The sequence below is a fragment of the Variovorax sp. GW823-FHT04B03 genome, from assembly GCF_058796495.1.
On the sequence record NZ_JBXAIT010000002.1, the window covers coordinates 502,007 to 557,338 of the forward strand.

At 68.0% G+C, this 55,332-nt stretch carries 56 protein-coding genes (2 of these 56 only partly in view); 15 read left to right on the forward strand and 41 right to left on the reverse strand.

Going from position 1 to position 55,332, the window contains the following annotated elements; translation table 11 throughout:
• Window positions 1-133, forward strand: the 3' portion of a protein-coding gene (locus AC1RAD_RS11135) for a DUF1294 domain-containing protein (protein ID WP_492734814.1). The gene continues 506 nt to the left of window position 1, outside the view; the window shows 133 of its 639 coding nt (coding positions 507-639); the start codon falls outside the window, past its left edge; it ends in the stop codon at window positions 131-133.
• A 19-nt stretch (window positions 134-152) separates the two neighbouring features.
• Here AC1RAD_RS11135 and AC1RAD_RS11140 read toward each other — a convergent pair whose 3' ends face one another.
• On the reverse strand, window positions 153-2,534 hold the full coding sequence (locus AC1RAD_RS11140; RefSeq protein WP_492696915.1) for a YgiQ family radical SAM protein: 2,382 nt from the start codon (window positions 2,532-2,534) through the stop codon (window positions 153-155).
• A 156-nt stretch (window positions 2,535-2,690) separates the two neighbouring features.
• On the opposite strand from AC1RAD_RS11140, the gene AC1RAD_RS11145 reads away from it, so the two are divergent.
• Window positions 2,691-3,632 (forward strand): bifunctional helix-turn-helix transcriptional regulator/GNAT family N-acetyltransferase, encoded by a 942-nt coding sequence (locus AC1RAD_RS11145; RefSeq protein WP_492734815.1) that lies wholly within the window; start codon window positions 2,691-2,693, stop codon window positions 3,630-3,632.
• Between the two features lie 3 nt (window positions 3,633-3,635).
• On the opposite strand, the gene AC1RAD_RS11150 is transcribed toward AC1RAD_RS11145, so the two are convergent.
• The 3 genes from AC1RAD_RS11150 to AC1RAD_RS11160 form a co-directional block, all read right to left on the reverse strand.
• Window positions 3,636-4,418 (reverse strand): 3-hydroxybutyrate dehydrogenase, encoded by a 783-nt coding sequence (locus AC1RAD_RS11150; protein ID WP_492734816.1) that lies wholly within the window; start codon window positions 4,416-4,418, stop codon window positions 3,636-3,638.
• Between the two features lie 73 nt (window positions 4,419-4,491).
• On the reverse strand, window positions 4,492-5,718 hold the full coding sequence (locus tag AC1RAD_RS11155) for a patatin-like phospholipase family protein (RefSeq protein ID WP_492734817.1): 1,227 nt from the start codon (window positions 5,716-5,718) through the stop codon (window positions 4,492-4,494).
• Window positions 5,719-5,791: 73 nt separating this feature from the next.
• Entirely contained in the window at window positions 5,792-6,241 is a 450-nt protein-coding gene (locus AC1RAD_RS11160; protein WP_070060984.1) for a CHRD domain-containing protein, read from the reverse strand.
• A 105-nt stretch (window positions 6,242-6,346) separates the two neighbouring features.
• Between AC1RAD_RS11160 and AC1RAD_RS11165 the strand changes: the two genes are divergently transcribed.
• Window positions 6,347-6,901 (forward strand): DUF924 family protein, encoded by a 555-nt coding sequence (locus tag AC1RAD_RS11165; protein ID WP_492734818.1) that lies wholly within the window; start codon window positions 6,347-6,349, stop codon window positions 6,899-6,901.
• Here AC1RAD_RS11165 and AC1RAD_RS11170 read toward each other — a convergent pair.
• Window positions 6,898-7,827 (reverse strand): YihY/virulence factor BrkB family protein, encoded by a 930-nt coding sequence (locus AC1RAD_RS11170; protein WP_492734819.1) that lies wholly within the window; start codon window positions 7,825-7,827, stop codon window positions 6,898-6,900. The two genes, AC1RAD_RS11165 and AC1RAD_RS11170, sit on opposite strands and share 4 nt — an antisense overlap.
• Window positions 7,828-7,873: 46 nt before the next feature.
• On the opposite strand from AC1RAD_RS11170, the gene AC1RAD_RS11175 reads away from it, so the two are divergent.
• The 3 genes from AC1RAD_RS11175 to AC1RAD_RS11185 are packed head-to-tail and all read left to right on the forward strand — an operon-like array spanning window position 7,874 to window position 10,068.
• Window positions 7,874-8,464, forward strand: a complete 591-nt coding sequence (locus AC1RAD_RS11175; RefSeq protein ID WP_062481071.1) for a chromate transporter — start codon at window positions 7,874-7,876, stop codon at window positions 8,462-8,464.
• Window positions 8,461-9,060, forward strand: a complete 600-nt coding sequence (locus AC1RAD_RS11180) for a chromate transporter (protein WP_307693104.1) — start codon at window positions 8,461-8,463, stop codon at window positions 9,058-9,060. Before AC1RAD_RS11175 ends, AC1RAD_RS11180 begins: the two co-directional genes overlap by 4 nt.
• Window positions 9,061-9,105: 45 nt before the next feature.
• Window positions 9,106-10,068 (forward strand): aldo/keto reductase, encoded by a 963-nt coding sequence (locus tag AC1RAD_RS11185; protein WP_492734820.1) that lies wholly within the window; start codon window positions 9,106-9,108, stop codon window positions 10,066-10,068.
• A gap of 3 nt (window positions 10,069-10,071) precedes the next feature.
• On the opposite strand, the gene AC1RAD_RS11190 is transcribed toward AC1RAD_RS11185, so the two are convergent.
• Complete coding sequence (locus tag AC1RAD_RS11190) at window positions 10,072-10,593, reverse strand: GNAT family N-acetyltransferase (RefSeq protein ID WP_062481065.1); 522 nt, start codon at window positions 10,591-10,593, stop codon at window positions 10,072-10,074.
• Between the two features lie 42 nt (window positions 10,594-10,635).
• Here AC1RAD_RS11190 and AC1RAD_RS11195 point away from each other — a divergent pair, with 42 nt between their 5' ends.
• The 3 genes from AC1RAD_RS11195 (at window position 10,636) to AC1RAD_RS11205 (ending at window position 12,854) form a co-directional block, all read left to right on the forward strand.
• The gene (locus AC1RAD_RS11195; RefSeq protein WP_492734821.1) at window positions 10,636-11,235 is read left to right on the forward strand and encodes a helix-turn-helix domain-containing protein; all 600 of its coding nucleotides are present in this window, start codon (window positions 10,636-10,638) and stop codon (window positions 11,233-11,235) included.
• A gap of 124 nt (window positions 11,236-11,359) precedes the next feature.
• Complete coding sequence (locus AC1RAD_RS11200; RefSeq protein ID WP_167395039.1) at window positions 11,360-11,530, forward strand: hypothetical protein; 171 nt, start codon at window positions 11,360-11,362, stop codon at window positions 11,528-11,530.
• Between the two features lie 115 nt (window positions 11,531-11,645).
• Window positions 11,646-12,854 carry an NAD(P)/FAD-dependent oxidoreductase gene (locus AC1RAD_RS11205; RefSeq protein ID WP_492734822.1) on the forward strand — a complete coding sequence of 403 codons (1,209 nt, stop codon included), beginning with the start codon at window positions 11,646-11,648 and terminating at the stop codon, window positions 12,852-12,854.
• Window positions 12,855-12,861: 7 nt separating this feature from the next.
• On the opposite strand, the gene rlmB is transcribed toward AC1RAD_RS11205, so the two are convergent.
• Genes rlmB through AC1RAD_RS11225 form a run of 4 tightly spaced genes read right to left on the reverse strand, consistent with a single transcriptional unit; the run spans window position 12,862 to window position 15,937 of the window.
• Window positions 12,862-13,608, reverse strand: coding sequence for a 23S rRNA (guanosine(2251)-2'-O)-methyltransferase RlmB (gene rlmB, locus AC1RAD_RS11210; RefSeq protein ID WP_070060993.1), 747 nt, complete (start codon window positions 13,606-13,608; stop codon window positions 12,862-12,864).
• A 33-nt stretch (window positions 13,609-13,641) separates the two neighbouring features.
• Window positions 13,642-14,631, reverse strand: coding sequence for a hypothetical protein (locus AC1RAD_RS11215; RefSeq protein ID WP_492734823.1), 990 nt, complete (start codon window positions 14,629-14,631; stop codon window positions 13,642-13,644).
• A 4-nt stretch (window positions 14,632-14,635) separates the two neighbouring features.
• On the reverse strand, window positions 14,636-15,154 hold the full coding sequence (locus AC1RAD_RS11220) for a ribosomal protein L7/L12 (protein WP_492734824.1): 519 nt from the start codon (window positions 15,152-15,154) through the stop codon (window positions 14,636-14,638).
• 60 nt (window positions 15,155-15,214) lie between these two features.
• Entirely contained in the window at window positions 15,215-15,937 is a 723-nt protein-coding gene (locus tag AC1RAD_RS11225; RefSeq protein ID WP_062480734.1) for an ABC transporter ATP-binding protein, read from the reverse strand.
• Between the two features lie 36 nt (window positions 15,938-15,973).
• Here AC1RAD_RS11225 and AC1RAD_RS11230 point away from each other — a divergent pair, with 36 nt between their 5' ends.
• A complete protein-coding gene (locus tag AC1RAD_RS11230) occupies window positions 15,974-16,609 on the forward strand; it encodes an arylesterase (protein WP_492734825.1) in 636 nt (211 codons plus the stop codon).
• Between the two features lie 93 nt (window positions 16,610-16,702).
• On the opposite strand, the gene AC1RAD_RS11235 is transcribed toward AC1RAD_RS11230, so the two are convergent.
• The 3 genes from AC1RAD_RS11235 to AC1RAD_RS11245 form a co-directional block, all read right to left on the reverse strand.
• Window positions 16,703-16,906, reverse strand: coding sequence for a hypothetical protein (locus AC1RAD_RS11235; RefSeq protein WP_492734826.1), 204 nt, complete (start codon window positions 16,904-16,906; stop codon window positions 16,703-16,705).
• 70 nt (window positions 16,907-16,976) lie between these two features.
• Window positions 16,977-17,942, reverse strand: coding sequence for a hypothetical protein (locus AC1RAD_RS11240; protein ID WP_492734827.1), 966 nt, complete (start codon window positions 17,940-17,942; stop codon window positions 16,977-16,979).
• Between the two features lie 6 nt (window positions 17,943-17,948).
• Window positions 17,949-19,142, reverse strand: coding sequence for a PLP-dependent transferase (locus AC1RAD_RS11245; protein WP_492734828.1), 1,194 nt, complete (start codon window positions 19,140-19,142; stop codon window positions 17,949-17,951).
• Between the two features lie 134 nt (window positions 19,143-19,276).
• Here AC1RAD_RS11245 and AC1RAD_RS11250 point away from each other — a divergent pair, with 134 nt between their 5' ends.
• The 3 genes from AC1RAD_RS11250 to AC1RAD_RS11260 all read left to right on the forward strand — a co-directional run bounded on the left by AC1RAD_RS11250 (window position 19,277) and on the right by AC1RAD_RS11260 (window position 21,536).
• On the forward strand, window positions 19,277-20,032 hold the full coding sequence (locus AC1RAD_RS11250; RefSeq protein WP_492734829.1) for a M48 family metallopeptidase: 756 nt from the start codon (window positions 19,277-19,279) through the stop codon (window positions 20,030-20,032).
• A gap of 79 nt (window positions 20,033-20,111) precedes the next feature.
• Window positions 20,112-20,993 carry a helix-turn-helix domain-containing protein gene (locus AC1RAD_RS11255; RefSeq protein WP_492734830.1) on the forward strand — a complete coding sequence of 294 codons (882 nt, stop codon included), beginning with the start codon at window positions 20,112-20,114 and terminating at the stop codon, window positions 20,991-20,993.
• Between the two features lie 75 nt (window positions 20,994-21,068).
• Window positions 21,069-21,536 (forward strand): VOC family protein, encoded by a 468-nt coding sequence (locus AC1RAD_RS11260; RefSeq protein ID WP_492734831.1) that lies wholly within the window; start codon window positions 21,069-21,071, stop codon window positions 21,534-21,536.
• Between the two features lie 31 nt (window positions 21,537-21,567).
• Here AC1RAD_RS11260 and AC1RAD_RS11265 read toward each other — a convergent pair whose 3' ends face one another.
• The 20 genes from AC1RAD_RS11265 to AC1RAD_RS11360 form a co-directional block, all read right to left on the reverse strand.
• Window positions 21,568-22,092 carry a phosphoribosyltransferase gene (locus tag AC1RAD_RS11265; protein ID WP_062480750.1) on the reverse strand — a complete coding sequence of 175 codons (525 nt, stop codon included), beginning with the start codon at window positions 22,090-22,092 and terminating at the stop codon, window positions 21,568-21,570.
• A gap of 18 nt (window positions 22,093-22,110) precedes the next feature.
• Window positions 22,111-23,442, reverse strand: a complete 1,332-nt coding sequence (locus tag AC1RAD_RS11270) for an adenylosuccinate synthase (protein WP_062480752.1) — start codon at window positions 23,440-23,442, stop codon at window positions 22,111-22,113.
• 22 nt (window positions 23,443-23,464) lie between these two features.
• Window positions 23,465-24,625, reverse strand: a complete 1,161-nt coding sequence (locus AC1RAD_RS11275) for an ATP phosphoribosyltransferase regulatory subunit (protein WP_070061002.1) — start codon at window positions 24,623-24,625, stop codon at window positions 23,465-23,467.
• Window positions 24,626-24,669: 44 nt separating this feature from the next.
• A complete protein-coding gene (locus AC1RAD_RS11280) occupies window positions 24,670-24,858 on the reverse strand; it encodes a DUF2065 domain-containing protein (protein ID WP_492734832.1) in 189 nt (62 codons plus the stop codon).
• 37 nt (window positions 24,859-24,895) lie between these two features.
• Window positions 24,896-25,783 (reverse strand): protease modulator HflC, encoded by an 888-nt coding sequence (gene hflC, locus AC1RAD_RS11285; RefSeq protein ID WP_062480758.1) that lies wholly within the window; start codon window positions 25,781-25,783, stop codon window positions 24,896-24,898.
• Between the two features lie 17 nt (window positions 25,784-25,800).
• Window positions 25,801-27,177, reverse strand: coding sequence for an FtsH protease activity modulator HflK (hflK, locus tag AC1RAD_RS11290; RefSeq protein WP_070061003.1), 1,377 nt, complete (start codon window positions 27,175-27,177; stop codon window positions 25,801-25,803).
• A 74-nt stretch (window positions 27,178-27,251) separates the two neighbouring features.
• Entirely contained in the window at window positions 27,252-28,421 is a 1,170-nt protein-coding gene (gene hflX / locus AC1RAD_RS11295) for a GTPase HflX (RefSeq protein WP_492734833.1), read from the reverse strand.
• Between the two features lie 53 nt (window positions 28,422-28,474).
• Window positions 28,475-28,720, reverse strand: coding sequence for an RNA chaperone Hfq (gene hfq / locus AC1RAD_RS11300; RefSeq protein ID WP_056582504.1), 246 nt, complete (start codon window positions 28,718-28,720; stop codon window positions 28,475-28,477).
• A gap of 165 nt (window positions 28,721-28,885) precedes the next feature.
• Window positions 28,886-30,229 carry a ribosome biogenesis GTPase Der gene (der, locus tag AC1RAD_RS11305; RefSeq protein ID WP_062480763.1) on the reverse strand — a complete coding sequence of 448 codons (1,344 nt, stop codon included), beginning with the start codon at window positions 30,227-30,229 and terminating at the stop codon, window positions 28,886-28,888.
• 66 nt (window positions 30,230-30,295) lie between these two features.
• Window positions 30,296-31,438, reverse strand: a complete 1,143-nt coding sequence (bamB, locus tag AC1RAD_RS11310) for an outer membrane protein assembly factor BamB (RefSeq protein WP_062480765.1) — start codon at window positions 31,436-31,438, stop codon at window positions 30,296-30,298.
• 12 nt (window positions 31,439-31,450) lie between these two features.
• Window positions 31,451-32,143, reverse strand: a complete 693-nt coding sequence (locus AC1RAD_RS11315; RefSeq protein ID WP_492734834.1) for a YfgM family protein — start codon at window positions 32,141-32,143, stop codon at window positions 31,451-31,453.
• Between the two features lie 6 nt (window positions 32,144-32,149).
• Window positions 32,150-33,460, reverse strand: coding sequence for a histidine--tRNA ligase (gene hisS, locus AC1RAD_RS11320; protein ID WP_159271538.1), 1,311 nt, complete (start codon window positions 33,458-33,460; stop codon window positions 32,150-32,152).
• Window positions 33,461-33,475: 15 nt separating this feature from the next.
• Window positions 33,476-34,756 carry a flavodoxin-dependent (E)-4-hydroxy-3-methylbut-2-enyl-diphosphate synthase gene (gene ispG, locus AC1RAD_RS11325; RefSeq protein ID WP_070061008.1) on the reverse strand — a complete coding sequence of 427 codons (1,281 nt, stop codon included), beginning with the start codon at window positions 34,754-34,756 and terminating at the stop codon, window positions 33,476-33,478.
• Window positions 34,753-35,682: a RodZ domain-containing protein gene (locus tag AC1RAD_RS11330; RefSeq protein ID WP_492734835.1), complete on the reverse strand. Its 930-nt coding sequence runs from the start codon at window positions 35,680-35,682 to the stop codon at window positions 34,753-34,755. Before AC1RAD_RS11330 ends, ispG begins: the two co-directional genes overlap by 4 nt.
• The gene (gene pilW / locus AC1RAD_RS11335) at window positions 35,675-36,526 is read right to left on the reverse strand and encodes a type IV pilus biogenesis/stability protein PilW (protein ID WP_095745652.1); all 852 of its coding nucleotides are present in this window, start codon (window positions 36,524-36,526) and stop codon (window positions 35,675-35,677) included. Before pilW ends, AC1RAD_RS11330 begins: the two co-directional genes overlap by 8 nt.
• A gap of 4 nt (window positions 36,527-36,530) precedes the next feature.
• Window positions 36,531-37,700 (reverse strand): dual-specificity RNA methyltransferase RlmN, encoded by a 1,170-nt coding sequence (gene rlmN / locus AC1RAD_RS11340; protein WP_062481976.1) that lies wholly within the window; start codon window positions 37,698-37,700, stop codon window positions 36,531-36,533.
• A 21-nt stretch (window positions 37,701-37,721) separates the two neighbouring features.
• A complete protein-coding gene (ndk, locus tag AC1RAD_RS11345; RefSeq protein ID WP_013542117.1) occupies window positions 37,722-38,147 on the reverse strand; it encodes a nucleoside-diphosphate kinase in 426 nt (141 codons plus the stop codon).
• Window positions 38,148-38,299: 152 nt separating this feature from the next.
• A complete protein-coding gene (locus AC1RAD_RS11350) occupies window positions 38,300-40,153 on the reverse strand; it encodes a pseudouridine synthase (protein ID WP_492734836.1) in 1,854 nt (617 codons plus the stop codon).
• Entirely contained in the window at window positions 40,150-41,085 is a 936-nt protein-coding gene (gene scpB, locus AC1RAD_RS11355; RefSeq protein ID WP_492734837.1) for an SMC-Scp complex subunit ScpB, read from the reverse strand. The genes AC1RAD_RS11350 and scpB overlap by 4 nt, the downstream gene beginning before the upstream one ends.
• A 127-nt stretch (window positions 41,086-41,212) precedes the next feature.
• Window positions 41,213-42,229 carry an RluA family pseudouridine synthase gene (locus AC1RAD_RS11360; RefSeq protein WP_492735230.1) on the reverse strand — a complete coding sequence of 339 codons (1,017 nt, stop codon included), beginning with the start codon at window positions 42,227-42,229 and terminating at the stop codon, window positions 41,213-41,215.
• A 23-nt stretch (window positions 42,230-42,252) separates the two neighbouring features.
• Between AC1RAD_RS11360 and AC1RAD_RS11365 the strand changes: the two genes are divergently transcribed.
• On the forward strand, window positions 42,253-43,062 hold the full coding sequence (locus AC1RAD_RS11365) for an outer membrane protein assembly factor BamD (protein WP_070061014.1): 810 nt from the start codon (window positions 42,253-42,255) through the stop codon (window positions 43,060-43,062).
• 21 nt (window positions 43,063-43,083) lie between these two features.
• Here AC1RAD_RS11365 and yoaA read toward each other — a convergent pair whose 3' ends face one another.
• Together yoaA and AC1RAD_RS11375 are read right to left on the reverse strand one after the other, a co-directional pair.
• Window positions 43,084-45,165, reverse strand: coding sequence for a DNA repair helicase YoaA (yoaA, locus tag AC1RAD_RS11370; protein WP_159271532.1), 2,082 nt, complete (start codon window positions 45,163-45,165; stop codon window positions 43,084-43,086).
• Entirely contained in the window at window positions 45,162-45,368 is a 207-nt protein-coding gene (locus AC1RAD_RS11375; RefSeq protein ID WP_492734838.1) for an HP1242/YdcH family protein, read from the reverse strand. Before AC1RAD_RS11375 ends, yoaA begins: the two co-directional genes overlap by 4 nt.
• A 107-nt stretch (window positions 45,369-45,475) precedes the next feature.
• On the opposite strand from AC1RAD_RS11375, the gene AC1RAD_RS11380 reads away from it, so the two are divergent.
• On the forward strand, window positions 45,476-46,246 hold the full coding sequence (locus AC1RAD_RS11380) for a PP2C family protein-serine/threonine phosphatase (protein WP_095745659.1): 771 nt from the start codon (window positions 45,476-45,478) through the stop codon (window positions 46,244-46,246).
• A gap of 21 nt (window positions 46,247-46,267) precedes the next feature.
• Here AC1RAD_RS11380 and AC1RAD_RS11385 read toward each other — a convergent pair whose 3' ends face one another.
• From AC1RAD_RS11385 to AC1RAD_RS11410, 6 genes are all read right to left on the reverse strand, one after another.
• Entirely contained in the window at window positions 46,268-46,927 is a 660-nt protein-coding gene (locus AC1RAD_RS11385) for a hypothetical protein (RefSeq protein WP_139706286.1), read from the reverse strand.
• Window positions 46,924-48,021, reverse strand: coding sequence for a cell division protein ZapE (gene zapE / locus AC1RAD_RS11390; RefSeq protein WP_062480826.1), 1,098 nt, complete (start codon window positions 48,019-48,021; stop codon window positions 46,924-46,926). The genes AC1RAD_RS11385 and zapE overlap by 4 nt, the downstream gene beginning before the upstream one ends.
• A gap of 82 nt (window positions 48,022-48,103) precedes the next feature.
• Window positions 48,104-49,534, reverse strand: coding sequence for a dihydrolipoyl dehydrogenase (gene lpdA, locus AC1RAD_RS11395; RefSeq protein ID WP_492734839.1), 1,431 nt, complete (start codon window positions 49,532-49,534; stop codon window positions 48,104-48,106).
• Between the two features lie 19 nt (window positions 49,535-49,553).
• Entirely contained in the window at window positions 49,554-50,810 is a 1,257-nt protein-coding gene (odhB, locus tag AC1RAD_RS11400; protein WP_070061019.1) for a 2-oxoglutarate dehydrogenase complex dihydrolipoyllysine-residue succinyltransferase, read from the reverse strand.
• Window positions 50,811-50,864: 54 nt separating this feature from the next.
• Complete coding sequence (locus AC1RAD_RS11405) at window positions 50,865-53,741, reverse strand: 2-oxoglutarate dehydrogenase E1 component (protein ID WP_492734840.1); 2,877 nt, start codon at window positions 53,739-53,741, stop codon at window positions 50,865-50,867.
• Window positions 53,742-53,936: 195 nt separating this feature from the next.
• Window positions 53,937-55,332 carry the 3' portion of a propionate--CoA ligase gene (locus AC1RAD_RS11410; RefSeq protein WP_492734841.1) on the reverse strand. Its footprint extends 518 nt past the window's final position, so 1,396 of the gene's 1,914 nt are visible here — the last part of the coding sequence; its start codon lies beyond the right edge, outside the window; the stop codon is at window positions 53,937-53,939.

Sequence of the window (55,332 nt, forward strand, 5' to 3'; positions counted from 1 at the left end):
CGCGCAGCAGCTGCTGCGGCACAAGTCGAGCAAGGCGAGTTTCCTGTGGAGGTTCTACGTCACGGTCGCGCTGCATTGCGCGGCGCTGGGGGCGTGGGTGTTCTGGCTGTCGAAGCACGCGGCCTTCGGCTGACCGCGCCTTCGACCAGGCCTCAACGCACCTTGCGTGAAGGCTTGTTGAGCGGCTTGCTGCCGTTGTCGCGCGGCGGCAGGCCCGTGTGCTGCGTGAGGATGCGGCCCTTGGAGGGCTTCACCGGCGCGAGCCTGACCGGCGCCGCGGCCTTGGCGGCCACCGGCGCGGAGGTCGAGTTCTTGCGGCGCGCGCTCGTGTAGCCGCCATCGGTCAGCGGCTGCCACGTCGGGATCAGGTGGTGCTTGCCGTTGCCGATGAGGTCGGCGCGGCCCATGCTCTTGAGCGCCTCGCGCAGCAGCGGCCAGTTGTTGGCATCGTGGTAGCGCAGGAAGGCCTTGTGCAGGCGGCGGCGCTTGTCGCCGCGCACGATGTCCACCGTCTCGCTCTCGCGCGTGATCTTGCGCAGCGGGTTCTTGTTGGTGTGGTACATCGTCGTCGCCGTGGCCATCGGGCTCGGGTAGAACGTTTGCACCTGGTCGGCGCGGAAACCGTTCTTCTTGAGCCAGATCGCGAGGTTCATCATGTCCTCGTCGCTGGTGCCCGGGTGCGCGGCGATGAAGTACGGAATGAGGTACTGCTTCTTGCCCGCCTCGGCCGAGTACTTCTCGAACATCTGCTTGAACTTGTCGTAGCTGCCGATGCCGGGCTTCATCATCTTCGTGAGCGGGCCCTGCTCGGTGTGCTCGGGCGCGATCTTCAGGTAGCCGCCGACGTGGTGCTGCACCAGCTCCTTCACGTACTCGGGCGACTGCACAGCTAGGTCGTAGCGCAGGCCGGAACCGATGAGGATCTTCTTGATGCCCTTGAGCGCCCGCGCGCGGCGGTAGATCTTGATGAGCGGGTCGTGGTTGGTGCCCAGGTTCGGGCAGATGCCCGGATACACGCAGCTGGGCTTGCGGCACGCCGCCTCGATCGCGGGGCTCTTGCAGCCCAGGCGGTACATGTTGGCCGTGGGGCCGCCCAGGTCGGAGATGGTGCCGGTGAAGCCGCTGACCGAGTCGCGGATGGCCTCGACCTCCTTGATGATCGAGTCTTCCGAACGGCTCTGGATGATGCGGCCCTCGTGCTCGGTGATCGAGCAGAAGGTGCAGCCGCCGAAGCAGCCGCGCATGATGTTCACGCTGAAGCGGATCATTTCCCACGCGGGGATCTTGGTCGCGCCGTCGTGGCTGCCGTTCTCGTCGGCGTAGCGCGGATGCGGGCTGCGCGCGTACGGCAGGTCGAACACGTGGTCCATCTCGGCCGTGGTGAGCGGAATGGGCGGCGGGTTGATCCACACGTCGCGCGCCGTGGCGCCCTCGCCGTGCGCCTGCACGAGCGCGCGGGCGTTGCCGGGGTTGGTCTCGAGGTGCAGCACGCGGTTGGCGTGGGCGTAGAGCACCGGGTCGCTGCGCACCTGTTCGTACGAAGGCAGGCGGATCACCGAACGGTCGCGCGGCGGCACAGCGATCTTGCCGCGGCCTTGCAGCGCCGGGTTGGGCACGAAGTTCAGCGGCTTGATGGCGGGGTTGACGACCGAACCGGCGGCGGAGCCCGCGGCTTCGGCGGCCTTGGCGACAGCTTCGGCCTCGTCTTCCTTCGCGCAGGTGGCGCCGTTGGCCTTGGCCTGGTCGGACACCATCAGGTACGGGTTGACGTGCGCCTCGACGCGGCCGGGTTCGTCGACGCTGGTGGAGTTGATCTCGAACCAGGCCTCGGGCGTTTCGCGGCGCACATAGGCGGTGCCGCGCACGTCGGTGATCTGCTGCACCGGCTCCTTGGCGGCCAGGCGGTGCGCGATCTCGACGATGGCGCGCTCGGCGTTGCCGTACAGCAGCAGGTCGCACTTGGCGTCGACGACGATGGAGCGGCGCACCTTGTCCGACCAGTAGTCGTAGTGCGCGATGCGGCGCAGTGAGCCTTCGATGCCGCCCAGGATGATCGGCACGTCGTTCCAGGCTTCCTTGCAGCGCTGCGAATACACGATGGCCGCGCGGTCGGGGCGCGAGCCGCCGACGTCGCCGGGGGTGTAGGCGTCGTCGCTGCGGATCTTCCGGTCGGCCGTGTAGCGGTTGATCATCGAATCCATGTTGCCGGCCGTGACGCCGAAAAACAGGTTCGGCTTGCCCAGCACCTTGAATGGCTCGGCGCTCTGCCAGTCGGGCTGCGCGATGATGCCCACGCGAAAGCCCTGCGCCTCGAGCATGCGGCCGATCACCGACATGCCGAAGCTCGGGTGGTCGACGTAGGCGTCGCCCGTGACCACGATGATGTCGCAGCTGTCCCAGCCGAGCGCGTCCATCTCCTTGCGCGAGGTCGGCAGGAACTTGGCCGTGCCGAAACGGGCCGCCCAGTACTTGCGGTAGCTGGTCAGCGGCTTGGCGGCACGCGCAAAAAAGGAGACGTCGACGGGGGCGTTCATCGGTGGGAGCGGACAGCGCCGGGGCGCCGCCTGTGTGGGCAACCCTCGATTTTAGGGTTTTCCAGCATTTCTGTCGCCCTGAAGATCCCTTGCCCCGGGATGAGAGGGCTCTTATTTGATTGCCAAAGTCAACCAATTTGAATGACAATGGCAACCATGCCCACCCCAACGCCCTCCGTCGACCCGTCCGCCGTCAAGGCCATCCGCCGGTTCAACCGCTTCTACACGCGCCGCATCGGTGCCCTCGACCCCTACCTGGGCAGCGACCTGTCGCTGACCGACGTGCGCGTGCTCTACGAGCTGGCGCACCGCGAAACCCCCGTCGCCAGCGAGATCGGGCGCGACCTGGGCTTCGACGCCGGCTACCTCAGCCGCATCCTGCGCCGCTTCGAAACCCACGGCTGGCTCACGCGCGAGCCGCACCCGCGCGACGCCCGCCAGAGCCTGCTACGCCTGACCAAGGCCGGCCACGCCGCGTTTGCGCCGCTGCAACAGAAATCGCGCGACGAAGCCGCTGCCCTGCTCGCCGCGCTGCCGCCGGCGCAACAAAACCAGCTGGTGCAGGCCATGGACACGGTGCAGGCGCTGCTCGAACCGGCCGCGCCGCCGGCCCGGCCCCAGGCCGCCGTGCTGCGCGACCCGGCGCCCGGCGACATCGGCTGGGTGGTGCAGCAGCACGGCGAGCTGTACGCGCGCGAGTACGGCTGGGATCACCGCTTCGAAGCGCTCGTGGCGGGCATCGCGGGCGAGTTCCTGCTCAAGTTCCAGCCCGAGTGGGAGCGCTGCTGGATCGCCGAGCTCAACGGCGAGCGTGTCGGCGCGATCTTCGTGGTGCGCAAGTCGGCCACCGTGGCGCAGCTGCGCATGCTGATCCTCACGCCGGCCGCGCGCGGGCTGGGCCTGGGCGGGCGCCTCGTGGACGAGTGCATCGCTTTCGCGCGCCGCAAGGGCTACAAGAAGATGACGCTGTGGACCAACAGCTGCCTCACGGCCGCACGCAGCATCTACGCCAAGCGCGGCTTCCAGCTCACGCACTCGGAGCCGCACGAGGGCTACGGCCAGCCGCAGGTGGGCGAGACGTGGGAGCTGAAGCTCTAACGCCTACTGCATGTACCAGCCGTGGCTCACGACGAGCGACTGGCCGGTCAACGCGTTGGTCGGGAAGGCCGCGAACAGCAGCGCCACGCGCGCCACGTCATCGGTGGTGGTGAACTCGCCATCCACCGTCTCCTTGAGCATCACGTTCTTGACGACCTGCTCCTCGGTGATGCCCAGCGTCTTCGCCTGCTCGGGAATCTGCTTCTCGACCAGCGGCGTGCGCACGAAGCCCGGGCAGATCACGTTGGCGCGCACGCCGTGCTTGGCGCCCTCTTTCGCGACCGTCTTGGCCAGCCCGATGAGGCCATGCTTGGCCGTGACGTACGGCGCCTTCAGCAGCGACGCCTCCTTGGAGTGCACCGAGCCCATGTAGATCACGCTGCCGCCGCGGCCCTGTGCGTACATGTGCTTCAGGCAGGCCTTGGTGGTGAGGAACGCACCGTCCAGGTGAATGGCGAGCATCTTCTTCCAGTCGGCGAAGCTGAACTCGTCGACCGGATGCACGATCTGGATGCCGGCGTTGCTGATGAGGATGTCGATGCCGCCGAAGGCCTTCGCGCCCTCTTCCACCGAGGCATTGACCTGGTCTTCGTTCGTCACGTCGACGCCCGCGCCGATGGCCTGCGCGCCCGTGGCCTTCAGCTCGGCGGCGGTGGCGTCGGCCGCTTCCTTGTTGAGGTCGGCAATGATGATCTTGGCGCCTTCCTGCGCGAACAGGATGGCGATTTCCTTGCCGATGCCGCTGGCCGAGCCGGTGATGTAGGCGACCTTGTCCTTGAGTTGCATGGTGAAGCGTCCTTGGAAGTGGTGGATAGGAAAAAAGCGAGCAAGAACCGGGCACGCGCCCGGCTGTCTTCCCTCAGCGCGACAGCCCCGGCCGCTTGATGCGCCCGGTGCCCGGCTCGCCGAGGTCGAAGGTGGTCACGCCGTTCACCGTGGCGTCGGCGCGCAGCGTCTCGGGGTGCGCGAGCGTCTTGCCCATGTCGCGCACGCCCGATTCCCAATGCTCCTCGACCGCGGCACGCGAGAACTCGTAGTCCTTCGACTCGAGCTCGTACGTCTTGTCGCGGTAGATCAGGTGAAAGATGTCGATCGGCTCGTGCGTGAGCTGCGCCTGTACCTCGACCACGCTCGGGTCGTTGCGCAGGCCGGGCGGCAGCTTGGCGATCAGGTCGGCAATCGCCTGCTGCAGGTTCATGTTGGCCGCCAGCGCGTCGGTGTTCAGGCGCGTGCGGCTCGAATAGGTGATGTCCTTCTGGCGCTCCATCACGCCCGACAGCGTGTGCGGCATCTCGCCGCGCGCGTTGAACAGGTCGACCTGCAGCACCACCAGCGCCTCGGAGCGCGGATGCGTGTCGAGCACGTACTGCAGCGGCGTGTTCGAGACGATGCCGCCGTCCCAGTAGTCGTCGCCGTCGATGTGCACCGGCGCAAAGCCCGGCGGCAGCGCGCCGCTGGCCATGATGTGCTCGGGGCCGATGCGCTGGCGCGTGTTGTCGAAGTACACCGAGTTGCCGGTGCGCACATTGACGGCGCCCACGCTGAAGCGCGCCTCGCAGGCGTTGATGCGGTCGAAGTCGATGAGCCGCTCCAGCGTGGTCTTCAACGGCGAGGTGTCGTAGTAGCTCAGGAGCGGCGCGGCACCGCCCAGCAGCAGGGCCGGCGAATAGCGCGGTTCGAAGAAACCCGGAATGCCGACCAGCGAGGCCATGGTGGCGCTCCACTGGTTCTGCGTGGCGCGGTCGCCCAGCCACGACGGCAGGCGCTGCGCCGGCCCCGAGGACACCAGGTGCCAGAACTCGCGCAGCCGGTCGACCCGCTGCGCCGGCGCGTTGCCGGCGATGAGCGCGGCGTTGATGGCGCCGATCGACACGCCCGCGATCCAGTCCGGCTGCAGGTCGGTCTCGCTGAGCGCGGCGTACACGCCCGCCTGGTAGGCGCCGAGCGCACCGCCGCCCTGCAGCACCAGCGCCTTGCGGGCGGCGCGCATGCCTTCGCGGCGGGCGATGAACGGATGGGGTGGTGCGTGCGAAGAAGAGGAAGCAGCGGTGGCGGCGCGAGGCTTTTTCTTGGGTGTCGTCGTCATGCGGTCATTGGACACCAGCCCCGCGACAGCCACCTGACCCGGGGCCTTTTCGCGGCTTCAGCCCGGACGAATCTCACATCTTCGGCAGCATCTGCCCGCGGATCTCGCCGCCCGGGTTGGCGGCCGTGTGGATGTTGGCGTACCACTTGCCCGCCACGAGGTCGGCCGCCTGCGCCGGCGTGAGCGTGGCCTGGCCCTCGATCGGGCTTGCCGGACTCGCGAAGGGCAGCACCACGCCGGCATTCGCGCCCGCGGCGGCGGGCCCGTGGAAGTGGGCCGCCGTGGCCGGGCCGCTCAGGCCTTCGTAAGTGATCTTGTACTTGAGCACGTTGGTGTCGCGGTTGAGCCAGGCCTCGGCCATGCCGCTGCCGCGCGTCATGTTGGGCGGCACCTGGCTGGCCGCGTTCATCGCGCCGCTGAAGCTCGCGACGTTCGACTTCGACATCATTCCGCAGCCGGCCAGTGCGACGGCGGCCAGGCCCGCGACGAGGGTGCTGCGCCAGAGTGTGCGAGTGTTGTTCATGGTCGGGGTCTCCTGTGGATGAAAGCATTCAGCATAGGCAGACGCTGCCTGCGGCCTTGTCGGTCAGCACCCCTTCTTCGCACGCCTGTGCAAGAGAATGCAACGATGATTTCCGACGACACACTCCCTTCCGCACACGACGTGGTCGCCTTCTGGCGCGATGCCGGCCCCGAGCGCTGGTTCGCGAAAAGCGATGTCTTCGATGCCGCATGCATCGACCAGTTGGCCGCCGCCCACCAGGCCGCGGCCAGCGGCCGGCTCGACCACTGGGCCGACACCGGCGAAGGCGCCCTGGCCCTGCTCGTGCTGCTCGACCAGTTCCCGCGCAACGCCTGGCGCCAGAACCCGCACATGCTCGCCACCGACGGCCTCGCGCTGGCCGTGGCGCGCCGCGCCGTCGAGGCCGGCTTCGACCGGCAGGCCGAGGCGCTGATGCAGCGCTTTTTCTACCTGCCCTTCATGCACTCGGAGGTGCTGGCCGAGCAGGAGCGTTCGGTCGAACTCAACGCCACGCAGGACGCCAGCACGCAGCACTTTGCCGTGCTGCACCGCGACATCGTGGCGCGCTTCGGGCGCTTTCCGCACCGCAACCGGATGCTCGGGCGCACGTCCACGCCAGAGGAGCAGAAGTTTCTCGACGAAGGCGGCTTCGCAGGCTAAGCAGCGTCGACGTGCGCGGGCAGCGGCACGTCGCGCGTCGGCGACGCCTGCCCCGGCGGCTCGCCGATGGCGTCCTTCATCGAGCCGTAGGTGCGCGCATAGACCCAGGTGAACTCGGCGCCCAGCAGGAAGATCTGCGCCGAGTAGTACACCCACACCAGCACCACCACCAGCGAGCCGGCCGCGCCATAGCCCGAGGCCACGCTGCTCTTGCCGATGTACAGGCCGATGAGGTGCTTGCCCACGGTGAACAGCAGCGCCGTCACCGCCGCGCCCACCCACACGTCGCGCCACTGCACCTTGGCGCGCGGCATGATCTTGTAGATCATCGCGAAGATCACCGTGACCATCGCGAAGCTGAAGACGAAGTTCACCACCTGCGCCAGCGTGGCCCAGGCACCGAACATCGGCGACCACCACTTGCCCAGCGCAGCCAGCGCCGCGCTCGCCACCAGCGACACCATGAGCAGGAAGCCGATGCCCATGATCATGCTGAACGACAGCAGCCGCACGCGCAGCATGTTGAAGACGCCCTTGTTGCGGGTGCGCGCGGGGGCACGCCAGATGCGATCGAGCGCGTCCTGCAGCTCGCCGAAGACGGTGGTCGCACCCACGATCAGCAGCGCGATGCCGATCACCGTGGCCACGATGCCCTCGGTCGGCTTGTTGACCGCCTGCAGCATGCCCTGCACCGCCGCCGCGCCCTGCTCGCCCATGAGGCCCGAGAGCTGCGCGAAGATCTCGCCGCGCGCGGCCTCCTGCCCGAAGACGAGGCCGGCCACCGCGATCACGATCAGCAGCAGCGGCGCAATGGAGAACACCGTGTAGTAGGCCAGCGCGGCGCCCATGCTCGGGGCGTAGTCGTTGGACCAGGAAGCAAAAGCGCGCCGGCAGAGATCGAAGAGTGCGCGAAGTCGAATGAGCATGGCGTCGGGTCCCGGTGAAGCAGTGCGCCTACGATAATCGTTCCACATGCATCCGTCCGCCCCCGCCGCGGCATCGCCGCCCGACCATCCGCAGCCCGCGTCGCCACGCGACCTTTTTGTTTCGTTCACCTGGCTCGCGCTGCAGGGCTTCGGCGGCGTTCTCGCCATCGTCCAGCGCGAGATGGTCGAGAAGAAGAAATGGCTCACGCCCGACCAGTTCCTCGAGGACTGGGCCGTGGCCCAGGTGATGCCGGGGCCGAACGTGATCAACCTCGCGCTGATGATCGGCGACCGCTACTTCGGCCTGCGCGGCGCCGTGGCCGCGGTGGCGGGCATGCTCACCGTGCCGCTGTTCGTGATCCTCGCGCTGGCCGTGCTCTACGCGCACTACGCCGCCAACCCGCAGGTGGCCGCCGCATTGCGCGGCATGGGCGCGGTGTCGGGCGGGCTCATCGCGGCCACGGGCATCAAGCTGATCCCGCAGCTGCGCAAGCACCCGCTGGGCTTTGCGACCTGCCTGGCGTTCGTGGCGCTGGTGTTCGCGGCCATCGCGCTGCTGAAGATTCCGCTGGGGTGGGTGCTGCTCGCTGTGGGCGGCGTGGCCTGCGTGTGGACCTGGAAGAAGATCGCGCCATGACCATCGCGATGCAATGGCACGACTGGCTGGCCCTCTTCGGCCAGTACCTGCTGCTGTCGCTGCTGTCGATCAGCGGCGCGATCACCACGGTGCCCGACATGCACCGCTACCTCGTGGCGCAGCACGGCTGGCTCACCGAGGCGCAGTTCACCTCCTCGGTCGCCATCGCCCAGGCCGCCCCCGGGCCCAACGTGCTGTTCGTGGCACTGATGGGCTGGAACGTCGGGCTCAACGCGGGCGGCGGCATCGGCGCCGGCCCCATGGCCTGGCTGCTGGGCTTCTTCGGCCTGATGGTCACCATGGTCGGCATCATGCTGCCGAGCACCACCCTCACCTACGTCGCCACGCGCTGGGGCCACCGCAACCGCACGCGCCGCGAGGTGCGCGCCTTCAAGCAGGGCATGGCGCCGGTGGTGGTCGGGCTGCTCATCGCCACCGGCTGGGTGCTGGCCGGCGGCAACCAGTCGACCGGCGTGCCGGCCTGGCACCTGTGGCTGCTCAGCGGCGTGGCCGCGCTGGTGGTCTGGCGCACGCGCATCCACCTGCTGTGGCTGCTGGGCTGCGGCGCGGCGCTGGGCGCGGTAGGCTTCGTTTGAGCCCTTTTCCTTTCTGCATACTTTTTCTTTCAGGAGCCCTCTGCCATGTCGCAACTTCGTCCGCTCGGCCGTTCCACCCTCCGGGTGTCTCCCCTCGCCTTCGGCGGCAACGTGTTCGGCTGGACCGCCGACGAGGCGACCTCGTTCAAGCTGCTCGACGCCTGGCTCGACGCCGGCTTCAACTTCGTCGACACGGCCGACGTCTACTCGGCCTGGGTGCCGGGCCATGTGGGCGGCGAGTCGGAGACGATCATCGGCAAGTGGCTCAAGCACAGCGGCAAGCGCAACCGCGTGGTGCTGGCCACCAAGGTCGGCAAGCCGATGGGCGAAGGCAAGGTGGGCCTGTCGCCCAAATACATCCGCGAGGCCGTCGAGGCCTCGCTCAAGCGCCTGCAGACCGACTACATCGACCTGTACCAGTCGCACGACGACGATGCGAACACGCCGCTCGAAGACACGCTGGGCACCTTCGACGCGCTCATCAAGGAGGGCAAGGTGCGCGCCATCGGCGCCTCGAACTACACGGCGCCGCGGCTGGCCGAGGCGCTCGACGTGTCGGAGCGCCTGGGCATCGCGCGCTACGAGAGCCTGCAGCCGCTGTACAACCTGTACGACCGCGCGGTGTTCGAGGACGCACTCGAGCCGCTGTGCCTCAAGCGCGAAGTGGGCGTGATCAACTTCTACGCGCTGGCGGCGGGCTTTCTCACCGGCAAGTACCGCACCGAGGCCGATGTGGCCAAGAGCGCACGCGGCACCACCACGAAAAAGTACCTGAACCCACGCGGCCTGCGCATCCTCGATGCGCTGGACAAGGTGGCCCAGCAGTACAACGCCAAGCCCGGCCAGGTCGCCATCGCCTGGCAGATCGCACGGCCCGGCGTGACGGCGCCGATCGCCAGCGCCACCTCGCTGGCGCAGCTCGAAGAACTCGTGGTGGCCACGCAGCTCAAGCTGGACGCGGGCACCATCGACATGCTCGACCGGGCCAGCGCCGAGACGCCGGTCTGAATCTCAACCGTCGACGGGGTTCAGCGGCGTCGCCAGGATGCGCTGGTAGAACGCCACGTCGAGCCAGCGGCCGAACTTGAAGCCGGCCTGCCGCACGGTGCCTGAATGCGTGAAGCCCAGGCGCTCGTGCAGCGCGATGCTGCCGGCGTTCGAGGCGTCGATGGCGCCGACCATCACATGCACCTCGCGCGCGATCGCCTCGGCCACGATCGCCTCCATCAGCGTGCGGCCCAGGCCCTCGCCGCGGTGTGCGGCATCGACGTACACCGAGTGCTCGACCGTGTACTTGTAGGCCGGAAAGGCGCGGAACGTGCCGTAGCTGGCGAAGCCCAGCAGCTTGCCGTTGTCGTCCACCGCACCGATCACGGGAAAGCCGCCGGCGCGCTTGGCGGCGAACCACGTCACCATGTTCTCGGGCGTGCGCGGCTTGTAGTCGTACAGCGCGGTGGAATTGACGATGGCCTCGTTCAGGATCGCCAGGATGGCGCCTGAATGGGCTTCTTCGGTGCAGGCGATGAGACGCATGGTGTTTCTTTGTCGTTCAATATAAGAGAATAATAATCTCATATGGGAAACACTTCACCTTCCACCCCCTCGCCGGCGCCGGCCGATGGCCACATCGACGCGCTCATCGCCACCCGGCTGCTGGCGCTGCGCCAGGCGCAGGGGCTCAGCCTCGCCGACCTGGCCGGGTTGTCGGGCGTGAGCAAGGCGATGATCTCCAAGGTCGAGCGCGCGCAGAGCAGCCCCACCGCTGTGCTGCTGGGCAAGCTGGCCGCCGGCCTCGGGGTCTCGTTGGCGCAGCTTCTCACCGAGGACAAGGCGCAGCCGCAACGGCTGCGCAAACGGGCCGCGCAGGAGGTCTGGCGCGACCCCGAAGCCGGTTATGTGCGCCGCCAGGTCGCCGAGCGCGGCGCGGGCAGCGGCGTGGAGCTGGTCGAGGTCGAACTGCCGCGCGCCGCGCAGGTCGGCTATCCGCGATGGAGCGGCACGCCGTACCGGCAGAGCCTGTGGATGCTCGAAGGCGCGCTGCAGGTCGACTACGGCGACGAGCGCTTCGAGCTCGCCCCGGGCGACTGCCTCGACTTCGGGGTCGACCGGTCGCTGGTCTTCAAGGCGCTGGGGCCCACCGCCTGCCGCTACCTGCTGGTCGCCGTTCCCGATTGATTAATTGAACGATTGCCTGACCGATGCGGTAGGCAAGCTCCCACACGCAGAGACGACTCAGGCCGGTCCGGGCCACGGGGCGCGTCGGGATACTGCAAGGCATCTCAGCTACTGGAGCCGCACGATGTCCTTTGCGCTTTACATGATCGGCTTTCTGATCTTCCTGGCCGGGGTCGCCTGGGGCGCCTCGGTGGCCGGCGTGCCCACGCTCTACATCGGCATCGGCGCGCTGATCCTGCTGGGCATCGGCGTCTTCAGCGCCGTGGCCCGCACGCGCAGCAAAGACCCGTCCTGAACGGGCCTGATCGCTTCACAGATCAGTTCACACAGGCTTCACGCCCGGCGCACATGGCGTCGCTAACTTCGCAGGCGCACCACACCCCGTGGTGCGCTTTGCAAGTCAGCCTCCCATGCACGCCTCTTCTTCCTGTCTCTTTTCTCCCCACGCGCCTTCCTCCTCGTCGGCCGCGCCCTGCCCCGCACCGGCCTTCGTGAGCGACCCGGGTACGGCCTGCACCCAGGTCGACCTGCTCGTCATCGGCGCGAGCTTTGCCGGGCTGGCCTGCGCCCGCGCCGCCGCCAAGGCCGGCCTGCGCGTGATGGTGCTCGAGAAGAAGGCCGCCGCCGGCGCCAAGCTGCACACCACCGGGATCATCGTCAAGGACGCGGTCGACAGCGTGCCGTGGCTGGCCGAAGTGCCGCCCGCGCTGGTGCGCCGCATCGAAGGCGTGCGGCTGTACGCGCCCGACATGCACCACGTCGACCTGCACGCGCCCGGCTACTGGTTCTGGGCCACCGACGCGCCCGCGCTGCTCGACTGGATGGTGGAGTCCACCCGGGCCTGCGGCGTCGAGGTGCGCCTGGGCACGCTGTTCGAGCAGGCGCTGTGGGCGAACGGCCGCTGGGAAGTACCGGTGGCGCAGGGCCCGTGCATCCGCGCGACCTACCTCGTGGGCGCCGACGGCCCGCATTCGCGCGTCGCCAAGGCGCTGGGCCTGTCGCGCAACACGCGCTTTCTCTACGGTGTGGAGCACGAGTACCAGGGCGCGCGCATGGCGCCCGACCTGCTGCATTGCTTCATCGACCGCCGGCTCGCGCCGGGCTACATCGGCTGGGCGCTCGACGGCGTCGGCGTGAGCCAGATCGGCCTGGCGCGCCGCATGGGCCGCCACGACACGGGCGCGCTGCGGCTCGATCCGCTCTTGCGCAAGATCGCCGCCGTGGTGTCGCCCGGCGACGCGCCGCCGGTCGCGGTGCGCGCCGGGATGATCCCCTGCGGCGGCGTGCTGCCGGTGGTAGCCCGCGAACGGGCGCTGCTGGTGGGCGATGCGGCGGGCATGGTGTCGCCGGTGACGGCCGGCGGCATCCACACGGCGCTGCAGCACGGCGAGCGCGCCGGCGAGGCCGTGGCGCGCTTCGTGCGCGGCGAGGTGGACGACCCCGCGACGTGGTTCGTGCGCGGCTACCCGCGCTTTCTGATGAAGCGCACGCTGCGCTGGGCCTTCGACCACTTCCAGAGCGACTGGATGTTCAACCGCCTGCTCGGCACGGCGCCGATGCGGCGTGCGGCGGAACTGGTGTACTTCCACCGCAAGGGCAGCGGGCCCATGGCCCGCTAGCCTGAGGTCAACCGCCGCGCTGGCGCATCGCCTCGTAGAGGCACACGCCGCTGGCCACCGAGACGTTCAGGCTCTCGACCGCGCCGGCCATGGGAATGCTCACCAGCTCGTCGCAAGTCTTGCGCGTGAGCTGGCGCATGCCCTCGCCCTCGGCGCCCAGCACCAGCGCCAGCGGGCGCTTGAAGTCGCTCTGGTAGATCGTGCCCGGCGCGTCGTCGCTGGTGCCCACGCACCAGATGCTGCGTTCCTTGAGCTCGTTGAGCGTGCGCGCGAGGTTGGTCACCATGAAGTACGGCACCGTCTCGGCCGCGCCGCTCGCCACCTTGGCGACGGTGGCGTTGATGCCGGCCGCATGGTCCTTGGGCGCGATCACCGCATGGGCGCCGGCGCCGTCGGCCACGCGCAGGCAGGCGCCAAGGTTGTGCGGGTCGGTCACGCCGTCGAGCACCAGCAGCAGCGGCACGGTGCCGGCCTCCTCGAGGCCCTCGAGCAGTTCGTCGAGCGAGCGGACCTGGGCCACGGGCTCGACCCGCGCGACCACGCCCTGGTGGCCGTGGCTGCCGCTGAGCTTGGACAGCCGCAGGCCGTCGGCCTCGACCAGCCGCACACCGGCTTCTTGCGCACGCGCAATGAACTGTTTCATGCGCGCATCGCGCCGGCTGGCGTCGAACATCACTTCGAGCACCGATTTCGGCGCGGTCTTGATGCGCACGCCCACGGCATGGAAGCCGAAGATCACTTTGGGGGAAGACATTCCCCGATTATCGAGGGCGCGGCGCCCTCGCCCTCAGGCCAGCGGCAAACCGCTGTTCGCGCGGGTGCGTTCGTCGTGCAGTTCCTGCACCACCAGGGCGTTCATGTGCACCTTCAGCGTGTTGCCCACGCTGCCCAGGTACTGGCAGGCGGCATACCCCTCGGCCGCCTTTTCGTAGCGCGCCACCCAGGCGTCGCGCGCGGGCAGCCGGTCGGGCGACACGGGCCAGACGCCCGGGCGCGGGCGCAGGTGTTCGGCGATGCCCACGCGCCAGGGCTTGGCGCTCAGGCGGGCGCGAAAGCAGTTCTGGTTGCGGCACATGCGCGCGTAGACCTTGTCGGCGCCCAGGGTCTGGAACACGTCGGTCACGGCGGCGTCGGACGGTGCGAAGACATCGTGCATGGCCAGCACGCGCAGCCCGGCCGGCGTGCGGTACAGCCGAAGGTGCCAGTCGGGATGCTGGTGGATGAAGCGCTCGACACGCGCCCGCGCGCCCGCCAGCGGATCGCTCTTGTCCTCGGTGAGGCGCAGCCCCTCGTAGCGGGCGCGCCAAAAGCCGAAGGCCGCCACCAGAATGAACGCAACCACTCCGGCCATCGCCGAACGCGTGCCGTAACCCGCAACCAGCGCCCCAATGAACCCCATGCCGATCACCGTCAATCCGCGCGTGCTGTCGCGCAAATCCTGGACCTCGAAGTCGACGTCGACGAACAGCACGTCGGGCGTGTTGAGGCAGCGCGCGCCGTAGCCGTTGCGGGTGACGATGCTGTCGCCCTGGCGTTCGACGATCTCCTCGCGGATCGGCACGCCATTGGCGCCGTTGTAGGCCAGCTTGCGTTCGCGGCGCTCCAGCTTTTCGCCGTTGACCACGATGCGGTCATAGGCCTCGCGCGTGCGCTGGTCGGCATGGGCCTGCGCGGCCAGCGGGCTGTCATCGGACCAGCCGAAGCGGCGCACCGTGACCTGCCGGCCGGCCACCCGCTCCTGGATGCGGCCTTCGGCCCAGAACTGGGGAACGATCACGGCCTCAGGCGCCCTTGAAATACGACCACGCCGCCGCCGCGATCAGCAGCACAACGATCACCGGCAGCCACTTGAAGCCGCCGCCGGTCACCCGGCCCGGCTCGGCCATCGGGTTCGCCGCCGGGCTCGATGGCAGGTGCCCGAAGTCGCCGGCGGCCGGGTTCTGATGCGCCTCAACCAGCTGCTTGGCCTCGGCCAGGCCCAGGCCGGTGGCCTCGCGCGTGAGGCGCACGGCCTCGACCTTCTGGCCTCGCGCCAGCGCCGCGAGTGCGGCGGCCGGCACCGCGGCGGGGCCGTTGCCCTGCATGCCGCCCGTCTCGGCCCCGGCGTCGCCCCGGCCCCAGTCGCCTTCCTGCCAGTCGGCCGGCGCGCCCGAAGCGACCGCGCCGCTGTTGGCATAGCGCTCGACGGCCTCCTTGGACGACTTGAGGTCCATGCCAGTGCGCTCGCGCACGATCTTGATGGCCTCGATCAGGTTGCCGCGCTCGAGGGCGGCGATGGCCTCGGGGGGAAGCTGGGTCATGAACTCTCCTCTGTGTTCAGGGGAGCGCCGCGGGAGCCGGGCGCTGTCTTTTTTGCTGGCTCAGGCGGCCTGAGCGACGGTCGATTCGGGTGTTTTTTCGTTGAGCGCCACGCGCCCGGCTTCGATGGTGATGCGCCGCTCGCACTGCGAGGCGATGCTGCGGTCGTGCGTGACCAGCACCAGCGTGGTTCCCAGCTCGCGGTTCAGGTCGAACATGAGTTTCATGACCTGCTCGCCGGTGGCGAAGTCGAGGCTGCCGGTGGGCTCGTCGGCCAGCAGCAGGGCCGGCTGCACCACGAAGGCCCGCGCCAGCGCCACGCGCTGCTGCTCGCCGCCCGACAGCACCTTGGGGTAGTGGCCCAGGCGCTGGCCCAGCCCGACGCGGCCCAGCATCTCGGTGGCGGCCTTGCGCGCGTCCTTGCGGTTGGCCAACTCCAGCGGCAGCATGACGTTCTCGAGCGCGCTCAGGTTGCCCAAGAGCTGGAAGCTCTGGAACACGAAGCCCACGCGCTGGGCGCGCAGCGCGGCGCGCTCGTCCTCGTCGATGGCGAAGATGTCGTCGCCCGCCAGCTTCACGGTGCCGCGCGTGGGCGTGTCCAGCCCGGCAATGATCGACAGCAAGGTGCTCTTGCCGGAGCCCGAGGCGCCGACGATGGCGGCGGTTTCCCGCGCGCCCAGGGTGAAATGGATGTCCTGCAGAATGTCCAGCGTGCCGGCCGAGTCGGTGACGGACTTGAAGACATGCTCGACGGCGACAATGGCATCAGACGGGGGTTGGGACATGAAAGGCTTTTCGTTTTGAATCGACGTGACTTTATCTTGACCACCGCCGCGCTCGGCAGCGCGGGGGCATGGACGGGTGCTGCGGCCCAGGCACAGACGGCATCGGCCGGCAAGCCGGTGATCCTCGTGCTCGGTGATTCGCTGAGCGCAGAGTACGGCCTCAAGCGCGGCGAAGGCTGGGTACCCTTGCTGGAAAAAAGGCTTGCGCAGCAGAAGATCGCAGCCTCGGTGGTCAACGCCAGCATCAGCGGCGACACCAGCTCCGGCGGCCGCGCCCGCTTCCCGGCCCTGCTGGCACAGCACAAGCCCAGCCATGTGGTGCTGGAGCTGGGCGCCAACGACGCGCTGCGCGGCCTGCCGCTGTCGAACACCGAAGACAACCTGCTGCAGATCACCAAGGCCGCGCAGGCCGCGGGCGCGCGGGTGCTGATCGTCGGCATCCAGGTGCCGCCGAACTACGGCGGCGACTACACGCGGCGCTTCGAGGCCGTGTTCGCGAAGGTGGCGGGCACGACCAAGTCGGCGCTGGTGCCCTTCCTGCTCAAGGGCGTGGCCGATGCGCCCGACGCCATGACGCTGTTCCAGTCCGACCGCATCCACCCGACCGCCGCGGCGCAGCCGCAGATCCTGGACAACGTCTGGCCGGAGTTGCGCAAGCTGCTGCCCAAGTAGCCTCTGCCCCTTGCGCGCGCCCCAAAGAAAAAGCCGCCGCAGGCCTGCGCCTGCAGCGGCTTTTCTGTTTTCAGGGGTGCCAGGAACGAGCGGTCACCCGTTCTTGGTCGGCAACTCGGGCGCCGTGGGGGGATCGCGTTCGAGCGATGCCACGTCGGTCTCCGGGTCTCCGGGGGTCAGCCCGTCGCTGCTCGGATTGAGCTTGCGGTTCGCCTTCTCCCGGAGCTTTTCTTCCTTCTTTTTCTTCTTGGCCAGCTCTTTCTGGCGCTTCTCGTAGCCGTAATTGGGTGTTGCCACTGCTTCTCCTTCAGGCGAGGCAGTCAGGGTGACTGCGCTTCAGCCTACTGTAAGCGATAACGGTGCAGTCTCAAGACGCGGCGCCGGCGGCCGTTTCGAACTCGAACACACCTTGCAAACCCGGGTAACGCTGGTGCATGAACCAGCCCATGGCCCCCGCACCGGCCACCAGGGCCAGGACCGACGTGGCCACCATCCATCCGATGTGTTCGCCCATCGGCCAGAGGACGATCACGGCCAGCACCGGCAACAGCCCGGCAAGCGATGACAGCCACATCCAGCGCCTCGGGGCGGGCATGGGCGCCCAGGTCTGCGGGTCGATGCCGGCGTCGATGAACACCTCGGCGTCGAAGCGCAGGCGCGGCCTCGGCTGGGTGGCCAGGTGCAGCAGCAACGCTCGCAGCAGCACGGCCCGGTTGCGAAAGCGAAGGACACGGCCGGTGTCGACGGTCAGCGCCAGGGGCAGCCGGATTTCCCTGGGTTCGCCACCCCGTGCCACCTGCTGGAACACCAGCCGCTTGACGATGGCTTCGCTCGATACGAACTCGGTCTTCACGTCATGGAAACCCGCGCGCGCACGGCACACCTCGTGCCAACGCACCACCTGCGGCGATGCCGGATCGCCCCAGCACATGCCGTCCGCGTCGATCCGCAGCATCCCCTCGCCCACGCGCGGAAACTGGCGCAGCAAATACCAGATGCCACCGCCCAGCACCCCGAAGAGCAACAGTCCGAGCAGCAGGAGGATCGCTTCGTTGCCGCGCGCGTTGGACCAGTCCTCCTCCAACATGACGGCGGCGACGAGCCCTGCCGCGATCAACGCGAAAAACGCCACGAAGCCACCGATGAAGAGCCGCGTGCCGCGCAGGTCGGGCACGCCTTCCAGCGGGCCGGACTGGGCGAGCGCCTCCAGCACCTGCGCGGGCACGTCCAGCACCCGCGACGCGACGGCGCGTGACGCGGGCGCCGCCGCATCGCGCGCAGCCGGCGGCCCGACACGCTGGCTCTTGCGGTGTTTCCTGCCCACGGCGCGCAACAGCGCCTACATCTGCAGCAGCGCCTGCTGCAGGTCGGCACGCAGGTCGTCCACGTCCTCCAGGCCGACCGAGAAACGCACCAGCGTGCCCTTGTAGGGCCAGCGGGCCACGCTGGCGTCGCGCATCAGGCCGATGTCGTAGGGCACGACGAGGCTGATCGGACCGCCCCACGAATAGCCGAGGCGGAAGAGCTTCAGGCTGTCGCAGAAGCGATCGACCTGCTCGGTGCTGAAGCGCTCGTCGAACACCACCGAGAACAGGCCCGCGGCCAGGTCGGTGGCGCCGCACAGCGCGCGCCAGTTGGCGTGGCCCGGCGAGTCCTCGAGCGCGGGGTGCAGCACCTGCGCAATCTCTTGGCAGCCGTTGAGCCAGCCGGCCAGCTCGCGCGCGGCGCGGTCATGTGCGCCATAGCGCAGCGCCATGCTCGGCAGCGAACGCAGCAGCGTTTCGACGTCGCCCACGCCGATGCCGAAACCCGTGCGCATGTGGGTGAGCTTGAGCGCGCGGTGCAGCCGCTCGTCGCGCGTGACGACGCTGCCCATGAGCACGTCGCCGCCGCCGCTGGGGTACTTGGTGAGCGCGTGCACCGACACGTCGACGCCCTGCCCCGTGCCGTTGAAATCGAAGGGCGCGAAGGCCAGGCCCGCACCCCAGGTGTTGTCCAGCGCGGTCATCACGCCGCGTTCGCGGCAGACCTCGGCGAGCGCCGGCAGGTTGGGGAATTCCATCGTCACCGAACCGGCCGCTTCGAGCCACACCAGCCGCGTGCGGTGCGAGAGCTTGGCCTCCAGGTCGGACGGATTCATCGCGTCGTACAGGCGGTGCGTGATGCCGAAGTTCGCGAGCTCGCCGGTGGCCAGCGCCTTGGTGGGGCCGTAGGCGTTGTCGGGAATCAGCACCTCGTCGCCGGTCTTGAGGAACGCGAACGAGACCAGAGAGATCGCGGCCAGCCCGCTGGGCACGAGCAGGCATTCGGTGCCGCCTTCGAGCGTGGCCAAGCGTTCTTCGAGCGTGAAGGTGGTGGGCGTGCCGTGCAGGCCGTAGGTGTAGCCGGCTTTGGTCTTCCAGTCGCGCGCGCGCATGGCGGCGACGTCGGCGAAGAACACGGTCGAGGCCTTGAACACGCCGGGCTGCGGCGCAGCGAAGGTGGCCGGCGGCGTGTAGGGATGGTGGATCAGGGTCGTGGAAGGCTTGCTCATGTGCCGATGCTAGCGCCCCGCGAGGAACCCTCGACGGCCGTGACATTCTCCGTTCGATGTCGACGGCCTTGGCCGGATCGCACGCGCATTGCGGATAGAGTTGCCCCTCCGAAAATAAAGGGAGGATTTTCTCGATGCGTCATCTGCTCATCACCATCACGGCCGCTGCGGCCCTGTCCGCCTGCGGCGGCATGAAGAACCTGGATTCCAACGCGCTCGCGGGCGCCGGCGGCAGCGCCTTCAAGGCCATGTCGCTCACCGACGGCGACGTGCAGGCACTGGCCAACCAGTCCTGCGCCGAGCTCGACAAGAGCTCCAAGGTCGCGGGCCCCGCCGATGCCTACAGCAAGCGCCTGGAGCGTGTGCGCCAGGGCCTGCCCAGCACCATCGGCGGCCAGCCCGCCAGCTACAAGGTCTACCTCACGAAGGACGTGAACGCCTGGGCCATGGGCAACGGCTGCATCCGCGTCTACAGCGGCCTCATGGACCTCATGAACGACGACGAGCTGCGCGGCATCATCGGCCACGAGATCGGCCACGTCGCCCTGGGCCACAGCAAGAAGGCCATGCAGACCGCCTACGCCGTGTCGGCCGCGCGCGGCCTCGCCGGCGCTACGGGCAATGCGGCGATCACGCAGCTGTCGTCCTCGCAGATCGGCGACTTCGCCGAGAAGCTGGTCAACGCGCAGTTCTCGCAGTCGCAGGAAACCGACTCGGACAACTACGCCTTCGACCTGCTGACCACGCAGAAGCTCAAGCGCGAAGGCCTCGTCACCGCGTTCCAGAAGCTGGCCAAGCTCGACGGCGGCAAGAGCTCGATGCTCAGCTCGCACCCGGCCTCCGGCGACCGCGCGGCCAACATCCAGAAGCGCCTCGCAACGAGCAAGTAAGCAGCCTGGGCCCGGGCGGCTGCTCGGCGCACAATGCGCCGATGCTCACCCGCCCGGCCTTGCCGGGGCCCGTCGCGCCATGCAGCTGACGCGGCCCCCGTCCCCTCATTTGCGGCCCTTCCTGCGGCTGCTGTGGGCTTCGGCGCCCGAGGGCACACCCGACACACGCACCGGCGCCCGCGAGCACGTGCTGCCCACGGGCGGCATGCACCTGGTGTTCCGGCTGTCGGGGCCGCCGCTGCGGCTCTTCGACGACACACGCGACCTGCGCGGCCACACGGTCGGCCATGCCATCGTCGGCGGTGCGCGCGCCGCTTTCTACCTGCGCGATGTGTCGGTGGCGACACGCTCGGTCGGCGCGCAATTGCACCCCGGTGCCGCCCGGCTACTGCTGGGCGCACCTGAAGACGCTCTGAGTGGTCGCCACACGCCGCTCGACGCACTGTGGGGCGAGCGGCAGACCGCCGACGCACTCGAACAGCTGCATGCATCGTCCGACGACCCGGCCCGGCAACTGGACGTGTTCGAGGCCCTGCTGACCCGGCGCCTGGCCGCGGCCGCCCTGCCCCGCACCAGCCCGCGCGGACTGCACCCGGCCGTGGCCGCCTCGCTGGGCCAGATGACGCGCGACACGCCCGCGTCGATCGCCACGCTGGTGGCGCGCAGCGGCTACAGCCACCGGCGCTTCATCGCGCTGTTCCGCGCGGCGGTCGGGCTCGCGCCCAAGGACTACGCCCGCGTGATGCGCTTCGATCGCGTGCTGGCACTGGCCGCCGACGATCCCGCACGCGCCTGGGCCGACATCGCGCTCGCCGCGGGCTACAGCGACCAGGCGCACCTGAGCCGCGAGTTCTCGGCGCTGGCCGGCCTGTCGCCGCAGGCCTGGCGGCAGACGGGCGCGACGTCGCCGCGTCATGTGCCGGCTGTCGGCGCGGCAGGTCAAATTCCTTCAAGACGCTAGCGCCGGGGCTGCGCAGAATCGGCGCCACGGTCCCCGTTTCAACATCCGATTTAAGAAAGAAAGGCAGGTCCCGCCATGGCCATCCACGAGCTGTTTCCGTACCTCTGCGTCGACAACGCCGCCGCCGCCGTCGACTTCTATTGCCACGTGTTCGAGGTGAAGGAAATCTTTCGACTGACCGAGCCCAGCGGCCGCATCGGGCACGTCGAGCTGGACTTTCACAACGGCGCGATCCTGATGATCTCGGACGAGTTCGCCGAGTTCAACATCCGCTCGCCCAAGGCGCTCGGCGGCAGCGCCGTGACGCTGCACCTGCACGTGGACGACGCCGATGCGCTGGTCACGCGCGCGGTCGCCGCGGGTGCCACGCTGGACATGGCACCGCAGGATCAGTTCTATGGGGAGCGTTCCGGCGTCTTCCGCGACCCTTTCGGTCACCGGTGGAACGTGGGTCACAGCATCGAGAAGGTGACGCCGGAGGAAATGCAGCGGCGCTACACCGCGATGTTCGACACCCCCGGCGGCGGCAGCTGTAGCAGCTGAACGCGCCGGCCGGTGGTGTCAGGGCCGGTCGTCAGACCGACCACTTCTCGATCAACTTCTCGGCGCCGAGCGAGTCGTAACCCTCGAAGGGCTGGTGGATCCACGGGTTGGTGGCCAGGAACTCGACCGAGTAGTCGGGTGTGAAGGTCGACAGTGCCTTGGTCCAGATGACCGCGCTGCGCAGCTCGGTGATCGGCTGGTAGTTGTTGCGCAGCATGTCCATCACGGCGTGCAGCGTGTGGCCCGAATCGGCCAGGTCGTCCACCAGCAGCACCTTGCCGGCGATCTCGCCCTTGGGGGTTGTGATGTAGCGGGCGATGTCGAGATGGCCCTGGATCGTGCCGGCGTCGGCGCGGTAGGAGCTGGTCGACATGATCGCCAGCGGCTTGTCGAAGATGCGCGAGAGCACATCGCCCGGGCGCATGCCGCCACGCGCCAGGCACAGGATGGTGTCGAACTCCCAGCCCGACTGGTGCACCTTGATCGCGAGCTTCTCGATCAGGTTGTGGTACTCGTCGTAGCTGACGTAGAGATGTTTGCCGTCTTCGGTCAACATGGTCTGGTTCGTTCCTGTTCAGTCTGCGAGATAAGGGTGGCGCATCATGATCGTGTGGTCGCGATCAGGGCTCGTGGACACCATGTGGATCGGCACGCCGGTGACCTGCTCGATGCGCTGCAGGTACAGCCGCGCGTTGACCGGCAGCTTGTCGTACTGCGTGACGCCCACGGTGCTTTCGGTCCAGCCTTCGAGCGTTTCGTAGATCGGCGTGCAGCGCTCGATCTCGTCCGCGCCCATCGGCAGGATGTCGGTGGTTTCGCCGTCGAGTTCGTATCCGGTGCACAGCTCGAGCTTCTCGAGGCCGTCGAGCACGTCGAGCTTGGTGATGCACAGGCCCGACAGGCCGTTGACCTGCGCCGAGCGCTTGAGCAGCGCGGCGTCGAACCAGCCGCAACGGCGGCTGCGGCCGGTGGTCACGCCCTTTTCGGCGCCCACGGTGCTCATGTGGTAGCCGGGGGTGCCCGGCGTGGCCCAGTCGAGCTCGGTGGGGAACGGACCGCCGCCCACGCGGGTGCAGTAGGCCTTGGTGATGCCCAGCACGTAGTGCAGCATGCCCGGGCCCACGCCCGAACCGGCGGCGGCGTTGCCGGCCACGCAGTTGCTCGAGGTGACGTACGGGTAGGTGCCGTGGTCGACGTCGAGCAGCGTGCCCTGCGCGCCTTCGAACAGCAGGTTGGCGCCGGCCTTGTGGGCGTCGTTCAGCTCGCGCGACACGTCGGCCATCATGGGCTTGAGCAGCGCGGCGTGGCGCATGGCCTCGTCGAACACGGTGTCGTAGTCGATGGCGGGCGCGCCCAGCACCTGGGTCAGCACGTGGTTGTGCAGCTCGAGCAGCACGCGCAGCTTGGCCGCGAAGCGCTCGGGGTGCTTCAGGTCCTGCACGCGCAGCGCGCGGCGGGCGATCTTGTCTTCGTAGGCCGGGCCGATGCCGCGACCGGTGGTGCCGATCTTCTCGATGCCGCCCTTTTCACGGTAGGCCTCGCGCGCAATGTCCAGCGCGGCGTGGAACGGCAGGATCAGCGGGCAGGCCTCGCTGATGCGCAGGCGCGAACGCACCTCGACGCCGGCTTTCTCCAGGCCTTCGATTTCCTCGAACAGCTTGGCGGCCGACAGCACCACGCCGTTGCCGATGTAGCACTTGACGCCGGGCCGCATGATGCCGCTCGGGATCAGGTGCAGCGCCGTCTTCACGCCGTTGATGACCAGCGTGTGGCCCGCGTTGTGGCCGCCCTGGAAACGGACCACGCCCTGGGCGCTTTCCGTCAGCCAGTCAACCAGCTTGCCCTTGCCTTCGTCGCCCCACTGGGTCCCGACGACGACCACGTTTCTTCCGGTGGTTACGCTCATGCTCGTTCCATTGCTTAAAAATTCAGATCGCTCGGACACTCCATTGGCCGGCCTGCTCGACGAGCTCGCGGTCGCAATGGAATTCATCGATTTCGCTGCCATGTCCGGGCAGCACGCAGACAACCGTTTCGCCGGCCTTGCGCAGTTGGGCGATGGCCTCGCGCAGGCCGGCCGCGTCGCTCCAGGGCGCACGGATGGCGGCGCGCAGCGGACGCGCCGGCAGCACGCCGACGAGTTCGCGCACATCGAGGCTGAAGCCGACGGCCGGACGGTTGCGGCCGAACACGGCGCCCACCTCGTCGTAGCGGCCACCGCGCACCAGCGAGTCGGCCGCGCCCGGCACGTAGATGCCGAAACGCATGCCGCTGTAGTAGGCGTAGCCGCGCAGGTCGGCCAGGTCGAAGCTGATCTGGCGCCCTGCCGTGCCGTTCAGGCCGGCGGCCAATTGCTTCAGGTCGGCCAGCGCCGCGGCCACGGTGGGCGTGCCCTTCAGGGCCTTGGCGGCCTCGTCGAGCACGGCCACATCGCCGTACAGGCCCACGAGGGCGCGCAGGCCGTCGCGTGATGCGGCGGGGAAATCCTTGGTGAGCGCCTGCAGCTCGCTCGCGTCCTTGGCGGCCAGCGCGGCGTGCACGCGGGCGATCGCGGCGGCATCGACCGGCACGCCGGCGAACAGCGCACGCACGATGCGGGCGTCGGCCAGGTCGACGATCACGCCGTCGCGCAGGCCGGCGGCGTCGAGGCAGTCGAGTGCCAGCAGCAGGGTTTCGGTGTCGGCTTCGAGGCCGGCGTGGCCGTAGATCTCGGCGCCGAACTGCAGCGGCTCGCGGGTGGCGTGCGGGCGGTCGGGCCGGGTATGGACCACCGGGCCGCAGTAGCACAGGCGCGCCACGCCGTCGCGGTTCAGCAGGTGGGCATCGATGCGCGCCACCTGGGGGGTGGTGTCGGCACGCAGGCCCATGCTGCGACCGGAGAGCTGGTCGACGAGCTTGAAGGTTTGGAGGTCGAGCGCCTCGCCGGTGCCCGAAAGCAGCGACTCCAGGTGCTCGAGCAGCGGCGGCATCACCAGCTCGTAGCCATAGCCACGGGCGGTATCGAGCAGCTGGCGTCGAAGTTCTTCGATGTGGCGCGCCTCGGAGGGCAGCACATCGGCAATGTGATCCGGGAGGACCCAGGCGGACATGGGGATCGGGGGCGTGGTTAAACCGGGATTCTACCGGGCCCGCGTTACCCCAGAACCCAAAGGAGTACCAAACCCAGCAGGATGCTGCAAAGACCGAAGAAACGCAGCTGGCCGTCGCGCAGCTGCAGCAGTTGGCTGAAGCCGCGCCGCCACCCGCCCGGCGAGATGAAAGGCAGGATGCCTTCGATCACCAGGACCAGCGCCAACGCGCTCCAGAAGGTGTCGGCGCTCACGGCTCCAGGCAGGACAGCGGAAACGGACGGCCCGTGGTTACTTGCGCGCCGAGCCGGAGCTCTGCATGGCGCGGAAGAAGTCCGAGGACGGGTCGAGCACCATCACGTCGCTCTTCTTGTTGAAGCTCTGCTTGTAGGCCTCGAGGCTGCGATAGAACTGGGCGAACTGCGGATCGCGGCCGAAGGCCTCGCTGTAGGTCGCGGCAGCCTGGGCATCGCCCTCGCCCTTGATCTTCTGGGCGTCGCGGTAGGCGTTGGCCACGATCACTTCGCGCTGGCGGTCGGCGTCGGCGCGGATCTTCTCGCCTTCGGCCGTGCCGGTGGAACGCAGCTCGTTGGCCACGCGCTTGCGCTCGGCTTCCATGCGGCGGTAGACCGATTCGGTGATGGCTTCCACGTAGTCCACGCGGGTGATGCGCACGTCGACCACGTCGACGCCCCAGGGCTTGGCGCCCTTCACCACGGCCAGCACTTCGCGCTGCACGTCGGCCATCAGGGCCTCGCGGCGCACCGAGATCAGGTCGCGCACGGTGCGCTTGTTGATGTTTTCCTGGAAGGCGTTGCGCACCACACGGTTCAGCTGCATGGCGCCCGCGTTCTCGTCAAGGCCGACGTTGCGGATGTAGGCCTGCGGGTCGGAGATGCGCCAGCGCACGTACCAGTCGATCACCACGCGCTGCTTTTCAGCGGTGAGCATGGGCTCGGTGTCCAGGCTGGAGAGCGTCAGCAGGCGCTTGTCGATGTACGACACGTTCTGGAACGGCGGCGGCAGCTTGAAGTTCAGGCCGGGCTCGGTGATGACCTGCTTGATCTGGCCGAGGGCATAGACCACGCCGAACTGGCGCTGGTCGACCACGAAGAGGGTCGAGCTCAGCAGCACGAGCAGGACGAGGACCGAGGTGGCGATGAAACCGATTCTGTTCATGTTGTTCCGGGCCTTTCTCAGCGCACGTCGCGGTCACGCGAGCGGCCGTCACGGGCGCGCACGTCGGTGGTGGCGGGCGCCACCGGGATCACCGACGACTGGGTCGGTGCGGTGCCGGCCACGCTGGGGCTGGCGGCGTCCACGGGCGTGGCTGTATTGCCGCCGCCTTGCTGCATCAGCTTGTCGAGCGGCAGGTACAGCAGGTTGGAGCCCTGCTTGCTGTCGACCAGCACCTTGGTCGTGCTGGCGTAGATCTGCTGCATGGCGTCGGTGTACATGCGGTCGCGCGTCACCTGCGGCGCCTTCTGGTACTCGGTCAGCACCGAGCTGAAGCGACCTGCGTCACCTTGTGCCTGCGCCACGATCCGCGCCTTGTAGGCCTCGGACTCTTCCTTCAGGCGCGACGAGGTACCGGTGGCCAGCGGCACGACGTTGTTGGCGTAGGCCTCGGCGTCGTTCTTGGCGCGCTCGCGTTCCTGGCCGGCCTTGAGCACGTCGTCGAAGGCGGCCTGCACCTGCTCGGGCGGACGCACGCCGCCTTGCTGCAGGTTGATGCCGACGACTTCGACACCGACCTTGTAGCGGTCGAGGATGGTCTGCATCAGCGCGCGCACGCGGGGGGCGATCTGGTCGCGTTCTTCGGCGAGCGCCGCGTCCATCTTCATCTTGCCGACCACTTCGCGCACGGAGCTCTCGGCCACCTGCACGATGGTTTCCGCGGGCGACTTGCTCTCGTAGAGCCAGGCACGCGCATCGCTCAGGCGGTACTGCACGGCGAACTTGATTTCGACGATGTTCTCGTCTTCGGTCAGCATGGCCGATTCGCGCAGGCCGGTGGAGCGCACGATGGCGTCGCGGCCCACGTCGGTGGAACGGATCTGCGTGGTCACCACCACTTCGTGGCGTTGAATGGGGTACGGCAGGCGCCAGTTGAAGCCGGCGTTCACCGTCGACTTGTAGCGACCGAATTGCGTCACCACGGCCTGCTGGCCTTCGTTCACGATGAAGAAGCCAGTGCCGAGCCAGATCAGGACCGCCACGGCGGCCACGAGGCCGATGCCGAAGCCGGCGTTCTTCATGTCGGGCTTGTAGCCGTTGCCGCCACCGCCGCCGGTGCCGTTGGGGCGATTGCCGCCACCCTTGCCGCCGCCGAAGAAACCGCCGAGCTTGCGATTGAGGTCGCGCCAGAGTTCGTCGAGGTCGGGCGGGCCCTGGTTCGGGCCCTGGCCGCGCGGGCGATTGCCGTTGCCGTTGTTGTTCTGGTTGCCGCTCGAAGGCGGCGGGATCGGGGCGCCGGGGGGATCGGCATCGGGCGGCCGGTTGCCGGCCGGGCGGTCGCCGTTGGAGGACGGCTCGTCGCCGCGACCCCATCGGCCATCGTTCAGGTTGAACATGCCCAGAAACCCTCTCCGCGCTGGCTTTGCATTCATTCGCTTCGTTCTCGTGTCAGTGGCGGGATTGTGCCCAATCAAGGGGCCGCATCGTGCAATTCAGCGTCCGCCTCAGGGGTCATCGTATCGGCGACGGAACCCGACTGCCGGGCCAGCTCGGCCCGCAGCAACGGCAGGCCTTCACCGGTCTTGGCGCTGAGGAAGATGCGGGGAACCTGCACGCCGTCGATTTCCATCTCGTCCTGCAGATGCAGCGGATGTTGCGCGCTTTCAAGGGCGTCGAGCTTGTTGAACACCAGCAGTTGCGGCACGTCGCCCGCACCGATGTCCTGCAGCACCGACTGGACCTCGGCCATCTGCTCCGGATAGTGCGGGTTGGAGGCATCGATCACGTGCAGCAGCAGGTCGGCATCGACCGCCTCCTGCAAGGTGGCCTTGAACGCATCGACCAGGCCGTGCGGCAGATCGCGGATAAAACCCACCGTGTCGGAGATCGACACCTGCCGGCGCGCGTCGCCCAGGTAGAGGTTGCGCGTGGTGGTGTCGAGCGTAGCGAACAGCTGGTCGGCCGCATAGGCGCGCGCCTTGACCATCGCGTTGAAGATCGACGACTTGCCCGCGTTGGTATAGCCGACGAGCGAGATGTTGAAGGTCTCGCGGCGCTCGCGCTGGCGGCGCTGCGTGCTGCGCTGCTTCTGCACCTTGGCCAGGCGCTCGCGCGTGCGCTTGATCGACTCGTTGATCATGCGGCGGTCGAGCTCGATCTGCTTTTCGCCGGGGCCGCCGCGCACACCCGCACCGCCGGTCTGGCGCTCCAGATGGGACCAGCGACGGACCAGCCGCGTGCTCAGGTACTGCAGCCGGGCCAGCTCGACCTGCAGCTTGCCTTCGTGCGAGCGGGCACGCTGGGCGAAGATCTCGAGGATGAGGAAGGTGCGGTCATACACCGCGACATCGAGCTGGCGTTCGAGGTTGCGCTGCTGCGCAGGGCTCAAGGACTGGTCGAAGATGACCTCGCTCGCCCGGTGCATGGCGGCGAGCTCCTTGATCTCTTCGGCCTTGCCGCTGCCGACGAACAGCGCCGCATCGGGCGCCTTGCGCTTGCAGGCCAGGCGGGCAACGGGCGACAGGCCCGCGGTTTGTGCGAGCAGGCCGAGTTCTTCGAGCTCGCTGTCGAAATGGGGCAGCCCGAAATCGACACCGACGAGAACGGCGGCGCCTTCCTGGCGGGGGATCGAATCAGACAAGCGGAATCAGATATGGAAAAAGCGCGGCGGGGTTGCCGCCGCGCTCCGCGCGATCAGGCGGCGGCGTCGTCGTTCTCGTTGGCCGAGAAGTTGACGGCACGACCCGGCACGATGGTGGAAATGGCGTGCTTGTAGACCATTTGCGTCACTGTATTGCGAAGCAACACGACGTATTGATCGAAAGACTCGATCTGGCCTTGCAGCTTGATGCCGTTCACCAAATAAATGGAAACCGGCACATGCTCGCGACGCAAGGTGTTCAGAAACGGGTCTTGCAGAAGTTGCCCTTTATTGCTCACGATATTCTCCGTGTTCAAGAGTAGTTGTTGGAGAGATGACCTTAACACAGGGTTTCTGCGCCGCAGCAATCGGGGTCAAAAGCCTTGAGAAAATAACGGTTCTCAAAAGACGGAACTTCCGCTCCTGCTGCGGCTCAACGGCTGCCATCGGCAGCCAAGCCGCCCTCAGTTGTCCTTGTCCACGAACGGATTCTGCGAGCTTTTGAACTGGATCCGCAAGGGCGTGCCCACGAGGTCGAATTCCTTGCGGAAACGCCCTTCCAGGAAACGCTTGTAGGCGTCGGTCACATGCTCCAGCGAATTGCCGTGAATGATGATCACGGGCGGATTCATGCCGCCCTGGTGCGCATAGCGCAGCTTGGGCCGGAACATGCCGCCGCGCTGGGGCGCCTGGAATTGCACCGCCTCCAGCAGCAGGCGCGTCAGCACCGGCGTCGACATCTTGCGCGTGGCCGACTTGTGGGCCTGCGCAATGGCCTGCCACACCGGGCCCAGGCCCTGGCGCTTGATGGCCGAGATGAAATGCAATGACGCGAACTTCAGGAACGGCAGGCGGGTTTCGATCTGCCGCTGGATCTGCTCGCGCTGGTAGCTGTCGACCGCATCCCACTTGTTGATGGCAATCACCACCGCACGTCCGCTTTCGAGGATGTAGCCGGCGATGTGCGCGTCCTGGTCGGTCACGCCCTGCGTGGCGTCGAGCAGCAGCAGCACGACGTTGGCCGATTCGATGGCCTGCAGCGTCTTGACCACCGAGAACTTCTCGATCGCCTCGAAGACCCTTCCCTTGCGGCGCAGGCCGGCGGTGTCGATCAGCTCGAAGCGCTGGCCATTGCGCTCGAACGGCACCGAGATGGCGTCGCGCGTCGTGCCGGGCATGTCGAAGGCCACCAGGCGCTCTTCGCCGAGCCAGGTGTTGATCAGCGTCGACTTGCCGACGTTGGGCCGGCCGGCCACGGCCAGCTTGATCGGCTTGTTGACGTCGTCTTCGTCTTCCTCGTCGTCCGGATCGGCCAGGTTCAGCGGCGCGAGCGCCAGCTCGACCAGGTCGCGCATGCCCTGCCCGTGCGCCGCGGACACGCCGTGCACGTCGCCGAAGCCCAGCTCGTAGAAGTCGACCAGCTTGGTGCCGTCGTGCATGCCTTCAGCCTTGTTGGCCGCCAGCACGCAGGGCTTGCCCAGCCGGCGCAGTTCGTTGGCGATGTCGTGGTCTTGCGCCGAAAGGCCTTCGCGGGCATCGACCACGAAGATCACGACGTCGGCCTCGGCCACGGCCTGCCGCGTCTGCTTGGCCATTTCCTTGTAGATGCCGCTGCCGGCATCGGGCTCGAAGCCGCCGGTGTCGATCACGATGAATTCGTGCTTGCCCAAGCGGCCGTTGCCGTAGTGGCGGTCGCGCGTGAGGCCGGCGAAGTCGGCGACGATGGCGTCGCGCGTCTGGGTCAGGCGGTTGAAGAGCGTCGACTTGCCGACGTTGGGACGGCCGACCAGGGCCACGACCGGCTTCATGGCCGGCCTTTCGATGGCGCGGTTTTCATGGTCGGGCCTTGGAAGTAAGAGAAAGACAAAAAATGATTATTCAGGACGGTAGCCGAACACGCCACCCTTGGCGGTCACGACGACCACCGTGTTGCCGGCCAGGACCGGCGTCACGGTGATGGCCGAGCCGTCGGGCGTGACGCGGTTCAGCAGCGCACCGTCTTCGCGCGACACGAAGTGCAGCGTGCCGGTGCTCTCGCCGATGATCAGCGAGCGGCCCACGGCCAGCGGTGCGGTCAGTTCGCGGTTCTTCAGGCGGCTCATCTGCCAGGCGCGTTCGCCGTCGGCGCGACGCCAGGCGGTGACGCTGCCATCCGACTCTGTGCCATAGAGAAAGCGCTCGTCGCCGCTCACGCCGTCGGCGCCCGAGGCCGGCTTGCTCCAGAGCAGCTGGCCGCGCAGGGTGTCGACGCAGCCGACGCTGGCGTAGTAGGCGCGTGCGCAGACCGTGTCGCCGTAGCGGCTCACGCTGCCGGTCAGGTCGACCAGGCGTTCCACGTCGTTGGTGCCGCGCGGCGCGGCGATGGGTGCTTCCCAACGCGAGCTGCCGTTGCCGGGGTTCATGCCGACGAGTCGGCCACCCAGACCGGCGACCAGCGTGTCGCCGACCGCGATCAGCACGCCCGACTTGCGCAGCACGAGGTTTTCGCCCGGGCGCTGCTGCTGCCACAGGCGACGGCCGCTCTGGCCGTCCCAGGCGCTGACGCTGCGGTCGGCGGTCTGCACGAAGACGCGGCGGCCGGCCACCAGCGGTGCGGTGAAGGCCTGGGCCGACAGGCGCTGCTTCCACAGCACCTTGCCGTTCTCGATGGCGACCACTTCGTTGTTGGTGGTGACCACGGCCGTCAGCGAGCCGTCGCTGCCGACACCGGCCGCCAGCGGCGCGCCGGCGCTGGCGCGCCAGGTCTCGCGACCGGCGCGGGCGTCGATGGCGACGACCGTGCCGTCGCTGCCGGCCACGGTCACGATGTCGCCGCTGACATCGGCGGTGAGCGGGAATTCGACGCCCGGAATCCGCACGTTCCAGGCCTGGCGCACACCCATCAGGGACGGGTTGGCCGGCAGCTCGGCGGGCTTGGGCTTGCCGGAGCCCGAGCAGGCGGCCAGGAGCGCTACCAGAACAAGAGCAGAACCCGCGCGCAGGGCGGTCGATTCAGGCATGAAACGCTTGAAATTCATGAGGGTGTGCGATCAGGAGTTCTTGGGGACGGCGGGCGTCACGGTGACGGTCGGCGCCAGGGTCTTCGGGTCGACACCGACCGCGTTGAGCTTGATCTCGACCAGCCGGCGGTAGTCCGAGCCGGCGCCCAGGCCGGTCCAGGCCTTGCGGTACTCGGCCTGCGCCTCGTCGCGCTTGCCTTGCGCCATGTAGATGTCGCCCTTGCGGTCGGCCACCAGCGGTTCGAATTCGGTCGGCACCTTACCGTCGAGTTGCTTGAGCGCGTCGTCATAGGACTTGGCATCGAGCAGTTCGGCCGCGAGCCGCAGCTTGGCGATGGCCTGGTAACCCGGATCGACGGCGTTCTGCGCAACCCAGCCCAGCGCCGCGCGCGAGCCATCGGCATTGCCCTTGTCGAACAGCGTCTTGGCGACCAGCAGTCCGGCTTGCTGCGCGTAGGCGGTGCCTGCGAAGCGGTCCTTCATGTCGGTCATCACGCGCTGGATGCGCTCGACGTCGCCCGACTGCGTGCTGCGCTCGACCTCGTCATAAAGGGCCGCGGCCTGGGCAGCCCTGGTGCGCTGGTAGTACTGCCAGCCGTTCCAGGCCACGAAGGCGCCGGCGACGAGCAGCACGGCCCAGGTGATCAGGGTGCCGTAGGTGTTCCAGAAATGCTTGAGCTGGTCGAGCTGTTCCTGTTCTTCGAGGTCGAGATGGGTGGCCATGCGCTGTCAGAGGTTGGGAGCCGGCGATTGTAGGGTGGCGGCCCAGGTGGTCACTTCAGCAAGTGAACGGGCGGACTGCGCGACGCTGGCGTCGCGCAAGGCCTTGAGAGTCACTTCACCGCGCGCAAGTTCATCGGCGCCGAAGATCAGCGCGTAGGTGGCACCGCTGGCGTCCGCCTTGCGCATCTGCGCCTTGAAGCTCGCCAGGCCCTCGGCGGTGCTGGCGTGCATCTGCACGCGCACGCCGGTTTCGCGCAGCTGCTGCAAGGCGCGCAGCACGACGGGCATCGAAGCGGCGTCGGGCACGATGGCATAGACATCGGGCACCGGTGCCGGCACTTCGGCGCCCTGCTCTTTCAGCAGGTCGAGCACGCGCTCGACGCCGATGGCCCAGCCCACGGCGGGCGCCGGCTTGCCGCCGATCTGGGCGATGAGGTCGTCGTAGCGGCCGCCGGCGCACACCGTGCCCTGCGCGCCGAGGCGGTCGGTCACGAACTCGAACACCGTGAGGTTGTAGTAGTCGAGCCCGCGCACGAGGCGCGGATTGATCGTGAAAGCGATGTCGTTGGCCTTGAGGATGGCCTGCAACCCTTCGAAGTGCGCTAGCGATTCGGCACCGAGGAAATCGATCAGCTTCGGCGCCGACTCGACCACCTCTTTCATGGCCGGGTTCTTCGTGTCGAGGATGCGTAGCGGGTTGCTGTGCAGGCGGCGCTTGCCGTCCTCGTCGAGCTTGTCGGCGTGCTGCTCGAAGTGGGCGATGAGCTGGGCGCGGTGCAATGCGCGCTCGGCCGGCTGGCCCAGGCTGTTGAGTTCCAGGCGCACGTCGGTCAGGCCGATGGCCTTCCACAGCGCGGTGGCCAGCAGGATCAGTTCGGCGTCGACATCGGGGCCGGCGAAGCCGAGCGCCTCGGCGCCGATCTGGTGGAACTGGCGGAAGCGCCCGCGCTGCGGCTTTTCGCGGCGGAACATCGGGCCCGTGTACCAGAGGCGCTTGGGCCCTTCGTAGAGCATGTTGTGCTCGATCACGGCGCGCACGAGGCCGGCCGTGTTCTCCGGGCGCATCGCCAGGTGCTCCGACTGCCCATGCTTGTCCGAACGGTCTTCGAAGGCGTACATCTCCTTCTCGACGATGTCCGTCACCTCGCCGATGCCGCGCACGAACAGCGCGGTGTGCTCCAGGATCGGCGTGCGGACGTTGCGGTACGCATAGCGCCCCATCAGCTCGCGCACGGTGGCTTCGAGCCACTCCCAGCGCGCCGATTCGGGCGGCAATATGTCATTCATGCCTTTGACGGCATTCAGTTTTTCAGCCATGAGTCTGCGGAGGTGTCAGGCCAGGACAGCGTGTTCGCTGCCGAAGCGCTTTTCGATGTAGGTTTCGACGAGCTGGTGGAACTCGTTGGCGATATTGTCGCCGCGCAGCGTGAGGGCCTTTTCGCCGTCGATGAAGACCGGCGCGGCCGGTGCTTCGCCGGTGCCGGGCAGGCTGATGCCGATGTCGGCGTGCTTGCTCTCGCCAGGGCCGTTGACGATGCAGCCCATGACGGCCACCTTCAGCGTCTCGACACCGGGGTACTTCTTGCGCCAGACCGGCATCTGCAGGCGCAGGTAGTCGTCGATCTGCTTGGCCAGCTCCTGGAAGGTGGTGCTCGTGGTGCGGCCGCAGCCCGGACAGGCCGTGACGCTCGGCACGAACACGCGCAGGCCCAAGGCCTGGAGGATTTCGTTGGCGATCAACACTTCCTGCGTGCGCGACTCGCCCGGCTGCGGCGTGAGCGACACGCGGATCGTGTCGCCGATGCCCTCTTGCAGAAGGATCGACAGCGCCGTGGCCGAGGCCACCGTGCCCTTGGTGCCCATGCCGGCTTCGGTCAGGCCCAGGTGCAGCGGGTTGTCGCAGCGCTTCGCGAGTTCGCGGTAGACCGAGATCAGGTCCTGCACGCCGCTCACCTTGCACGACAGGATGACCTGGTTGCCGGCCATGCCCATCGACTCGGCGAGCTTCGCGGATTCGATGGCCGAGGTGATCAGCGCCTCGTACATCACCTGCTTGGCGTCCCAAGGCTCGGCGCGCTGGCTGTTGGTGTCCATCAGGCTGGCGAGCAGTTCCTGGTCGAGGCTACCCCAGTTCACGCCGATGCGCACCGGCTTGTTCCAACGCATGGCCGCGTCGATCATCTGGCCGAACTGCTTGTCCTTCTTGTCGCCCTTGCCCACGTTGCCGGGGTTGATGCGGTACTTGCTCAGCGCCTCGGCGCAGGCCGGATAGTCGGTGAGCAGGCGGTGGCCGTTGTAGTGGAAGTCACCGATCAGCGGCACGTCGATGCCCATGCGATCGAGCTGCTCGCGGATGTAGGGCACCTGGGCGGCGGCTTCGGGCGTGTTGACGGTGATGCGGACCATCTCGGAGCCCGCAATGGCGAGTTCCTTGACCTGGATCGCGGTGCCGATGGCATCGACCGTGTCGGTGTTGGTCATCGACTGCACGCGCGTGGGCGCGTCGCCCCCCACCGTGACGATGCGCGGGCCCCAGACCACGCTGGCCTGGCGCGAGCGGCGCGCCTTGGGCGCCGCCGATTCGATGGGTTGGGGAGTGCAGTCGGTTGTCACGATTTCACCTCGAAACGCGCCACGCCGCCTCCGCGGGTGACAGGCTTCAGATCGTAGGGCTTTCCGTTCACCTGCACATCGACGGCCGATGCGCGCCCGACCACCACGGACAGCGGCAGCGTGCCGGACAGGCCGACGGTCTCGCCGACCTGCAGGCTGCGGCGCAGCAACTGCTTGCCGCCGGCTTCTGTGACGGTGACCCAGCATTCCTCGCGCGCCACGAAGACGAGCTGCTGGCTGCTGGCGGTGCTGGTGTTGGCGACGGTCGCGAGGGGCGCGGAGGCCGGGGCGGCTGGCGCGGCAGCCGCCACGCCGGCGGCCGGTGCGGCGCCCACGGGGCCGGTCGGCGCCACGGCCTGCGTCGGCACGGGCTCCGAGACATCGGCCGGATCAGCGGGCGGCGGCATGGTCTCGCCCTCGTTCTTTGCGGTCAGCCGCGCGACGGAGGCGCCGATCTGGTCGAACGCCGATTGCGGCATCCAGAACAGCACGCCGGCACCGATCAAGAGCAGCACCACGACCGTCAGCAGCGCGCGCGACGGCAGGCCGCCGGAGCGTCCACCGTTCCAGCGCGGCGTGTCGGAGACCACGCGGGCATTCAACGTGCGATTGGTTTCGGCCAGCGGTGCGCGTTGTGCGCCCGGCAGCTTGGCAAGCACGGGCACCGGATCGATGCGCAGTGCGCGGCACACGCTGCTGGCCAGGGCCCGGGCGAACACCGGGTCGGGCAGCGAGGCGATGTCGTCGGCCTCGAGCGCGATCAGCTTTTGCGGCGGCACCTTGAGCGCCGCGGCCACCATCTCGATGTGCAGGCCATGCGCTTCGCGCGCCTCGCGCAGCATGTCGCCGGCCGTCTTGTGCGCGACGTCGCCTTCTGCCAGCGGCAGCGCCGCGGACGTCCCGAACTCCGAAACCCGTTCAGTCATTGAAATTCCCGCGCTCGTACGCCATTGCCTCCCGCGATTGAGGGAAACGTCGTTGCAATTGACCGCCCAGCTGCGCGACAGCCTCGCGGTTGTTGAGCTTCCGTTCGATCTTGATGCCGAGCCAGAGCGTCTCGGCATTGGCCGAGGGGCTGTTGTTGACGCGGCGGACGTAGAACTGCGCGCGCGACCATTCTTCGCGCTGCGCCAGCACCGAGGCCAGGTTGAAGCCGACCACCGGATTGCCGGCGTCGAGCTCGTAGGCCTGCAGGAGGCTGCGCTCGGCCTGCGGCCGCTGGCCGGCCTTGAGCTCGCAGACCCCCTGAGTCATGAGCGTCTTGGCACGGTCGGCATAGCTGGGCACGGCCAGTGCAGCGGCGAACTGCTGCGCGGCGTCGCCGTAGCGGTTCTGCTGGCACAGCAGCCAGCCATAGTTGTGGCGCGTGTTGGCGTCGCGCGGATTGATCGCGACCGCGCGGCGGAAGCTGTCTTCGGCCTGGCCGGCGTCGTCCAGCCGCATGTAGACCAGGCCGCGCAGGTTGTAGGCGTCGGCGTAGTTCGGGTCGATGGCCAGCACCTGCTTGAGCTCTTCGAGGGCGACCGAGGGCTGGCCGTGCTCGAAGTAGCCGGCGGCCAGCTCCATCCGCAGGCGGGCACGGCGACGGTTGTTTTCGTCGACGTCGGTCACGGCAGTGGTACCGCTGTCGGCCCCGCTGCCGACAAGCCCGGTGGTGGTGGTTCGCGTGTTGACGCAGCCCGCGAGAAGAAGCGCCACGGCGACGCTCGCGATTCCTGCGCTCAGCACTCGCTGCACGCTCGCGGTCGTCGTCGGAAAGGCCATGCTCATTGCGTCAATGCTCCTGGGGAACGGTGGTCTTGGGGGTCTTGGCGCGGGTCGGGTGCAGAACGACGGGGCGCTCGGCCACCGCCGCACGGCGCTGGGCCATGCGCTCGGCCGCACGGGTGCGGTCTTTCACGTCGCCGGCGAGCTGTCCGCAGGCGGCGTCGATGTCGTCACCGCGCGTCTTGCGCACGGTGGTCACGAGGCCCGCTTCGCTCAGCGTGCGAGCAAAGGCCAGCACGCGCGGCTGCGGCGAGCGCAGCAGGCCCGACGCCGGGAACGGGTTGAACGGAATCAGGTTGAACTTGCACGAGACGTCGTGCTTGCGCACGAGCTCGATCAGCTGGCGCGCATGTTCGGGCTGGTCGTTCACGCCGTCGAGCATGCAGTATTCGAAGGTGATGAAGTCGCGCGGCGCATGCACGAGGTAGCGCTTGCAGGCCTCGAGCAGTTCGGCGATCGGGTACTTGCGATTGAGCGGCACGAGGTCGTCGCGCAGCGCATCGTTGGGCGCATGCAGCGAGACAGCCATGGCCACGGCGCAATCGGTGCCCAGGCGGTCGATCATCGGCACCACGCCGGAGGTCGACACGGTGACACGGCGGCGCGACAGCCCGTAGGCGTTGTCGTCGAGCATGGTGCGCAAGGCGGGCACCAGCGCAGAGTAGTTCTGCAGCGGCTCGCCCATGCCCATCATCACCACGTTGGAGATGACGCGCTCGCTGCGATTCAGGTGCTTGCGCAGGAAGTGCTCGGCGAACCAGAGCTGGGCGACGATTTCGCCCGTGGTGAGGTTGCGGCTGAAGCCCTGATGCCCGGTCGAGCAAAAGCGGCAGCCCACGGCGCAACCGGCCTGCGACGACACGCACAGCGTGCCGCGATCGTCTTCGGGGATGAACACGGCCTCGACCGCATCGCCGCCGCCGACGTCGAACAGCCACTTGATCGTGCCGTCCTTGGATTCATGCTGCGTGAGGACCGACAGGGCCTCCACGCGCGCGGTAGTCGCGAGTTTCTCGCGCAGCGACTTCGCCAGATCGGTCATCTGGGTGAAGTCGCTGGCGCCACGCTGGTGGATCCAGCGGAACAGCTGCGTGGCGCGGAATTTTTTCTCGCCGAGTTTTTCGCAGAACGCAGCCAGCCCGTCGAGATCGAATTCGAGCAGATTGGCTGTGGTCATGAATTCAGGCGAGCAACGGCTTCAGCGTGCGTAGACGTTGAGGCCGGCGAAGAAGAACGACACTTCGTTGGCAGCCGTTTCGGGCGCGTCCGAGCCGTGAACGGCGTTGGCGTCGATGCTGTCGGCGAAGTCGGCGCGGATGGTGCCGGCGGCTGCCTTCTTGGGGTCCGTGGCGCCCATCAGGTCACGGTTCTTGGCGATGGCGTTCTCGCCTTCGAGCACTTGCACGAACACGGGGCCCGAGATCATGAACTCGACGAGGTCCTTGAAGAAGGGACGCTCCTTGTGCACCGAGTAGAACTGCTCGGCTTCGTTGCGCGACAGGTGAACCAGCTTGGCGGCGACGATCTTGAGGCCGGCAGCCTCGAAGCGGGAAACGATCTTGCCGATGACGTTCTTGGCGACGGCGTCGGGCTTGATGATGGAAAGGGTACGTTCGATAGCCATTGAAATGCTTCCTGAGCTTTGATTTTGAAGTGTTTTGTCACAACTGCAACGAGTTTGTTTCGTGGCACGTCGACAAAGCCTCTGATTTTAACCGGCGCGACCTGCGGGATTGGTGAAAACCCCGCGAAAGGCCGCGCTCCGACGGCTGGCTTTCAGCGTCCGCGGCGGCGTCCGCCGCCACCACCGCCAAAGCCACCGGCGCCGCCTTGCGAGCCGCCACCACCGCCGCGGCGTCCCGGACCGCCGCGCTGTTCCTTGCGCTGGCGCGAGAAGCTGTCGGCACCGATGTAGCCGAGCGAGGTCTTCATCGGATCGGGCTGGTTCGCACCGCCGCCACCGCCAGCACCCGCCGACCGGTTGCCACCGCCGCCCTGCCCTTGCCCCTGGCCGCCCTGACGGTTGCCGGGACCTGCGTTGCCGCGGCGCCCCTGCTGTGGCGGGCCACCGTTGCCACCGCCCCGATTGGGACCACCGCGCCCTCCACGCTCACCGCGCGGCGGACGACCGTCACCCAGTGGGCTCGGGATCGGCGCTTCACCGCGCGCTTCACGCGGCTGACCGCCACCCATGCCGCCGTTGCGGTTGTTGTTGTTGTTGTTGCCGCGGCGCTTCTTGTTCCGGCCGTTGCGACCGCCACCCTCCGGCCCGCCGGGACCGCGTTGCGACGGCCCCGCCGGTCGCGCCTGCGCACCGCCCGAAGCCTGGAACAGCGCCTGGATGTCGCGCTCATCGAGCTCCATCCAGGCACCGCGCTTGAGACCGCGCGGCAGCACCATCGCGCCGTAGCGGATGCGGATGAGCCGGCTGACCGCATGGCCCACCGACTCGAACAGGCGGCGCACCTCGCGATTGCGGCCTTCGGAAATGGTCACGCGGTACCAGCAGTTGGAGCCTTCGCCACCACCGTCTTCGATGGTGCCGAACTGCGCCATGCCGTCGTCCAGGCGCACGCCCTCGAGCAGCTTCTTCTTTTCTTCGCTGGTGAGCGCGCCCAGCACGCGCACCGCGTACTCGCGCTCCAGGCCGAAACGCGGATGCATGAGCTGGTTGGCCAGATCGCCGGAGCTGCTGAACAGCAGCAGGCCTTCGGTGTTCAGGTCGAGCCGGCCGACCGACTGCCACTTGCCCTGCTGCAGACGCGGCAGCTTGCGGAACACCGTCGGGCGGTTCTGCGGGTCGTCGTGCGTGACGACCTCGCCCACGGGCTTGTGGTACGCGATCACGCGCGGCGGCGGCGGTGCGATGCGGTAGCGGATCGGCTTGCCGTTGATCTTGACCTGGTCGCCGTACTGGATGCGCTGGCCGATGTGGGCCGGCTCGTTGTTGACCGAGATGCGCCCCTGCAGAATGAGTTGCTCCATCTCGAGGCGCGAGCCGAGGCCGGCCTGTGCCAGCACCTTGTGCAGCTTGGGCGAATCGGCCTCGGGCAGCAGCACGCGCTTGAGCGGCGGGACCTCGGGGCTTTCTTCGTCGGCGTCGAACTGGCCGGAGATGACGTCGGCAAAACGGATCGGCTCGGTCGGCGGCGCATTGCGCTGCTCGCGCTCGGCGGCACGACGGGCGCGGTCGAGGTCGTCTTCCTCTTCGTCGGGCTCGTCTTCCTCGTCGTCTTCGTCGTCCCCACGGTCGTCGTCCTGGTCTTCGTCGGACGCCTGGAGACGCTGTGCTTCGACCGGTGCCGGCTCGTCTGCCTCGGCTGCCACGGCTTCCGCAACCACGGGCGCCACATCGGGCTGGACCGTCGCGGGAGCTTCCGCAGCAGGAGCGACTTCCGCCGCGCTCACCAATTGCTCATCGGCAGCCGGCGCCTCGACCACCTTCTTCTTGCGGGGTGCACGCGGCTTCTTCGGCGCTTCCCCGGCCTCGGCCCCTGCCGGCTCTGCGGGCGCAGCGACGGATTCAACAGCAACTTCCGTCACCTTCTTGGGCGTGGCGGCCCGCTTCCGCTTTTTGACTTCGGGTTCGACCGGCAGCATCGCTGCGTCGTCGGTGTCGGATGAGCTCATGGGGTTTTTCCGGGAGAAACAGCGTGGGGGTCGTGGGGGTCGGTCTCGTCCGCTGCGGGGGACGGGACGTCGGATTCGGGTTCTTCAGGCGCGGCGGCCACGTCGGTTTCGGCGGGCGGCTCGCCGGTTTCTGGCGCGGACACAGGCAGCGCCTCATCGACGGGCTCGGCGGCCTCGGCGATCGCCACCACCTCTTCGGCGAACTCCGCCGCATCGGTCGAAACGACTTCTGCCAGCTCAGCCGACTCGGGCGGCGCATCGACCATGGCGAGTTCGGGCTGCACACCTTCTTCTCCATCCACCAGCGCTGCGGGCTCTGCAGATTCCGCAACGGCCTCTTCCGCCGCATCGCCGTCGATCGGCAGCCCCGGCTGGTCGCCCGCGGCCTGCTGCAGTGCGTCAACCAGCGCCGCCTGCTGCGCGGGCGTTTCCACCAACGGCAGCTGGTCCAGCGAGGCCAGACCCAGGTCGTCGAGGAACTGGCGGGTGGTCGCGTAGAGCGCGGGCCGGCCGACCGTTTCGCGGTGGCCGATCACCTCGACCCAGCCGCGGTCTTCGAGCTGCTTCAGGATCAACGAGTTGATCGTGACGCCGCGGATGTCTTCCATGTCGCCGCGCGTGGCCGGCTGCCGGTAGGCAATGATGGCCAGCGTCTCGAGCGCAGCGCGCGTATAGCGCGGCGGCTTCTCGGGATGCAGGCGATCGAGGGCATCGCGCATCTCGGGCCTGCTCTGGAAACGCCAGCCGCTGCCGACGCTCACCAGCTCCAGGCCGCGTTGCGCCCAGTCTTCCTGCAGTTCGAGCAACAGCACCTTGATCGTGTCCACGCCCAGCTCCTCGTCGAACAGCACGCGCATGTCGCGCACCGGCAGCGGCTGGCTCGAACAGATCAAGGCGGTTTCGAGAATGCGCTTGGCATCCGCCGTATTCATGGTTCGCGTTATCCGGAAAAAGGCGCCTGGCGACGCTTGTTCAGATGGATGGAAGGGGTAGGCGTTGCCGGCACGCGGCGAGTGCAACGCAAGGCCGGCTCGGGTGGCCGGCGCGGCCCTCGGGCCGTCAGGCGCGATTGTAATCCAGCCCCCAGGTCTGCAAAGCCTGCGCCAGATCGGACGGCGGCGGCGAACGAAACTCCATCGCCTGCTGCGTGACGGGATGCACGAACGCCAGCCGGAACGCATGCAGCGCCTGCCGCGACAGCCCCGCCGCGGGCGCGCCGCCATACAGCGCGTCGCCGACCAGCGGATGGCCGATCGACGCCATGTGCACGCGGATCTGGTGGGTGCGGCCGGTTTCGAGCGTGCAGCGCACCGCGCAGCCGTCGGTGTGGCTGTCGAGCCGCTCGATCAGGGTGCGCGCGGTCTTGCCCGCGTGGCGCTCCAGGTCGACCACCGCCATGCGCAGCCGGTTGCGCGGATCGCGGCCGATCGGCGCATCGACCTGCCGGGCCGCAGCGCCCTCCCAGGCCTTGTGGCCCATCGCCAGGTATTGGCGCTTCACGTCGCGCGCGGCGATCAGCGCCACCATGGCATCCATCGCAGCCCGGGTGCGCGCCACCACCATCAGGCCGCTGGTGTCGCGGTCGAGGCGGTGCACGATGCCCGCGCGCGGCAGCAGCACGGCCTTCGGGTCGAGCGCCAGCAGCCCGTTCAGCAGCGTGCCGCTCCAGTGACCCGGCGCCGGGTGCACCACCAGGCCGGCCGGCTTGTCGATGATCCGCAGGTGCTCGTCCTCGTGCACGGTGACCAGCTCCATCGCCTCGGGCCGGAAGGCCTGGCTCTGGGGCGTCGGCCGCAGTTCGATGCGCCCCGACTGGCCCGCGCGCACCGTGGCAGAGACCTTGGTGAGCGTGCGCCCTTGCAGCTCGACGGCGCCGGCCTCGATGAGTTGCTGAAGGTAACTGCGCGAAAACTCGGGCACCAGCGCCGCCAGGGCGCGGTCGAGCCGCTGCCCGTGCTGCGCCTGGTCGATGGCGAACGGCCGTAGCTCGCTGGGCTCCGCGAGATCAGCGCCCTCTTCAGGTTCAGGCCCTTCCGGGGGATCGGTCAGGGGGTCGGTCGATATAATTGAGGGCAACTGTTTCACGAAAGCCGTATGTGATGTTTCGCGCCAAATTATCGGTCCCTGCCTGGATCGCGCTCAGCGCGGCGGCCCTTCTCGTCGCCGGCTGCGGTTCCACCACCAAGGAAGACAAGACCGCGAACTGGAGCCCCAACCGCATCTACTCGGAAGCCAAGGACGAAGTCGGCTCCGGCGCCTACGACAAGGCGGTGCCGCTGTACGAGAAGCTCGAAGGCCGTGCCGCCGGCACGCCGCTGGCCCAGCAGGCCCAGCTCGAAAAGGCCTACGCCCAGCACAAGGCCGGCGAAAAGGCCAACGCCATCGCCACGCTCGACCGCTTCATGAAGCTGCACCCGGCCAGCCCGGCGTTCGACTACGCGCTCTACCTGAAGGGCGTGATCAACTTCAACGACGACCTGGGCATGTTCGCGTTCCTGACGCGCCAGGACCTGTCCGAGCGCGACCAGAAGGCCGCCAAGGAATCGTTCGAATCCTTCCGTGACCTCGTGACGCGCTTCCCCGAGTCGCGCTACGCGCCCGACGCGCGTCAGCGCATGAACTACATCGTGAACTCGCTCGCGCAGTACGAAGTTCACGTGGCGCGCTATTACTACTCGCGTGGTGCCTACCTGGCGGCCATCAACCGGGCACAGATCGCGCTGTCCGACTACCGCGAAGTGCCGGCGCTCGAAGAAGCCCTGTACATCATGGTGAAGTCGTACGACGCGCTCGGCATGAAGGACCTGCGTGACGATGCACAACGCGTGCTCACCACCAACTACCCGCAGAGCACCTACCTGGCGAACGGTTTCAAGGGCAGCACCGACCCCTGGTGGAAGCTCTGGTAATCCAGCGCCTCCCGGTAGATATCAATAGGGTTTCCTGAGCGCGTCGATCGCGCTCTCGAAATCCGCTTCGGTTTCCAGCCGGCGCATCGGCGGCAACGCCGCCAGCAGCCGCCGGCCGTAGCCCATCGCCACGAGGCGCGTGTCGCAGATTGCGAGCACGCCGCTGTCGGTTTCACGGCGGATGAGGCGCCCCGCCCCCTGCTTCAACGCCACGGCCGCTTCGGGCAGCGAATAGTCGCTGAACGAGCTGCGCCCCTGCGCTTCGAGTCGCTGCGAGCGGGCCTCCACCAGCGGATCGTTGGGCGGCGGAAACGGCAGCTTGTCGATCACCACGAATTGCAGCGCGTCGCCCGGCGCATCGAAGCCTTCCCAGAACGAGGCCGACGCGACCAGCACGCAGCCCGCGCGCCCGTTGCTCGCGCCTTCGCGGAAGCGGTCCATGAGCACGCGCTTGGGCAGCTCGCCCTGCACCAGCACCTCGGGCCGCGCTTCTGTCTGCAGCAGTTCGAACTGCTGGCGCATCGCGTCGCCGATGGTGCGCAGCGCGCGCAGCGTGGTGGTGAGCACCAGCGTGCGCCCGCCGAGCTCCGCGGCGCCGTGCGCGGCCAGCTTGGCCACCTGCTGGCTGTGCGTGGGATCGTTGGGCTTCGGAAAGGCCCGCGGCACGTAGATCGCCGCCTGCGAGGCGTAGTCGAAGGGGCTCTGCACGCGCAGCACTTCGGCATCGCGCAGACCACAGGGTTCGGTGAACCAGCGCAGCGTCGGGTCGTCGCCCAGCGTGGCGGAGGTGAAGACCCAGGCGCGGCGGCTGTCTTCCTGCGGTGGCGGTGGGACGGCGCCGTGCTCGGGGTCTTCCTCATCGTCGCCATAGGGCAAATCGGACTCCACGGGCTCGTCGGCCAGCTTGAGCACCCGCTTGCGCATCGCATCGGCGATGTCGAGCGGCGACTCGATCAGGCGCAGCTGCGTGCCCACGTCGACCCAGCGCACCGAGTCGAGTTCGCACGGCTGCGCGAAGCGCGCCGTGCGCTTGGCGAGCTGGCGCGCGCGCTCGTGCAGGCGCACGAAGTCGGGCGAGATCTCGCTCACCGTGTCCAGCCCGTCGGCGGCCAGCACGAAGGCGTCCTGCAGGTCGTCGAGTGCGCCCTGCCAGGCTTCGGCATTCACGCCCTCGGGAGCAGGACCGATCCAGCGCAGCTTGGCGCCCGGCCATTGCTTGCCGACCACCAGCCGCAGCTCGCGCGCCGCGCGTTCGACCGCCGCCACCAGCTGCTGCCAGTCGACCAGCCCGCGCGCATGCTGCAGGCCCGCGCCGAGCATGTCGCGCGCGAAGTCGAGCGCCTGCCCGCTGCCGAGCTGCGCGCCCAGGAACTGCACGCCGGTCTCGTTGAGCTGGTGCGCCTCGTCGAACACCACGACGCTCACGGTCGGCAGCAGCTCGGCCATGCCGGTCTCACGCACCGCGAGGTCGGCAAAGAACAGGTGGTGGTTGATGACCACGATGTCGGCCGCCAGCGCCTCGCGCCGCGCCAGGTTGACGTGGCAGGCCTTGAACTGCGGGCATTGCGCGCCCAGGCAGTTCTCGCGCGTGGACGTGATCAGCGGGATCAGCGGCGAGCGTTCGTCGAGACCCGGCAGTTCGGCGAGGTCGCCGGTGCGCGTGGCTTTCGACCACTGCTCGATCTTCGCCAGCGTGCGCAGGCTGCCGCGCTCGGGCAGCGAGGCGTCGTGGCGCGCCATGTCGAGCCTGTGCAGGCACAGGTAGCTGCCCCGCCCTTTCAGCAGCGCCGTGCGTATCGGCAGTGCGAAGGCCTCGACGAGGCGCGGCAGGTCGCGGCCGAACAGCTGGTCCTGCAGGGTCTTGGTGGCGGTCGAGAGCAGCACGCGCTCGCCGCTCAGCAGCGCCGGCACGAGGTACGAGAAGGTCTTGCCCACGCCGGTGCCGGCTTCGACCACGAGCATGCCGCCGTCGGAGATGGTGCGGGCCACGGCCATCGCCATCTCGGTCTGGCCGCCGCGCTCGCGGAACTGCTCGGCGGCCTGCGACAGCACCCCGTCCTGCGCGAACGCATCGCGCACCTGGTTTTCGAGCGGCGACGTCACGCCGGTTCTTTCGGGTCGAGCGCGTTCTCGAGCTGGGCGATCTGGTCGCGCAGGGCGAGACGGCGCTTTTTCAGGCGGCGCATCAGCAGTTCGTCCTGCGGCGCGCCGTCTTCCGAGAGCCGGTCGATGGTGGCGTCGAGGTCGGCATGCGCAATGCGCAGCTCGATCAGCTGACGGGAAAGGGAATGAAGATTGGAGTCCAACGGTGGGGGTGCGCGTGCCGCATGGGGCCGCGCGTGTTCATTCGATAATACGTCCTGACACGAACCCCAGAGAAGACAGAAAGCGCGCCTCTGGCGCCCCAGCGCTCATGACCCAAGGCTTTCGACTCGCCGCCGCCACCGGCCTCCACAAGGGGGACCGCCCCTACCAGCAGGACCAGGTGCTGTTGATGAGCCACCCACGCACGCCGGGCTGTGTGCTCGGCGTCATCGCCGACGGCATGGGCGGGCGCAGCGGCGGGCGCAAGGCGTCCGACCAGGTGCTCATGACCGCGCGCCAGCTCTTCACCCGCTACAGCCCCGAGCGCGACGACCCCGCCGTCGTGCTGCGCCAGCTGCTCGAAGACGCCCACACCGTGATCAAGCTCACGGCGCTGTCGAGCGAGCAGGAACCGCACAGCACGCTGGCCGCCTTCCTGATGAACCCCAAGGGCGACTGCGCCTGGATTCATGCGGGCGACTCGCGCATCTATCACTTCAACGACGGCGCGCTGGTCAAGCGCACGCGCGACCATTCGTACGTGCAGGCGCTGGTCGATCGCGGCCAGATCAGCGAGGCCGAGGCCAACATCCATCCGCAGGGCAACATCCTGCTGGGCTGCCTGGGCATGACGACCACGCCGCCGCCCGTCGATCCGCACCACATCGCCAAGCTGCAGCCGGGCGACCTGCTGATGGCCTGCAGCGACGGCCTGTGGCACTACTTCTCACCCGAGGAACTGGCCAGCGTGCTGTACGCGCAGCCGCCGCGCGATGCGGTGGAAATCCTGGTGGGAGAAGCACGGCGCCGTGCGCGCGGCACGGGCGACAACATCTCGATCGCGGTGCTCAAGCTCGACCGGCTGCCCGCGGCGGCCTGAGCGCCCGCCCTCTTTCAAGGATCAGGGCGACGAAGCCGCCGGTGCCGGTGGCAACGGCGCACCGCGCGGCTTGGTGCGCTCGGCGTTCTGGCGCTCGCGGTTGGCACGGTGTTCGGCGGCCCGCTTCTGCTTGTCCTCGAAGCGCGTGGTCGCGGCCGGCGCTTCGGCGCGGCGCTGCGCCGCCTTGGCCTGCTCGTCGGCATGGGCCTTCTGCTTGTTCTCGAACTGGCGCTGGCGCTCGGCCGCGTCAGCCGCGGTCGCGGCGCGGCTCGCGGCGTGGTCGGCGGCGCGCTGCTCGCGCGCCTTCTGGTCTTCCTGCGACTTCTCGCGCTGTTCGCGCGAATCCTGCGGGCGCTGGGTGGCGGCCTTCTGGTCGAGCTTCTGCAGCTCGGCCGCGCCGCTGCGCTGGCGCTGGATGTCGTTGATCGCGGTTTCCTGCCGCTTGATGTGGTCGGTTTCCTTGCGACGGCGGCTGCGGCTTTCGCGCAGGCAGTCTTCGACCGCGAACTTCTTGTAGCAGGCCGCGCGCTCCTTCGCGTAGCGCGACTCGATGACCTCGCGCTCGGCCGCCAGGCGGCTGCGTTCGGCCTCGAGGTCGGCGTTGCCCGCCGCCGCATTGGACTGGGCCCACAGCGGCAGGCTGGCCAGGGCCAGGAACAGGGCAAGAGCGGTTTTTTTCATGTGAGTCGGGTGTCGACGATGCGGCGTTCCAGGGCGAGGAATTCGCTCGACTGCATTTCGGTGAGCCGGGACACCGTGCGCGGAAACTCGTGCGCCAGCGGCCCCTCGGTGTACAACGCCTCGGGCGGAACCTCGGCCGACATGATGAGCTTGCAGCGCCGGTCGTACAAGACGTCGACCAGCCAGGTGAAACGGCGTGCTTCCGAGGCCATGCGCACCGGCATGTGCGGCACGTCGGACAGCAGCACGGTGTGGAACTGGCTCGCGATCTCGAGGTAGTCGTTCTGCGAGCGCGGGCCGCCGCACAGCGTCTTGAAATCGAACCACACCACGCCACCGGCCTTGCGCAGCGCGCGGATCTCGCGCTGCTCGATGTGCAGGATCGGGTTCTCGTCGGCCGTCTCGGCCAGCTTGTCGAAGGCGTGGCGCATTTCCTTCTCGGCCGCCGCGTCGTTCGGCGTGAGGTACATGCGCAGCTGCTCCAGCGTGCGGCGCCGGTAGTCGGTGCCGTTGTCCACGCTCAGCACCTCAAGCTTCTGGTTGAGCAGTGCAATGGCGGGCAGGATGCGGTCGCGGTGCAGGCCGCCGGGGTACAGGTCGTCGGGCTTGAAGTTCGAGGTGGTGACAAAGCCCACGCCGTTGTCGAACAGCGCCACGAGCAGCCGGTGCAGGATCATCGCGTCAGTGATGTCCGCGACGTGGAACTCGTCGAAGCAGATCAGCTTGTAGCGCTTGGAGATGCGCAGCCCCAGCTCGTCGAGCGGGTTCACGGTGCCCTGCAGGTCGCGCAGCTCGCGGTGCACTTCGCGCATGAACTCGTGGAAGTGCAGGCGTGTCTTGCGCCGCAGCGGCACGGCGTTGAAGAACAGGTCCATCAGGAAGCTCTTGCCGCGCCCCACGCCGCCGTACATGTAGACGCCGCGCGGCAGTTCCGGCCGGTTGATGAGCTTCTTCAGCGCATTGGAGCGCCGGGCCTTGTACTCGCCCCACTCGGTGGCGCAGCGGTCGAGCGCCTCGACGGCCGCGAGTTGTGCGGGATCGCTCTTGAACCCGCGTGCCGCGAGTTCCGCTTCGTAAGCCTGTTTGACGCTCAAGGGATCGGATCGCTTCAAAAATGGAGAGCCCCGACCGCCCCGCGAGGGTCGATCGGGGCCGGGTTCGCTCAAGAACCGGAGATCAGAAGTTGAGCGTGCGCTTGTCCACGGCCAGGGCCGCTTCCTTGGTGGCTTCCGACAGCGACGGGTGCGCATGGCAGATGCGCGCGATGTCTTCGGCACTGGCCTTGAACTCCATCGCCACCACGGCTTCGGAGATCAGCTCGCTGGCCTGCGGGCCCACGATGTGCACGCCCAGGATCTCGTCCGTGGCGGCGTCGGCCAGGAACTTGACCATGCCGGTCGTGTCGCCCAGCGCGCGTGCGCGGCCGTTCGCCAGGAACGGGAAGGTGCCGGCCTTGTAGGCGCGGCCCGCGGCCTTGAGCTGCTGCTCGGTCTGGCCGACCCACGCGATCTCGGGGCTGGTGTAGATCACCCACGGCACGGTGTTGAAGTTCACGTGGCCGTGCTGGCCCGCGATGCGCTCCGCCACGGCCACGCCTTCTTCCTCGGCCTTGTGCGCCAGCATCGGGCCGCGCACCACGTCGCCGATGGCCCACACGTTGGGCAGGCTGGTCTTGCAGTCGTCGTCCACGGCAATGGCGCCGCGTTCGTCCAGCTTCAGGCCCACGGCTTCGGCGTTCAGGCCGATGGTGTTGGGCACGCGGCCGATCGAGACGATCAGCCTGTCGACTTCCAGCGTCTGGGCTTCGCCCTTGGCGTTGGTCCAGGCGACGCTCACGCCCTTCTTCGACGACTTGATCTCGCCGACCTTCACACCGAGTTCGATCTTCAGCTTCTGCTTGTCGAAGGCCTTCTTGGCTTCCTTGGCGATCTGCTCGTCCACGGCGCCCAGGAAGGTCGGCAGTGCTTCGAGCACCGTGACTTCGGCACCGAGGCGGCGCCACACCGAGCCCATTTCGAGGCCGATGACGCCCGAGCCGATCAGGCCCAGCTTCTTCGGCACCGCGCCGATGCGCAGCGCGCCGTCGTTCGAGAGGATGTTTTCCTCGTCGAACGGCGTGCCCGGCAGCGCGCGGGCGTTGGAGCCCGTGGCGACGATGATGTGCTTGCCGCTGATCGATTCTTCAGCGGCGCCTGCCACCTTGATCTCGTAGCCGGCGTCGTCCGCCTTCACGAACGAACCGCGGCCGTGGAAGAAGCTGATCTTGTTCTTCTTGAACAGGTACAGGATGCCGTCGTTGTTCTGCTTCACGACCTGGTCCTTGCGGGCCAGCATCTTGTCGATGTCCAGGCCGAGGCCTTCGACCTTGATGCCGTGGTCCGCAAAGTGGTGGCCGGCCTGCTCGAAGTGCTCCGACGATTGCAGCAGCGCCTTCGAGGGGATGCAGCCGACGTTGGTGCAGGTGCCGCCCGGTGCGGGGCCGCCCTTGCCGTTCTTCCACTCGTCGATGCAGGCCACGTTGAAGCCGAGCTGCGCAGCGCGGATCGCCGCGATGTAGCCGCCAGGACCGCCGCCGATGACGACGACGTCGAATTGCTTGTTTGCCATCTGGTTCTTGCTCCCCGGATCAGATGTCGAACAGCAGGCGCGACGGATCTTCCAGCGCTTCCTTCATGGCGACCAGGCCCAGCACGGCTTCGCGGCCGTCGATGATGCGGTGGTCGTAGCTCATGGCGAGGTAGTTCATCGGGCGAACGACGATCTGGCCGTTTTCGACCACGGCGCGGTCCTTGGTGGCGTGCACGCCCAGGATGGCCGACTGGGGCGGGTTGATGATCGGGGTCGAGAGCATCGAGCCGAAGGTGCCGCCGTTCGAGATCGAGAACGTGCCGCCGGTCATTTCCTCGATGCCCAGCTTGCCGTCTTGGGCCTTCTTGCCGTACTCGGCGATCTTCTTCTCGATGTCGGCGAAGCTCATCTGGTCTGCATTGCGCAGGATGGGCACCACCAGGCCGCGCGGCGAACCGACGGCGATGCCGATGTCGAAGTAGCCGTGGTACAGGATGTCGTTGCCGTCGACCGAGGCGTTTAGCACCGGGTACTTCTTCAGCGCATGCACTGCCGCCTTCACGAAGAAGCTCATGAAGCCGAGCTTCACGCCGTGTTCCTTGGTGAACGCGTCCTGGAACTTCTTGCGCAGGTCCATGACCGGGGCCATGTTCACTTCGTTGAAGGTGGTCAGGATGGCGTTGGTCGATTGCGACTGGATCAGGCGCTCGGCGATGCGGGCGCGCAGGCGGCTCATCGGCACGCGCTGTTCCGGACGCTCGCCCAGGTCGGGTGCGGCGGGCGCGGCGACCTGTTGCAGCGCGGGCTTGGCAGCCGGTGCGGCGATGGTGGCGGCAGGCTTGGCGCCGGCAGCCACGGCGCCGAGCACGTCGCCCTTGGTCACGCGGCCATCCTTGCCCGTGCCAGCCACGTCGCTGGTCTTCAGGTTGTTGTCGGCCAGCAGCTTGGCGGCGGCGGGCATGGCCACGTCGGCCTTCGAACCGCCGGTGGCGGCGGCTGCCGCTGCGGGAGCAGCAGCGGCCGGTGCGGCGGCGGGGGCTGCAGCAGCAGCGGGTGCCGCGGCGGCGGCCTTGCCGTCGGTGTCGATCTTGGCGATCAGCTGCTCGGCCACCACGGTGGCGCCGTCGGGCTGAACGATCTCGACCAGCACGCCGGCCGAGGGGGCCGGCACTTCGAGCACGACCTTGTCGGTTTCGATCTCGATCAGGATTTCATCGACGGCGACGGCTTCGCCGGCCTTCTTCTTCCACGTGAGCATGGTGGCCTCGGCCACGGATTCGGAAAGCTGGGGGACTTTGACTTCTACGATAGACATTTGGAGTGAGCTCCGTTTTGTTCTTGAGGGTGTTCGTGTGAAAAGGGACGGTTCTTACTTGGTCAGCACGAAGCCCTTGAGCTTGCCAAATGCGCCATCGACCAGCGCCTTCTGCTGTTCCTGGTGCAGGTGCGAGTAGCCGACTGCAGGCGATGCCGAAGCGGCACGGCCGGAGTAGCCGAGCTTCTGGCCTTCCTGCATGTTTTCGTGGATGTAGTGCTGCACGAAGAACCAGGCGCCCTGGTTCTGCGGCTCGTCCTGGCACCACACGATGTCCACGAGGTTGGGGTACTTCTTGACCTCGGCGGCGAACGCCTTGTGCGGGAACGGATAGAGCTGCTCGACGCGGATGATCGCCACGTCGTCGCTGCCCTGCTCTTCGCGCTTCTTGGCCAGGTCGTAGTAGACCTTGCCCGAGCAGGCGATCAGGCGCTTGACCTTCTCGGCCTTCAGACCCTTGCTGTCGGGAATGACGGTCTGGAAGCTGCCCTTGGTGAACTCGGACAGCGGCGAGGTCGCGTCCTTGTTGCGCAGCAGCGACTTGGGCGTGAGGATGATCAGCGGCTTGCGCAGGTTGCGCACCATCTGGCGGCGCAGGATGTGGAAGATCTGGCTGGCCGTGGTGGGCTGCACCACCTGCATGTTGGTGTCGGCGCTCAGCTGCATGAAGCGCTCCAGGCGTGCCGAGCTGTGCTCGGGGCCCTGGCCTTCGTAGCCGTGCGGCAGCATCATCGTGATGCCGTTGACGCGGCCCCACTTGACTTCGCCCGAGGCGATGAACTGGTCGATCACAACTTGCGCGCCGTTCACGAAGTCGCCGAACTGGGCTTCCCAGATGACGAGCGTGTTGGGGTCGTTCGAGGCGTAGCCGTATTCGAAGGCCAGCACGGCTTCTTCGGACAGGATCGAGTCGATGACGACGAACGGGGCCTGGTTCTCGGCCACGTTCTGCAGCGGCGTGTAGGTGCCGGTGTCGAACTTCTCGCGGTTCTGGTCGTGCAGCACCGCGTGGCGGTGCGTGAACGTGCCGCGGCCCGAGTCTTCACCCGACAGGCGCACCGGGTAGCCGCTGGCCACCAGCGAGGCGAAGGCCATGTGCTCGCCCATGCCCCAGTCGACGTTGACGTCGCCACGGCCCATGGCTGCGCGGTCGTCCAGCACCTTCTTCACGAGCGGGTGCACGGTGAAGTTCTCGGGTGCCTTGGTGATGCGCTCGGCCAGGCGCTTCCACTCGGCAGAGGGAATGGCCGTGTCGCCGGCGTCGGTCCACTTCTTGTTGAGGTACGGGCTCCAGTCGACGGCGTACTTGCTCTTGAAGTTGGTGAGCACGGGGTCGACGGTGTTCTTGCCTTCGTCGAAGGCGGCGCGCTGCGCCTTGACCATGTCGTCGCCCAGCGTGTCGCCCAGGCCTTGCGCGGCCAGCTTGTCGGCGTACAGCTTGCGCGTGCCGGGGTGGGCCGCGATCTTCTTGTACATCAGCGGCTGGGTGAGCGAAGGCGTGTCCTGCTCGTTGTGGCCCAGCTTGCGGAAGCAGATGATGTCGACGACCACGTCCTTCTGGAATTCCATGCGGAAATCAAGAGCGAACTGGGTGGCGAGCACCACGGCTTCGGGGTCGTCGCCGTTCACGTGCAGCACCGGCGCTTCGATCATCTTGACGATGTCCGAGCAGTACAGCGTCGAGCGGCTGTCGCGCGGGTCGCTGGTGGTGAAGCCGATCTGGTTGTTGATGACGATGTGCACCGTGCCGCCGGTGGAGTAGCCACGGGTCTCGGCCAGTGCCAGCGTTTCCATCACGACGCCCTGGCCTGCGAAGGCGGCGTCGCCGTGCACGATCACGGGCAGCACCTGCTTGCCCAGCGGGTCGCCGCGGCGGTCCATGCGGGCGCGCACCGAGCCTTCGACCACGGGGTTCACGATTTCCAGGTGCGAGGGGTTGAACGCCAGGCTCAGGTGGACCGGGCCGCCGGGGGTGGTCACGTCCGAGCTGAAGCCCTGGTGGTACTTGACGTCGCCGGAGGGCAGGTCTTCGGGGGCGGTGTGGTCGAACTCGGCGAACAGGTCGGCGGGCATCTTGCCCAGCGAGTTCACCAGCACGTTCAGGCGGCCGCGGTGGGCCATGCCGATCACGATTTCCTGCACGCCCTTGACGCCGGCCTGGTTGATCAGCTCGTCCATCGCGACGATGAAGCTTTCGCCGCCTTCGAGCGAGAAACGCTTCTGGCCGACGTACTTGGTGTGCAGGAAGCGCTCGAGGCCTTCAGCGGCCGTCAGGCGGTTCAGCACGTGCTTCTTCTGCTCGGCGCTGAGCTTGGGGTTCGTGCGGGCGCTTTCGAGCTTCTGCTGCCACCAGCGCTTGTGGTTCTGGTCGGTGGTGTACATGTACTCGGCACCCATCGTGCCGCAGTACGTTTCACGCAGGGCATTGAGCAGGTCGCGCAGCGACATGGTCTCTTTGCCGAAGAAGGTGTTGCTGGTGTTGAACACCGTCTCGAGGTCGGCGTCGGTGAAGCCGTAGAACGAGGGCTCGAGTTCCGGAATGGCGGGACGCTCGGCGCGCTTGAGCGGGTCGAGGTCGGCCCAGCGGGCGCCGACGTTGCGGTAGGCGGCAATCAGCTGCTGGACTGCCGTGCGCTTGCGGCCGAGTTCGGAGTCGGCGCCGCTGGCCTGCACGACACGGGTCGTGCCCTGCTTGGCCAGTTCGGCAAAAGCGTTGATGACCGGCAGGTGGGGGACGTCGCGGGCGCTGGTGCCGTCGGCGGCGGGAACGTTCTGCAGGGCGTCGAAATACGTGCGCCAGTTGTCGGGAACGCTGCCGGGGTTGGCGAGGTAGTTTTCGTACATCTCCTCGACATAGGGCGCATTGCCGCCGAAGAGGTAGGTGTTGCCTTGATAGGCGGTGTACGCCGTGGGCGTAGAGGAATCGCTCATGATCCGCTGACCTTCGCTTCCCTGGAGGAAGCACGAGTTGGTTAAGAAACCTTCCGCGACACGGCTGGACCGATTGGCGGATGCGACTGTGGCTGGGGAAGGGCCTGAGTACCTTGGCATTGTGCCACGTCAACCATATGACGACAGAACGCGGCTGCGCAAGGCCCGCAACCCTACCCCGATTCGCGCCTGCGGTCAGGTGGCGGACAGTAACTGTTTGATCTGCTGCAGCGTGGCCGGATCGTCGATGGTGGTCAGGTCGCCCGGGTCGCGCTGCTCGCAGACGGCCTGGATCGCCCGGCGCAGCAGCTTGCCGCTGCGGGTCTTGGGCAGCCCGCTCACGAAGCGCACGCGCGCGGGCCGCGCCAGGGCGCCGAGCTGGTCGGCCACGACCTTCATGATCTCGCCCTCGAGCTTGAGCGCCGCGTCGGCATCGGTCACGGCCAGGCCGTCTTTCGGCACGACGAAGGCCATCGCCACCTGCCCCTTGAGCGTGTCGGCCACGCCGACCACCGCCACCTCGGCCACGTTGGCGTGGCCCGAGATGCTCTCCTCGATCTCGCGCGTGCCCAGCCGGTGGCCGGCGACGTTGATCACGTCGTCGGTGCGGCCCAGGATGTAGAAGTAACCGTCGGCGTCGCGGATGCCCCAGTCGAAGGTCGAATAGACCATCTTGCCCGGCACGCTCTTCCAGTAGGTGTTGACGAAGCGGGCGTCGTCCTTCCACACGGTCTGCATGAAGCCCGGCGGCGTCGGCCCCTCGACCACGACCACGCCCTTCTCGTTCGCGCCGGTGAGCTCCTCGCCGGTCGACTCGTGCAGGATCTTGATGCGGTAGCCGTACATCGGCACGCCGGGGCTGCCGAACTTGCTGGGCTTGGCTTCCACGCCGTTGGCGATGGTGATCATCGGCCAGCCCGATTCGGTCTGCCAGTAGTTGTCGATGATCGGCACGCCCAGCCCGTCGCTGATCCAGCGCGCGGTCGGCTCGTCGAGCGGCTCGCCGGCCAGGAACAGCGCGCGCAGGGTCGACAGGTCGTACTTCTTGAGCAGCGCCGGGTCTTGTTTCTTGAGCACGCGCACGGCGGTGGGCGCGCTGAACATCACCGTCACCTTGTACTTCTCGACCAGGCGCCACCAGATGCCGCCGTCGGGCTGCTGGTCGATGCCCTGGGTGGGCAGGCCCTCGTACATGATGGTCGCCATGCCCGCGATCAGCGGGCCGTAGACGATGTAGCTGTGGCCCACGACCCAGCCGATGTCGCTGGTCGAGAAGTAGGTCTCGCCGGGCCGGCCGTCGAAGATGTGCTTCATGCTCGCGGCCAGCGCCACGGCGTAGCCGCCCACGTCGCGCTGCACGCCCTTGGGCTTGCCGGTGGTGCCGCTCGTGTAGATCGTGTAGCTGATGTCGGTCGAGGCCAGCCAGGTGCAAGGCACCTGCGCATCCATGTGCTTTTGCCTCAGCTCGCCCGCCAGATGGTCGCGGCCGGCCACCAGCGCCATCGCCGCCAGGCCGCGGTCGGTCAGCAGCACGGCCTCGGGCTTGTGCTTCGACAGGCGGATGGCCTCGTCGAGCAGCGGCTTGTACGCG

Coding starts and splice junctions, on each gene's coding strand:
- AC1RAD_RS11250 (WP_492734829.1), top strand. CDS start 19,277: ATGCGTCATCTGCTCATCACCATCACGGCCGCTGCGGCCCTGTCCGCC.
- AC1RAD_RS11265 (WP_062480750.1), bottom strand. CDS start 22,092: ATGTTGACCGAAGACGGCAAACATCTCTACGTCAGCTACGACGAGTAC.
- lpdA (WP_492734839.1), bottom strand. CDS start 49,534: ATGGCAAACAAGCAATTCGACGTCGTCGTCATCGGCGGCGGTCCTGGC.
- AC1RAD_RS11245 (WP_492734828.1), bottom strand. CDS start 19,142: ATGAGCAAGCCTTCCACGACCCTGATCCACCATCCCTACACGCCGCCG.
- AC1RAD_RS11330 (WP_492734835.1), bottom strand. CDS start 35,682: ATGACTGAACGGGTTTCGGAGTTCGGGACGTCCGCGGCGCTGCCGCTG.
- AC1RAD_RS11365 (WP_070061014.1), top strand. CDS start 42,253: ATGTTTCGCGCCAAATTATCGGTCCCTGCCTGGATCGCGCTCAGCGCG.
- rlmN (WP_062481976.1), bottom strand. CDS start 37,700: ATGACCACAGCCAATCTGCTCGAATTCGATCTCGACGGGCTGGCTGCG.
- ndk (WP_013542117.1), bottom strand. CDS start 38,147: ATGGCTATCGAACGTACCCTTTCCATCATCAAGCCCGACGCCGTCGCC.
- AC1RAD_RS11190 (WP_062481065.1), bottom strand. CDS start 10,593: ATGCGTCTCATCGCCTGCACCGAAGAAGCCCATTCAGGCGCCATCCTG.
- hflK (WP_070061003.1), bottom strand. CDS start 27,177: ATGTTCAACCTGAACGATGGCCGATGGGGTCGCGGCGACGAGCCGTCC.
- AC1RAD_RS11260 (WP_492734831.1), top strand. CDS start 21,069: ATGGCCATCCACGAGCTGTTTCCGTACCTCTGCGTCGACAACGCCGCC.
- AC1RAD_RS11140 (WP_492696915.1), bottom strand. CDS start 2,534: ATGAACGCCCCCGTCGACGTCTCCTTTTTTGCGCGTGCCGCCAAGCCG.
- AC1RAD_RS11165 (WP_492734818.1), top strand. CDS start 6,347: ATGATTTCCGACGACACACTCCCTTCCGCACACGACGTGGTCGCCTTC.
- AC1RAD_RS11200 (WP_167395039.1), top strand. CDS start 11,360: ATGTCCTTTGCGCTTTACATGATCGGCTTTCTGATCTTCCTGGCCGGG.
- AC1RAD_RS11180 (WP_307693104.1), top strand. CDS start 8,461: ATGACCATCGCGATGCAATGGCACGACTGGCTGGCCCTCTTCGGCCAG.
- AC1RAD_RS11225 (WP_062480734.1), bottom strand. CDS start 15,937: ATGTCCCAACCCCCGTCTGATGCCATTGTCGCCGTCGAGCATGTCTTC.
- odhB (WP_070061019.1), bottom strand. CDS start 50,810: ATGTCTATCGTAGAAGTCAAAGTCCCCCAGCTTTCCGAATCCGTGGCC.
- AC1RAD_RS11195 (WP_492734821.1), top strand. CDS start 10,636: ATGGGAAACACTTCACCTTCCACCCCCTCGCCGGCGCCGGCCGATGGC.
- AC1RAD_RS11150 (WP_492734816.1), bottom strand. CDS start 4,418: ATGCAACTCAAGGACAAGGTCGCCTACATCACCGGCTCGGCCAGCGGC.
- hflC (WP_062480758.1), bottom strand. CDS start 25,783: ATGAACAGAATCGGTTTCATCGCCACCTCGGTCCTCGTCCTGCTCGTG.
- AC1RAD_RS11155 (WP_492734817.1), bottom strand. CDS start 5,718: ATGACGACGACACCCAAGAAAAAGCCTCGCGCCGCCACCGCTGCTTCC.
- AC1RAD_RS11175 (WP_062481071.1), top strand. CDS start 7,874: ATGCATCCGTCCGCCCCCGCCGCGGCATCGCCGCCCGACCATCCGCAG.
- AC1RAD_RS11255 (WP_492734830.1), top strand. CDS start 20,112: ATGCAGCTGACGCGGCCCCCGTCCCCTCATTTGCGGCCCTTCCTGCGG.
- AC1RAD_RS11170 (WP_492734819.1), bottom strand. CDS start 7,827: ATGCTCATTCGACTTCGCGCACTCTTCGATCTCTGCCGGCGCGCTTTT.
- AC1RAD_RS11380 (WP_095745659.1), top strand. CDS start 45,476: ATGACCCAAGGCTTTCGACTCGCCGCCGCCACCGGCCTCCACAAGGGG.
- der (WP_062480763.1), bottom strand. CDS start 30,229: ATGAAGCCGGTCGTGGCCCTGGTCGGCCGTCCCAACGTCGGCAAGTCG.
- bamB (WP_062480765.1), bottom strand. CDS start 31,438: ATGAATTTCAAGCGTTTCATGCCTGAATCGACCGCCCTGCGCGCGGGT.
- AC1RAD_RS11160 (WP_070060984.1), bottom strand. CDS start 6,241: ATGAACAACACTCGCACACTCTGGCGCAGCACCCTCGTCGCGGGCCTG.
- rlmB (WP_070060993.1), bottom strand. CDS start 13,608: ATGTCTTCCCCCAAAGTGATCTTCGGCTTCCATGCCGTGGGCGTGCGC.
- AC1RAD_RS11350 (WP_492734836.1), bottom strand. CDS start 40,153: ATGAGCTCATCCGACACCGACGACGCAGCGATGCTGCCGGTCGAACCC.
- AC1RAD_RS11385 (WP_139706286.1), bottom strand. CDS start 46,927: ATGAAAAAAACCGCTCTTGCCCTGTTCCTGGCCCTGGCCAGCCTGCCG.
- AC1RAD_RS11315 (WP_492734834.1), bottom strand. CDS start 32,143: ATGGCCACCCATCTCGACCTCGAAGAACAGGAACAGCTCGACCAGCTC.
- AC1RAD_RS11270 (WP_062480752.1), bottom strand. CDS start 23,442: ATGAGCGTAACCACCGGAAGAAACGTGGTCGTCGTCGGGACCCAGTGG.
- AC1RAD_RS11405 (WP_492734840.1), bottom strand. CDS start 53,741: ATGAGCGATTCCTCTACGCCCACGGCGTACACCGCCTATCAAGGCAAC.
- AC1RAD_RS11145 (WP_492734815.1), top strand. CDS start 2,691: ATGCCCACCCCAACGCCCTCCGTCGACCCGTCCGCCGTCAAGGCCATC.
- hisS (WP_159271538.1), bottom strand. CDS start 33,460: ATGGCTGAAAAACTGAATGCCGTCAAAGGCATGAATGACATATTGCCG.
- AC1RAD_RS11185 (WP_492734820.1), top strand. CDS start 9,106: ATGTCGCAACTTCGTCCGCTCGGCCGTTCCACCCTCCGGGTGTCTCCC.
- pilW (WP_095745652.1), bottom strand. CDS start 36,526: ATGAGCATGGCCTTTCCGACGACGACCGCGAGCGTGCAGCGAGTGCTG.
- scpB (WP_492734837.1), bottom strand. CDS start 41,085: ATGAATACGGCGGATGCCAAGCGCATTCTCGAAACCGCCTTGATCTGT.
- AC1RAD_RS11205 (WP_492734822.1), top strand. CDS start 11,646: ATGCACGCCTCTTCTTCCTGTCTCTTTTCTCCCCACGCGCCTTCCTCC.
- AC1RAD_RS11220 (WP_492734824.1), bottom strand. CDS start 15,154: ATGACCCAGCTTCCCCCCGAGGCCATCGCCGCCCTCGAGCGCGGCAAC.
- AC1RAD_RS11275 (WP_070061002.1), bottom strand. CDS start 24,625: ATGTCCGCCTGGGTCCTCCCGGATCACATTGCCGATGTGCTGCCCTCC.